The organism is Streptacidiphilus fuscans (assembly GCF_015690355.1).
In the GTDB taxonomy this organism is placed as follows: Bacteria; Actinomycetota; Actinomycetes; order Streptomycetales; family Streptomycetaceae; genus Streptacidiphilus; species Streptacidiphilus fuscans.
Genome location: NZ_JADPRT010000009.1, coordinates 33,099 through 90,769, shown reverse-complemented (window position 1 = coordinate 90,769; position 57,671 = coordinate 33,099). Strand labels below are relative to the sequence as shown.

Sequence of the window (57,671 nt, the reverse complement as noted above, 5' to 3'; positions counted from 1 at the left end):
GCGGTCGCTGCCGCCGACGCCGCGCAGGTCCACGGCGACCGCCCGGTACCCGGCGTCGGCCAGTGCGGTCAGCTGGTGCCGCCAGGCCCACCAGAACTGCGGCCAGCCGTGCACCAGCAGCACCAGCGGTCCTTCGCCCGCCTCGGCGATGTGGAACCGCGCGCCGTTGGCGGCGACGTCACGGTGCGTCCACGGACCCTCGATACGCGGGTCGAAGGTGTCGGTGCTGGAGACGGCTGGGTCGAAGGCCATGAGTAGAGCGTGTCACACGTTCCGGTCCGGACGAGTCAACCGCTCGGACGAGTCAGACTTGGGAAAGTCAGACCTCAAGGGAAGGCAGACGCGCGGAGAGGGCCCGGCGGCTGCGCGAGACGTGCGAGGGACGTCAGCGCGTGATCGCCTTGTGGCCGTCCACCGAGGGCACCGGAGCGGCGGCGTGCGGCTTGGCGTTCTTCAGCACGTCGACGGTGGCCTTGGCGCCCGCGATGGTGCGCTCCGGCGGGGAGAGCTTCCGGAACGCGCGGTAGGTGAAGAAGGCCAGGATCAGCGCGATCAGGACGAACGCGCCGCCCGTGATCAGGAAGCACCAGACCAGCCCGAGACCACTCGAGTGGATCCCGTAGGCCGCCGCGAAGCTGAACATCGGGATCGAGGCCAGCAGGATCACCGCTGCGACCACGCCGGCCGAGCCGCCGGCCGCGCCGCGGATGACGTCCTTCTTGATCTCCTGCTTGGCGAGCGCGATCTCGTCGTGGACCAACGCCGACAGATCGGCGCTCGCGGAAGCGAACAGCTGTCCCACCGTGCGCTCGGTCCCGGTCTCGGGAGCGGCCATGTCGCTTCTCCTCATCCTGATCCTGTGACGTGTCGCCATCGGATGCTGGCTGTTGCTCTATCAGATCATGCCGCTACCCGACGGTACGTCACCACCGGACACTACGCCGTCTCGGCGTCCTCTTCGTCACAGAGGCGCTGATACTTGCGGTTGCGTCCCCGCAACAGCACGGCTGCCGCGACGGCGCAGATCAGCGAACCGACCAGGACCGCCGCCTTGGACAGGGCCACCAGGTCGGGGTGGTCCGCGAACGCGAGCTCGGAGATCAGCAGCGAGACGGTGAAGCCGATCCCGGAGAGCACCGACATCGAGAAGATGTCCGCCCAGGCCAACTCGGGATTGAGCTCCGCCCGGGTGAACCTGGCGGCCAGCCAGGTCCCGCCGAAGACGCCGAGACTCTTGCCCACCACCAGGCCCACCACCACGCCCAGCGGCGCGGCCGTGGTGAAGACCTGGGCCAGGGCGTGCGGGCTGACCGAGACACCCGCCGCGAAGAGCGCGAAGACGGGCACGCAGAACCCGGCCGAGAACGGGCGGACCAGGTGCTCGACGTGCTCGCCGGGGGAGTGCTCCTCGCCCGGGTCCTTGGTGACCCGCAGCATCAGACCCATGGCGACGCCGGCGACGGTGGCGTGCACGCCGCTCTCGTGCATCAGCGCCCAGATCACGAGCGCCAGCGGGACGTAGAGGTACCAGCCGTGCACCCGGGCCCGGTGCAGGAAGTAGAAGACGACCAGACCCAGCAGCGAGAGGCCGAGCGCCCAGAGCTTGATGCCCGAGCTGTAGAAGATCGCGATGATCAGGATCGCGATCAGGTCGTCCACCACCGCCAGGGTCAGCAGGAACGCCCGCAGGGCCGACGGGAGGTGCGACCCGACGACGGCCAGCACGCCCAGGGCGAAGGCGATGTCGGTGGCGGTCGGAATGGCCCAGCCACCCGGGTGCCCGCCGGAGCCCGAGTTGGCGAGGGCGTAGAGGATCGCGGGCAGCGCCACCCCGCAGCCGGCCGCGACGACCGGCAGCACGGCGGCCCGAGGATCCCGGAGCTCGCCGACAACCAGCTCGCGCTTCAGCTCGATGCCGGCGACGAAGAAGAAGACGGCGAGCAGCCCGTCCTGGGCCCAGGCCTCCAGCGGCAGGTCCAGATGGAGCGGCTTGCTCGGTCCGACGGTGTACTCAGCCACCGTCTCGTAGGAGTGAGGCCAGGCGTTGGCCCAGATGAGCGCTGCCACGGCGGCGACCAGCAGGAGGACGCCACCCACCGTCTCGGCCCGAAGAGCATCCGCGAGGAACGCGCGCTCGGGCAGGGGCAGCCGGGCCAGGAACTGCGGGCGCGGCGACTGCGGCGGGGCGCTCGTCACTCGGGGCACCTCACTTCTGTCGTATTCATCCGCTTTGTCGCATGCTGATTTTTCACATGCTACGGAAATGCGACAGAAGTGCGGCCCGCCACTCGCCGACCGGTCACTGCCGACCCGTCAATTGCGGCCCCGGCGGTCAGCAACGGACCGCAGCGGGCGCCACGACCGCGACTCCTCGTCACGGTCGCAGCGCCCGAGAGCGCCTGACGGGTCCGGGGCTCAGTCCTCGCTGGGCGCGGAGGGGAGCTTGCTCTGGATCAGGTCCATGACGGTGGAGTCCGCCAGGGTCGTGACGTCACCCACGGCGCGGTTCTCGGCCACGTCGCGGAGCAGGCGGCGCATGATCTTGCCGGAGCGGGTCTTCGGCAGCTCGCTGACCGTCAGAATGCGCTTCGGCTTGGCGATCGGACCGAGCACGTGGCCCACGTGGTCGCGCAGCTCGGCGGTGAGCTCGTCGGAGTCCTGCGCGGTGCCGCGCAGGATGACGAAGGCGACGATGGCCTGACCGGTGGTGGAGTCGGTGGCGCCGACGACCGCGGCCTCGGCGACCTTCGGGTGCGAGACCAGTGCCGACTCGACCTCGGTGGTCGAGATGTTGTGGCCCGAGACCAGCATGACGTCGTCGACCCGGCCCAGCAGCCAGATGTCGCCGTCGTCGTCCTTCTTGGCGCCGTCGCCGGCGAAGTAGCGGCCTTCGAACCGGGACCAGTAGGTGTCCAGGTAGCGCTGGTCGTCACCCCAGATGGTGCGGAGCATCGACGGCCACGGCTCCGTCAGCACCAGGTAGCCGCCCGAACCGTTCGGCACCTCGTTGGCCTCGTCGTCCACCACGGTGGCGGAGATGCCGGGCAGCGGCACCTGGGCCGAGCCGGGCTTGGTCTCGGTCACGCCCGGCAGCGGGCTGATCATCATGGCGCCGGTCTCGGTCTGCCACCACGTGTCCACGATCGGGGTGCGGCCTCCACCGATGTGCTCGCGGTACCAGACCCACGCCTCGGGGTTGATCGGCTCGCCGACGCTGCCCAGCACCCGCAGCGAAGACAGGTCGAACTTGGCGGGGATGTCGTCCCCCCACTTCATGAAGGTGCGGATCGCGGTGGGGGCGGTGTACAGGATGGTGACCCCGTACTTCTGGACGATCTCCCAGAAGCGGCCCTGGTGCGGGGTGTCCGGGGTGCCCTCGTACATGACCTGGGTGGCGCCGTTGGAGAGCGGGCCGTAGACGATGTACGAGTGGCCGGTGACCCAGCCGATGTCGGCGGTGCACCAGAAGACGTCGGTCTCCGGCTTGAGGTCGAAGACGGCGTTGTGGGTGTAGCTGGCCTGGGTCAGATAGCCACCGGTGGTGTGCAGGATGCCCTTGGGCTTACCCGTGGTGCCGGAGGTGTACAGGATGAAGAGCGGGTGCTCCGCCGCGTGCGCCTCGGGCGCGTGCTCGGCGGACTGACGCTCCGTGATCTCGTGCCACCAGACGTCCCGGCCCTCGGTCCACGCGGTCTCCTGGCCGGTGCGGCGCACCACCAGCACGTGCTCGACCTGCGGGCACTGCGTCAGCGCCTCGTCGATAGCGGGCTTGAGCGCGGACGGCTTGCCGCGGCGGTAGCCGCCGTCGGCCGTGATCACCAGCTTGGCGTCCGCGTCCTGGACTCGGGAGGCCACGGCGTCGGCGGAGAAGCCTCCGAAGACGACCGAGTGCGGCGCGCCGATCCGGGCGCAGGCCAGCATCGCGACGACGGCCTCGGGGACCATCGGCAGGTAGATCGCCACCCGGTCGCCCTTGGCGACGCCGAGCTCCAGCAGCGCGTTGGCCGCCTTGGAGACCTCGTCCTTGAGCTCCGCGTAGGTGATGGCGCGGGAGTCGCCGGGCTCGCCCTCGAAGTGGATCGCGACCCGGTCGCCCAGGCCGGCCTCGACGTGGCGGTCCACGCAGTTGTAGGCGACGTTGAGCTCGCCGTCGGCGAACCACTTGGCGAAGGGCGGGTTGGACCAGTCCAGGGTCTCGGTGGGCTCCTTGGCCCAGCTCAGCCGCCGGGCCTGCTCGGCCCAGAAGCCCAACCGGTCGGCCTTGGCCGCGGCATAGGCGTCGGCGGTGACGTTGGCGGCTGCCGCCAGCGCTGCGGGAGGGGCGAACCGCCGCTCCTCCTTGAGCAGGTTCGCCAGGCTCTCATTGCTGCTCAACGCAACACTCCTCATCGGGTTTCATCCTGATTTCGTGAGACAGCTCACCAGGTCGATGGGGGTGCTGACAAGGCCCCAGCTAAAATTGGTTTAGACCTTTCCGGGGTGATCCCGGAGCAGCCGCAGATCCGTGGTCGCTGCGGCCCGGATTCACGGCCGGACGAGAGGCGCGCGGCCACCCGTCGTCCCGTCAGGCGGCGCTGCCCAGGCGTGGCGTGACCGGCCGGAATCCGCGGTTGCCCGGCGACCAGACGTAGGTCTGCGCCGTGCTCAGCTCGAAGTAGAGACCGGTCAGGCGGAGCTCACCCGAATCAGTTTTGCGGGTGACGCTCGGATGGGCGCGCAGGTTGTCCAGCTGCTGGACGACATTGGTGAGACAGAGCCGCTCCAGCGGGTCGGTCGACGGGGGCCGGCCATGGAAGCGGGCGGGTTGGTGGCGCACCCGGTGCAGTGAGTCCTGACCATGGCGCAGCCAGCGGGTCAGGGGAGTGACGGCGCGACCGTCCCTGCGGTGCGCGCCGTGGAGCAGCGACTGCATCGCTCCGCAGCCCGAGTGGCCACAGATGACGATCTCGCGGACCGACAGCACGTCAATCGCGTACTCCACTGCGGCGAAGACGCTGTCGTCGGTGGTCGGTGGGACCAGGTTGCCGATGTTGCGGACGGTGAACAGCTCTCCGGGGCCGCTGTTGGTGATCACGTTCGGCACCATGCGGGAGTCCGCGCAGGTGATGAAGAGCTGTGACGGCGTCTGCCCCTCCCGGGCGAGCCGGGCCAGCTCGGGCCGCAGCAGTGGAGCCGTGTGCTGCTGGAAGTCGCGGACTCCCGTCAGGGAGTCCGTCGGCGCCGGCATCGGTGGGGACTGCACCGATGCGGGCGGAGGGGACAGCGGGCAAGGTGTGGGGAACTCGGTGCTCTGCGTGCTCTGCATGGTCGCGTCTCCTGTGGGCGAGGACGGCGCGGCTGGGTGTGCCACGAGTAGGCCAAGAATCGGTAAATGAAGAGTAATGAAACCTTTACCTTCTTGGTAGTTCCGGCACCCCAAGTTCACCCGTGTGAGCAGGTGCGAGCCCCTGTGGTGCTCGCGGCGCAGGGTTGGCTCAGACCCCGAGCGGCTCCGGCAGCGGGAGCAGCTCCTCGCTGAAGACGAAGTCCGGGTCCACCTGCGCGGCCAGGTCTGCACCGGTCTTGGCGTTGCCCCAACTCTCGGCGTTGCGAAGGTGGAAGGAGACGGACTGAGCCGTCCAGCGAGCCCAGTCGCGGTCGGCGTGAGCGGCGTCCGCCGTCTCCTGGAGCGTGCGCAGCACGGCGGCGTTGACGGGCTCCAACTCGGAGAAGGCGGGTGCGCGACCCTGCTCCGTCCGACGGACCCAGCTGGAGCGGTGGAAGGCCGCGACCAGCGCGTCGCCCAACTCCTCCCGGAGGAAGGCCAGATCGTCCTCGTGCTCGACCTTGTTGCCGATCACGTGCAGCCGGACGCCGTAGTCGGCTGCGTAATCCCTGTACTGACGGTAGACCGAGACGCCCTTCAGGGTGGGCTCGCAGACCAGGAAGGTCTGGTCGAAGCGGGTGAACAGGCCCGAGGCGAAGGAGTCGGCGCCGGCGGTCATGTCGGTCACCCAGTACTCGCCGGGGCCGTCGACGAGGTGGTTCAGGCAGAGCTCCACCGCGCCGACCTTCGAGTGGTAGCAGGAGATCCCGAGGTCCTCCTCCTCAAAGGCGCCGGTGGCCATCAGGCGGAGAGAGGCGCCGTCCACCGAGACGGGGCGGGCGCAGAGCTGGTAGATCGGGTTCTCCTCGACGATGCGCAGGAGCCGCGACCCCCGGCCGGGCGGCGTGGTCTTGATCATTGACGCCGCGTCGGCAATGCGCGGGTTCTGTCCGCGCAGGTACTCCTTGATGGCCGGGATCTGGGCCCCGAGCGAGGGCAGTGCCGCGCACTCCTCCTGGCTGAGTCCGAGGGCCGCGCCCAGGTGTTGGTTGACGTCGGCATCCACCGCGATCACCGGGCTCCCGGCGGTGGCCAGGTGGCGGATGAACAGCGAGGACAGCGTGGTCTTGCCACTGCCACCCTTGCCGACGAAAGCGATCTTCATGGGAGCTCCGGTCGGGGGCGCGTGCGAGGTGCGGTGAGCACAGGTGGAGCGGTTGACGACCGGCCCGGATCATCCGGCTTATTGGGAACCGTTATCGTCACCGATAGCGGCCATCGTAGCGAGGTGCTCAAGCCTCTAGATCCGGTTTCACAGATCCTTGACTCTTTCGGGTGATGCACCCCACGTCCCCAAGCGGGCTCAGTGGTCCCGCTCGTTCCGTAATGTCAGTTCGGTGAGCACGAGCACCCCTTCACCTTCCGGGTCCGCGGACCCGCTGGCGCCCCTGGGCGAGCTGCCGGGCGTCGCCGAGGCCGTCGCCGAGGCGCGTCGCGCCGTCGACCGTCTCTACGGCCACCGAGTGATGCGTCGCCGGGCCGACGAGGTCACCGCCGAGGCCGCGTTGCGCGGCGCCCGTGCGTCAGCCGCGCTGGAGGGCGCGGACTGGCCGCTGGAGGAGGTGCGTCGGCGCACCGACTACAGCCAGGACCCCGACGCGCGCCTCGTCGGCGGCGCGCTTCGACTGAGCGTCGAGGCGGGACAGTTGCTCGGCACCTGGCGGCACTCGCCGCTGCAGGTACTGGCCCGCCTGCACCTGTTGGCGGTCGGCGATGCGACCGGCCCCGCGGTGGGTCGACCACGGCAGAACGGAGAGCCCTCCGAGGAGCTGTTCCGACACCAGGTGGTCGCGACCGAGAAGCCCGAGACGCGGCCCGACACACCGCCACTGTCTGACTTCTCGCTGCCTCCGGCGCCCCCAGTCGCCGAGGTCTCGGCACGATTGGACACCTTGGCGGACCTCCTGGCCAGCCGCGGTGGCACGAAACACCCGAACGAGCGAACGGCTCCGGCTCTTGTCGTGGCCGCCGTGGTCCACGGCGAACTGATGACCCTGCGGCCCTTCGTCAACGCCAACGGGCTGGTGGCGCGGGCCGCGCAGCGGATCGTGCTGATCGCGGAGGGCCTTGACCCGAAGGCCATCTGCCCGATGGAGGTCGGCCTAGCCGAACTCGGCACCGACGCCTACCGCGCCGCGCTGGCCGGCTACGGCTCGGGCACCGCCGAGGGCATGACCACCTGGATCATCCACTGCGCCCAGGCGTTGCGGCTCGGCGTGCGTGAGAGCACGGCGGTGTGCGAGGCCATGCAGCGCGGGATGGCGTAACTGGGGTTCCTCGACGGGCCCTCGACGGGCCCGCACAGGGTTGCGGCGGCATCCTCGGATGCCGCCGCTGGCACAGGGTCCAAGTGACCATGCGTACGCCTTGTCATTGCCCATCCGGCGGGGATCTGTGCCCGTTCGCCGGGTGTGGCGGCCCAGATCGTGGGTCGGCTGTACGTGGGTGCCCGGAGGCTGTGCGCGGTCCGTGTGGCCTGACGCTCGATGGGTCCTTTCAACGTCGCCGTCTGAGGTTCGCCATCTGGTCTCGCGGGCCGTACCTCCTTTGTAGCGCGGATCACACCGAAGCGGAACCCGGGGACGCAGTTCTTTACCTTCGGCTCGGCCGCAGGCAGGAACGGACCTCGGTCAGGACCCGTCCGGGCGTCCCGAGCGCCGTGCGGCGTACCAGACCAGACCAGCTGCCGTGACCGCTGCCCCGAAGGCCGCCGCGGCGAGGACCGGCCTGCTGGTCACCGCGAGGGAGGCGCTGCGCTCGCGCAGCTGGACCGGCCGGTCGAACACGAGGACGGGCCAGCCCCGGGCGGTCGCCTCCCGCCGTAGCGCCCGGTCCGGGTTGACCGCGAAGGGGTTGCCGACCGCCTCCAGCAGGGGAAGGTCGGTGGCGGAGTCGCTGTAGGCGTAACTGCGCTCCAGGTCGTAGCCCTCGGTCTCGGCGAGCGCGCGGATGGCCACGGCCTTGTTCGCGGCGTAGGCGTAGAAGTCGATCTCTCCCGTGTAACAGCCGTCCTCCTCGGCCATCCGGGTGGCGATCACATGGTCCGCACCGAGCATCTCGCCGATGGGCTCGACCAGTTCGGAGCCGGAGCTGCTGACGATCACCACGTCCCGACCGGCCGCGTGGTGCTCCTCGATCAGCGAGGCGGCCTCGTCGTAGATCAACGGGTCGATCAGGTCGTGCAGGGTCTCGGCGACGATCTCCCGTACCTGGGCCACGTTCCAGCCACGGGCCAGCGAGGAGAGGTACTGGCGCATCTTCTCCATCTGGTCGTGGTCGGCACCGCCGGCCAGGAAGACGAACTGGGCGTAGGCGCTCTTGAGCACCGCCCTGCGGTTGATCAGTCCGCCGCGGTACAGCGGCCCGCTGAAGGCGAGCGCGCTGGACTTGGCGATCACGGTCTTGTCCAGGTCGAAGAAGGCGGCTTGACGGGCCGGACGGCGCGGCTGCGAGTGGTTTTCCACGATGTCGAGGATATGTGGCAACCATTCGGGTCAAGGCATGGCGCGTGGGTTTGCTTGAGAAGGGCTTCGGGTACACCATGGAAGTCACGGATCGTTCGCGACCGTGCTAACCCAGCTCGACTCCTCCCCCCCCGAGTCGGGCTGTGGAGGACGACCCCCGCTCTCCCCCCCGGCGGGGGTCGTCGCACGTCCCGGCCCATTTCGTCGGCCGGCGTTCTGAGGGGATTTCCCGCCGCAGAACTGCGGTCACCTGCACTGATGCGGTGCCGCGACAGTTCGGCGGGGTCAGGCCCCCGTTGGGTTGCCGACAACCGCGCCGACGCCCGAATCGGGCTTACCCGTTCCGGATGCGGCGGAACGCGATCCACCCTCGCATTTGCAAGATATTTCAGCGACTTCACTACGGCGCTTCGCGGGGTGGTGGCGTTGTGGCCGCGTAAGGCGTCAGGCGCTCCCTCGTCAACTTGCTGACATATAACTCAGCCTCCGGAGTGGCCGAGTTTTCCACACCCCCTTCGTTGTCCACAGATTGCCAACCGGACCACGCGCCTCTTGCGAATTCCCAGCACGCTGAATCCGCGCCGCAACCGGCGTTCCCAGCACGTCGCACGAGGGAGTCGTCATGGACGCACTGCCGCCCGTAGGGCCGTCCGCCGAGCCACCCGTAGATCCGCCTTCCGGGCTGTCGTCCGGAGCCTCCCCGGGGCCCTCGGACCCGTCGGAGCCCACAGTGGCAGGGGAGTCCGCCGAGCCCGCCGCCTCGCGCGTCGTCGAGCCCTACGACGCCGTCGGTGCAGCGTCACGAGGGCCGCTGATCGTCACCGAGGACGACGAGTTGATCGAGGCTCTGCTCAAGCTGTGCGCCGCCGCGGGAGCCGAGCCGTACCTGGTCTGTGGTGCCCCGCCGCCCCGCCAGGTCTGGGAGTCGGCATCCCTCGTCCTCGTCGGTGTGGACGTCGCCGAGCGCATGTCCGGCGTGCCCCGCCGCCCGGGTGTGGTGCTCGTCGGATCCGATCTGGACGACGGCGGAGTCTGGCAGCGGGCCGTGTCGCTCGGCGCCGAACAGGTCGTCTTCCTCCCGGACTGCGAGCCCTGGTTGCTCGACCGGGTGGCCGACGCGGCCGAGGGGGCCGGAGCCCCGGCCCTGACGGTGGCGGTTCTCGGCGGGCGCGGTGGCGCGGGCGCGTCGACGCTGGCCTGCGCCCTCGCGGTCACCGCCGCTCGTGAGGGCCGCCGCACCGTTCTCGTCGATGTCGACCCGCTGGGAGGCGGGCTGGACGTGCTGCTCGGCGGCGAGGAGGCCGTCGGATTGCGGTGGCCGGACCTGGCCGCCTCACGAGGGAGGGTCAATGCAATGGAGTTGGAGCAGTCCCTGCCGCGGGTACACCGGCTGGCGGCGCTCAGTTGGGACCGTGGTGACAGGCTCACGATCCCGGTCGAAGCGGTGCGCACAGTTCTCGGCGCGGCGCGCCGGCGCGGGGGTGTGGTCGTCCTTGACCTGCCGCGGCGGATCGACGCCGCGGCGGCCGAGGCGTTGGAGCAGGCTGATCTGGGGCTGCTGGTGGTCCCCGGTGAGCTGCGGGCGATGGCGGCGTCCGGCCGCGTCGCCGCTTCCGTGGGCATGCGCCTGTCCGATCTGCGCGCGGTCGTCCGTGGCCCGTCCCCGAGCGGAATGACGGGTGAGGAGGTGGCCCGTGGGCTGCGGCTCCCGTTGGCAGGTGAGCTCGGCCCCGAGCCGGGCCTGACCGCCGACCTGGAGTGCGGACGGCCCCCGGGGGCTCGGCCCAAGGGTCCGCTCGGCCGGTTCTGCACGGCGTTTCTGACGGAGGCTCTGGCAGGCGCAGGGCTGGGCACCGGCCCTGCGGAGTCCGCTCGCGGCACGCACAGAGCCGCGAAGGCAGGTGACCGTTCGGCCGGCGGCAGGGGCTTCACCCGTGGCGACGGCGGACGGCCGGGCGGCATCGACGACGGGGGAGTGGCGGCATGACCAAGCACACGACCGGGGCCCGCACCACGGCGACGGCCAGCAGGACCGTCACCTCCACCGGATTGCTGGACGCCGTGCGTCTCCGTCTCGCGGAGGCCGGTGTCGCCCCGACCACGGCGGGAGTCGCAGCCGCGCTGCGAGCCCAGGGGCGTCCCTACGGCGACACCGAAGTCCTGGAGATCGTGCGGGAGCTGCGCGCCGAGATGGTCGGAGCAGGGCCGCTGGAGGCGCTGCTGACCGACCCACAGGTCACCGACGTCCTGGTCAACGGCCCGCGTGAGGTCTGGGTCGACCGTGGTTACGGTCTCCAACGCGCCCGTGAGGTGCGCTTCCCGGACGAGGCAGCCATCCGGCGGCTTGCTCAGCGCCTCGCCCATACGGCGGGCCGTCGCCTCGACGACGCGCGCCCGTGGACGGACGCCAGGTTGCCGCAGGGGGTTCGGCTGCACGCTGTGCTTCCGCCCGTCGCGGTCGGCTGCACCCTGATCTCACTCCGCGTCAGCCGGGCCCGACCGTTCACCCTGGAGGAGCTCGCGGCAGCGGGATCGCTCACGGCCTGGGGAGCCGGGCTGCTCCGTGCGCTGGTGCACAACCGCCTGGCTTTCATGATCTCGGGTGGGACGGGCACCGGAAAGACGACGTTGCTGGCGGCGCTGTTGGGCCTGGTCCCCTCGCAGGAGCGGCTGGTGGTGGTCGAGGACTCCGCCGAACTCCTTCCTGACCACCCGCACGTGGTGCGGCTCGAGGGACGCCCGCCGAACCAGGAGGGCGCCGGTGGCGTCGGACTGCGTGACCTGGTCCGCCAGGCGCTGCGGATGCGTCCCGACCGTCTGGTGGTCGGCGAGGTGCGCGGTGCCGAGGTGCTGGACCTGCTCGCCGCGCTCAACACGGGCCACGAAGGCGGGTGCGGCACGGTCCATGCCAATGCCGCCGAGGACGTGCCCGCCCGGCTCGAAGCGCTCGCGGCCACGGCGGGCCTGGGCCGGGACGCCGTCCACAGCCAGCTGGGCTCGGCGCTGGACGCCGTGATCCACCTCGTACGAGGTCCCGGCGGGCAGCGACGCGTGGCCGAGGTCTGCGTGCTGAGCCGAAGCCCGGAGGGGTGGGTCACCTCCATCCCCGCCGTCAGCTTCCCGCACGCCGGTCCCGCGCAGCCGGGCCCTGGCTGGGATCAGCTCTCGGAGCGCTGTGGTGGGCTGCGTGCACCCTGGACCGACGGCGGCAAGGGCGGCGCGCGTTGAACGGCCAGCCCTGGTCGAGTGGGCCGGCGCTCCACGCGGCGGGAGCGGTCCTGGTGATGTGTCTGCTGGGCGGCTGCGCCTGGTGGCTGGCCCGACGCGACGAGGCCAGGCAACGTCAGTGCCGTCTCTACCCGGATGCGGCGGTGGTTCCCGCGGGCCGCCTTCGCCGAGCCTTTCGGTGGGCACGGCGCAGGCTTCCGGTCGAGATGCTGCTGGTGCCCTTGGGCGGCGCCGTGGCCTGGGCCACGGCATCACCTGTCCCGATGCTCATCGGTGCCGCGGCGGTCTGGCCGGTGCTCCGGTGGCGGCGCAGGAGGCGTGAACAACTCCTCTTCGAGCGGCGCAGAGCAGCCGTGGTGGAACTCTGCGCCGCGCTCGCCGGGGAGTTGCGCACCGGGGCGACACCCCACCAGGCCGTGGAGATGGCGGTCGAGGGACTGCCGCACGGCGACGCGTTGGACCTCACCGGGTTGCTGGCAGCTGTTCGCTTCGGCGGTTCGGTCGATGCCGCATTGGTTCTTCTGTCCGGGCTGCCCGGTGCGGAGGGCGCCGCAGGGGCGGCCGCCTGCTGGCAGGTGACTTCGGCCAGCGGCGCCGGGCTGGCTGACGGGCTGGATCGGGTGGCCGAGGGCCTGCGTGCGGAACGCGCGCTCCGCGAGAGCGTCCGTGCCGAACTCGCCGGTCCACGGTCGACTGCGGTCCTGTTGGCCCTGCTGCCGCTCTTCGGAGTCGTGTTGGGCGCGGCCCTTGGTGCGGACCCCGTGCGTGTGCTCCTGCACACCGGCCCTGGCCTCTTCTGCCTGACGCTCGGCGCGGCCCTCGAAGCTGCCGGACTCCTCTGGACAGCCAGAATCGCGCACGGCGCGGAGTTCGCTGCGTGAGCGGGGCGGTGACACTCGCGGCGATGGCCAGCGGGACGACCGCCACGGTGGTCGCTGTCGGGCTGCAGCGGCGGCAACGACGGCGAGTCCGCCGTGTCGGGCTCGCTCCCGGGACGACAGGGCTCGGGAAGGGGACGCTGGGCGGCAGCTTCAGAGACCCCACGCTCCCAAAGACGGTGATGGAACATCACCGGGAGCGGGCGGTGCCCGTGCTGGCTTCCGGCATGGTCGGACTGGGCGCGGCGCTGCTGGTCGGCGGGATGGACGGGTGGATGCTCGGAGTCGTCCTCGCGTCGGCCGGTCTGCGCTGGTTGCCCACGCCACCGAACCCCGCGCAACAGCGGCAGCGCCAGGAGGCGATCGCGCTGCGTGGACAAGTTCCCCTTGCCGCAGACCTACTGGCGGGCTGTCTGTCGTCCTGGTGCCCGCCCGACGCGGCCACCGCGGCCGTGGCGAGGGCCATACCCCAGCCCATGGCCGGCCGACTGGCCGCAGCGGCCACGGAGCTGTCCATGGGTGCCGACCCGGAGGCCTGCTGGGAGCGACTGGGCAAGGTCGAGCCCGTACTGGCGCCGCTGGGCCGCTGCCTCGCCCGTGCCGCCGCCAGCGGCGCGCCGCCCGCTGCCGGGCTGGCCCGACTGGCTGACGCGGAGCGAGCTGCTGCCGCACGCGAAGCCCAGGCTCGTGTCCGCAGAGCGGGGGTGTTGGCGACGGCTCCGCTCGGGCTCTGCTTTCTTCCCGCCTTCGTCCTGGTGGGCGTCGTGCCTGTGGTCACGGGCCTCGCCGGGAGCTTCCTGACCCGCATCTGACCCGCATCTGACCCGCGTCGATCGCCCGAGCCACCCGGCGCATCACACGCGCCACGCGCCGACTACCAGCACTTACCGCACACCCGCATCACACCCGGAGGGGACCATGACCACCTCACCCGAAGTCCGTGCCACGGGCCGGCCGTTCGCCCAGTCGACCACGCCACTGATGGGCCCGATGGCTCGGCTGTTCGCGCGGCGCTGCCAGGCCGTGCTGTGGTTCGCGCTGTGTGTGGCCCAGGTCTGGGTGCTCCACACGCTGCACCTGATCCGCTGTCGGCTGCGCCGCCGGGCTCCGGACGCGGGCATGACGACGGCCGAATACGCGGTCGGAACGGTGGCCGCGTGCGGCTTCGCTGCCTTGCTTTACAAGATCGTCACCAGTGGAGCGGTCTCCTCCGCGCTGCAGGGCCTGATCCGGCGAGCGCTCGGTGCCGTCTGAAGTGCGGGCGCGCGGGCGATCGCGGGTTGCCGAAGCCGGATACGCCACTGCCGAGGCAGCGGTGGCCCTCCCCGGCCTGGTACTGATCGCGGCACTGCTGCTCTGGGCGGTCCTGGTGGGCTCTGCCAAGGTCCGGTGCGTCGACGCGGCCCGCGAGGCGGCTCGCGCGGCTGCCCGAGGCGATCCCCAGGCCGTCGCGCTCGGACGGGCGGCAGCACCGCCAGGAGCTTCGGTGGCTGTCAGCGAGGCGGGCGACATGGTGCGCGCCGAGGTGTCCGCTGTCAGCAGTGGCCCGGGCGGGCTGCTGTCGTTCCGGGTCTCGGCCACGGCCGTGGCCGAGCGTGAGCCCGGCGAACCGGGCACGCGGCGAGGCAGCCGGTGATGCGCCCACACCGGACGGCGGGTCGGGCCGGGCCCGGCGCGAGTTCTCAAACAGGCCCTACGACAGGGGCGAAGCTGCGGGATCGTGGGTCGGCGACCGTCTGGCTTCTCGGGCTGACGCTGCTCATCACCCTGGCTGCCACCGCCGCGCTCGGCATCGCGGGTGCGGTGGCCGCGCGCCATCGGGCTGAGGCAGCGGCCGATCTGGCCGCTCTCGCTGCCGCAGGACGGCTCCTGCTCGATCCGGGAGAGGCCTGCGCGCATGCCGCCTCCGTCGCCTCGGCCCAGGGAGCCAGGCTTCGCTCCTGCGCGATCCGGGCGGACGCGGGCGAGGACAGCGTGGAGGTCGAGGTCTCGGTGCCCGCACCGGTGGATCTGGTGCCGGGGTTGCCTCCGGCGGTCGGCCGGGCCAGGGCAGGTCCGGTCATGGCGCCGATGTGATCCGGACCCGAGGGACGGCCCGCGCGAACCGGTCGGAACGGACCGGCGCGTGGGGGGCCTCAGCTGAGCGGCCCGGCCTCCTTCGTCCCCTGCTGCCCAGGCGCCTCCACCGCCGCATCCGTCGCCGTGTCCCCCGGCTCCGGCCTCGGAGCACCGGCCAGCAGCAGCGTCAGGAGACGGATCGCACCGGCCTTGTCCAGCGGGTCGTTCCCGTTGCCGCACTTGGGGCTCTGGATGCAGGAGGGGCAGCCGCGTTCGCACTCGCAGGCGGTGATGGCCTGGAGCGTGGCCTCCAGCCACTCCTGGGCGCGTTGGAAGCCGCGCTCGGCGAAGCCCGCTCCGCCCGGGTGGCCGTCGTAGACGAAGACGGTCGGCAGGCCCGTGTCCGGATGGAGCGGGACCGAGACGCCGCCGATGTCCCAGCGGTCGCAGGTGGCGAAGAGAGGGAGCAGGCCGATGGACGCATGTTCGGCCGCATGGGCGGCCCCGGGGAGCTCCTCGGGGAGGATGCCCGCGTCCTCCAGCTGATCCTCTGTCACCGACCACCAGACAGCTCGGGTCCGCAGGGTGCGCGGCGGCAGGTCCAGCTTGGTCTCGCCGAGGATCTCGCCTGTCAGGAGGCGGCGTTTCAGGAACGAGACGACCTGGTTGGTGACCTCCACCGACCCGAAGCTCAGTTCGCCATCGCCCCAGGCGACCTGACGGTCCGTGTCCAGAATGGTGATGGACGTCGTGTCCCTGGCCACGGTGCTGTACGGCGGGTCGGCCTCGGCGACGAGGGCCACTGCGTCCTCGAGGTCGAGTTCGCGGACCAGGTAGGTGCGGCCCTGGTGCAGGTGGACCGCGCCGGTGTGGACAGCGGTGTGGGCGGAGCCGGCGTCGACGGTGCCGAGCAGGCGGCCGGTGTCGGCCTCGACGACACGGACTGGTGTGCCGCCCTCGCCACGGATGTCGACCAGGTCGGCGGCCCGCTCACGTCGGGTCCAGAACCACGAGCCGCCCGCACGACGACGCAGCATGCCCCGGCGTTCCAGCTGTGCCACGAGTATCGGCGCGGAGGGACCGAAGAGTTCCAGGTCGGCGGGGTCGGCGAGCGGGAGCTCCGCCGCCGCCGCGCACAGGTGCGGGGCGAGGACGTGCGGGTTGTCCGGATCCAGGACGGTCGACTCGACCGGGCGGCGGAACAGGGAGTCCGGGTGGTGCACCAGGTAGGTGTCCAGCGGGTCGTCGCGGGCGATCAGCACGGCCAGCGCGCCCTGGCCCTCGCGGCCGGCGCGGCCCGCCTGTTGCCACAAGGACGCTCGCGTTCCGGGATACCCGGCGAGCAGGACGGCGTCCAGGCCGGCGACGTCGATGCCCAGCTCGAGCGCGCTGGTGGAGGCCAGCCCGAGCAGAGCGCCCGAGTGCAGGGCGCGCTCCAGCGCCCGGCGTTCCTCCGGCAGGTAGCCGCCGCGGTAGGCGGCCACCCGTCGGGCGGCGCCGTGGCCGACGGCCTCGGCGAGCCGCTCCTGGGCGATGACGGAGACCAGCTCCGCTCCGCGTCGGGAGCGGACGAAGACCACGGTGCGGGTCTCGTCGAGCACGAGGTCGGTGAGCAGGTCGGCGGCCTCGGCGGTGGCCGAGCGGCGGACCGGCGCGCCGTGCTCGCCGGACAGCTCGGTCAGCGGCGGCTCCCACAGCGCGAAGACGGTCTCGCCGCGCGGCGATCCGTCCTCGGTCACCTCGGCCATCGGCAGGCCGGTGAGCCGCTCGGCGCTGTGTCCGGGCTCGGCGACGGTGGCCGAGGCCAGCAGGAAGACCGGGTCGGCGCCGTAGCGGGCGCAGAGCCGCCGCAGCCGCCGCAGCACCTGGGCGACGTGCGAGCCGAAGACGCCCCGGTAGCCGTGGCACTCGTCGATGACCACGTAGCGCAGCGCACGCAGGAACGAGGCCCAGCGGGCATGCCCGGGAAGGATGCCGCGGTGCAGCATGTCGGGGTTGGTGAGCACGTACGAGGCGTACTGCCGCACCCACTCGCGTTCCTCGAACGGAGTATCGCCGTCATAGACAGCCGCACGGACCCGGGAGAGCGGAGCGCCACCTGTCGTACCGGAGCCACCGCTCTCGCCGGTACCCGGGCCACCACCCGCGGAGCGCAGCTCGCCGAGCCGACGCAGCTGGTCGGCGGCGAGGGCCTTGGTCGGTGCGAGGTAGAGGCCGGTCGCGCCGCGGCCGTTCTTGGCCTCGGTGCCGTCCAGCAGGGAGCTGAGCACGGGGGCGAGATAGGCCAGCGACTTGCCCGAGGCGGTTCCTGTGGCAATAACCACATTTTGTCCGTTTATCGCCAGATTGGCTGCTTCGGCTTGGTGTGTCCATGGTCGCTCGATGCCCGTCGCCGCGATCGCGTCGAGCACCTCCGGCCGGAGGCCTGCGGGCCAGTCCGCATACTGGGCTGCCCGGGCGGGAATGTGCTCCGTATGGGTGAGCCGATCTTGCCGCCCTCGGGTGCCCACGAGGCGGTCGAGAGCGGCCTCGGGCGGTTCGGGGCGCGGCGTCATCGGCCTCAAGTCTGTCATCACGGTGATGGAGATTCGCACCAAGGCGTCGTGTTGGCCTCGCGATAAGTGGTTGAATGCCATCGCGGCCGTGCAACGGGGTTTGGGACCTTCCGACCCCGCGATCGGCATGGAAGCAAGGCAAGGTGCTGGAGGTTCCGTGGACCTGTCCCTGTCGACCCGTTCCGTCGGCGACCGCACGGTCGTCGAGGTTGGGGGCGAGATCGATGTGTACACCGCCCCGAAGCTGCGCGAGCAGCTCGTCGAGCTCGTCAATGAGGGTCACTACCACCTGATCGTGGACATGGAAGGCGTGGACTTCCTGGACTCGACCGGGCTGGGCGTGCTTGTCGGCGGGCTGAAGCGGGTGCGTGCCCACGAGGGTTCGCTCCGTCTGGTCTGCAACCAGGAGCGCATCCTCAAGATTTTCCGGATCACCGGACTGACGAAGGTGTTCCCCATCCACGGCTCCGTGGACGAGGCCGTCAACGCCACCGACTGAGCGGTGGTGCGCCCGGGAGCTCCCGCGAAAGCGGCTGCTCCCGGGGCCGGTCCGACATCCTGAACCTTTCGAGGGGGACACATATGGCCACCGTCGAGCTGCGCTTCAGCGCGCTCCCGGCCCATGTGCGCACGGCGCGGCTGGTCGCCGCGGCGGTCGCACGGCAGGCAGGGGTCGACGAGTCCATTCTCGACGAGGTCCGCCTCGCCGTGGGTGAGGCGTGCTCGCGGGCCGTGGGCCTGCATCAGCGCAGCGGCGTATCGAGCCCGGTCCGAGTCAAGCTGGTCCAGCAGGAGAAGCGCTTCCTGATCGAGGTCGGCGACGGCGTCCCGACGCCCGCTACCGCGCACGCCGACAGCAATGCCGAGGAGGCGCTGTCGTTCGCCGAGGCGACCACGAGCGCCAAGTCCGGCGCGGGTGCCGGCGGCAGCGGCGACCAGGCGACCGACGACACCATGGGCCTCGCCGTCATCAGCGGCCTGGTCGACGACCTGGTGATCGGCCACGACACGGACGGCGGACTGATCCGCATGAGCTGGCCGGTCGCCGATCCGGCGGACGACGACCTCCCGTAGTCGGGAAGCCGGCACACCCGCTCCTGCGGGCGCGCCGCCGGACGGTCGCATTCCGCCAATCTGCGTGTTGATTCACGCCAAGTCGATCCATGCGATGCCCACATCGCCGAGCCATGCGCACGAGCCATGCGCACGAGCCGTGCGCCCAAGCCGTACGCACGTGCTGTAGGCACGACCGAGCACCGAACCAGCAGGGCGGCCCGAGGACTTCGGGCCGCCCTGCTGCGTTTCGCACCTCTCGTCGTCGATTCATCCGTCACTTCTCTTACGGCTTGTACCAATTGCCGCACATACCCTGTTTTGATCATGCGCCCGATTCCTACAATCGCCGCCTGCCACCTTGCCCGCGCTGCCGAGCGGTCCGCGCCTCTCCTCGTCCCAAGACCTGGGGATCCCGCCCGGCGCACGAGCCAGACGTCAAGGAGGACGAATGGCCGGGCTCTACCTCTCCGGCGCTCCATCAGGGGTGACCGCGGTGCTCACCGGTTCCGACCGGGTCGTGGTCGTCATTGTCGCCGTCATCGCCGCGGCCGCGCTGGGTGTCGCGTGGCTGCTGGTCCGTCAGGTACTGGCAGCGGACCAGGGCACCGACACCATGAAGCAGATCGCCGCCGCCGTGCAGGAAGGCGCCAACGCCTATCTGGCACGCCAGTTCCGTACCCTCGGCGGGTTCGCCGTGGTCGTCCCGCTGCTTCTCCTGCTCCTGCCCGCGGACACCTGGGCGCAGCGGATCGGGCGCTCCGTCTTCTTCCTGGTCGGCGCGGCCTTCTCTGCGGTGACCGGCTATGTGGGCATGCAGCTCGCGGTGCGCAGCAACGTGCGCGTCGCCGCGGCGGCCCGCGAGGCGACTCCCGCCGAGGGAACCGACGCACACTCAGGCGCTCAACCCGGCACGGAATCCGGCGCTCAACCCGGCGCTCAATCGGGCACGGAATCGGGGGCGGAACCCGGCGACGTGCCGGACGTCCGTGCGGTCTCCCACCGGGCGATGCGGATCGCCTTCCGCACCGGCGGTGTTGTCGGCATGTTCACCGTCGGGCTCGGGCTGCTCGGGGCCTCGATCGTGGTGCTGATCTACCGGGAGAACGCTCCCAAGGTGTTGGAAGGGTTCGGCTTCGGCGCCGCGCTGCTCGCGATGTTCATGCGTGTGGGCGGCGGGATCTTCACCAAGGCCGCCGATGTCGGGGCCGACCTCGTCGGCAAGGTCGAGCAGGGCATCCCCGAGGACGACCCGCGCAACGCCGCCACCATCGCCGACAACGTCGGCGACAACGTGGGCGACTGCGCCGGGATGGCAGCCGACCTGTTCGAGTCCTACGCCGTCACCCTGGTCGCCGCGCTGATCCTGGGTGTGAGTGCCTTCGGTGACGTCGGACTCGCCTTCCCGCTGCTGGTGCCGGCCATCGGCGTCGTCACCGCCGTCCTCGGGATCTTCGCGGTCTCGCCGCGCAGTGGCGACCGTTCCGGCATGACGGCGATCAACCGCGGGTTCTTCATCTCCGCGGTGGTCTCACTCGCGCTGGTCGTGGCCGCGGCCTTCGCCTTCCTGCCGGGCAGTTTCGCCCAGCTCAAGGGCGTCTCGGGTGCCATCACCGGGCACGGCGGCAACCCGCGGGTCTTCGCCCTCGTGGCCGTGGCCATCGGGATCGTGCTGGCCGCCGCGATCCAGCAGTTGACCGGCTACTTCACCGAGACGAACCGGCGGCCGGTGCGCGACATCGGGCTGACCTCGCTGACCGGTCCGGCGACGGTCATCCTCTCCGGGATCTCGCTCGGACTGGAGTCCGCCGTCTACTCGGCCGTTCTCATCGGCGCGGCCGTCTACGGCGTCTTCCTGCTGGGCGGCGGTTCGCTGACGCTGGCGCTCTTCGCCGTGGCGCTCGCCGGAACCGGGCTGCTGACCACGGTCGGCGTGATCGTGGCGATGGACACCTTCGGGCCGGTCTCGGACAACGCGCAGGGCATCGCCGAGATGTCCGGGGACGTCACCGGTGCGGGCGCGCAGGTGCTGACCGAGCTGGACGCGGTCGGCAACACCACCAAGGCGATCACCAAGGGCATCGCCATCGCCACCGCCGTGCTGGCGGCGACGGCGCTGTTCGGTTCCTTCACCGACGCCATCGGCACGGCGGTGCAGCAGGTCGGGTCGGCGGCGTCCGGGCTGAGCCTGAGCCTCGACATCTCCCAACCCAACAACCTGGTGGGCCTCTTGCTGGGAGCGGCGGTCGTGTTCCTCTTCTCCGGGTTGGCCGTCAGCGCGGTCTCGCGCTCGGCAGGTTCGGTGGTCTTCGAGGTGCGCGACCAGTTCCGGTCCAAGCCCGGGATCATGGACGGGAGCGAGAAGCCCGACTACGGACGGGTCGTCGACATCTGCACCCGGGACGCGCTGCGCGAGTTGGCGACTCCCGGTCTGCTGGCCGTGCTGGCGCCGATCGCGGTCGGGTTCCTGCTCGGAGTCGGACCGCTCGGCTCGTACCTGGCCGGGGCGATCGGCACGGGCACGCTGATGGCGGTCTTCCTGGCCAACTCGGGCGGTGCCTGGGACAACGCCAAGAAGCTGGTCGAGGACGGCAACCACGGCGGCAAGGGCAGCGAGGCGCACGCGGCCACGGTCATCGGCGACACCGTCGGCGACCCGTTCAAGGACACCGCAGGACCGGCCATCAACCCGCTGCTCAAGGTGATGAACCTGGTCTCGCTGCTGATCGCGCCGGCCGTGGTCAAGCTCGACTTCGGCGTCCACGCCAACACCGGGCTGCGGGTGGGCATCGCGCTGCTCTGCCTGGCCGTGGTGGTCGTCGCCGTCTGGCTGTCCAAGCGGCGCGGCATCGCCGTCGGGTCCGACAGCGGTGCGGAGCAGTCGGCCGCCGAGTCGATTCCCGCGCCGGGCCAGTCGCCCGACGCGGCGTCAGCGGTGCACTGAGCCTAGGACGTACCGGGCCCGGGCCCGGGCCCGGACTGAGTGGCTCAGTGCTCCTGTGCAGCGTCTGCGGCGTGTGCGTTGGCCGCGATCGCGGGGACGACCTGGGGCCAGAGGGCACGAGGGAGGTCGTGGCCCATGCCGGGCAGCGTCAGCAACGACGCGCCCGGTACGGCCGCGGCCGTCGCGTGCCCGCCGCTCACGTCGACCAGAGGGTCCGCCTCGCCGTGCACGACCAGGGTCGGCACGGTCACCTTGCGGAGTGCGGCCGTGCGGTCGGGCGAGGCGACGACGGCCGCTATCTGGCGGCTGACGCCGTCCCTGCGGCTGCTGCGGTCCTGGGTGGCCGTCGTCACGGCGCGCAGTTCCTCGTCCGAACGCGGATAGTCCGGTGAGCCGATGACCCGCGCCGCCGCCATCGAGGCCTCGATCGCCGCCTCCCGGCCCGCCACTGCGGGACGGAGCAGCACGGCCAGCGCCTCCGGTGTGGGCTGACCCGAGGTGCCGTCGCCGGGCAGCGACATGATCGAGCAGAGGCTCAGTACCCGGGCGGGGTGGTCGATGACCAACTGTTGGGCGATCATCCCGCCCATCGATGCCCCGACGACGTGCGCGCGCTCCACGCCGAGCGCGTCCAGCAGCCCCACCGCGTCGCCGGCCAGGTCCGCGATCCGGTAGCGGGTGGAGGAGTGGTCTCCGCCCAGCACCGCCTCCAGGTCCGGCTGGGGACCATCGTCCAGGAACGTGGAGAGACCGGCATCGCGGTTGTCGTAGCGGACGACGCGGAACCCGTGGTCGGCCAGTTCCCGGCAGAACCGCTCGTCCCAGCTGGTCAGCTGTGCGCCCAGGCCCATGACCAGCAGCATCGTCGGCCGGGACGGGTCGCCGAGGGTCTCGTACTCCAGCGTGATGCCGGTGCCGAGTCGCGCGCGGGGCATGGGCACTCCAAACGGTCGCGGACCTGCTCGCTCGTCGGCACGGTATCCGGCGAACGGTGCGGCGGAAAGGGGCGAGCGTGTAGGTTCCCAAGCTGGGTTCGAAGACTGGAAGGCGACCCGGTGAGCGAGAACGAACGGTTGGACATGCGGACGAGCGGACCGGAAAGCGGTCGGACGAGCGCTCCGAGCTGCGGTCGAACGGGCGGTCGGACAGTCGGTTGGACGGTCGGTCGATCGGGCGGTCGTGCCCGTCGTGCGGCGGGGGCAGCCTCGGTCGCGCTGGTGGTCGCGCTGGGCGCGGCGGCGTGCACCAGCAGCGACAACAGCGCGCAGCTCGACTCCTGGGCCAAGAGCGTCTGCGGCGGCATCTCCGCGCCGATCCAGGAGGTCCAGGCCGCTCAGGCGGACACCGGGAAGATCATCCCGGGCGAATCCCCGAGCGCTCTCCAGACGCGTCTGGCCGACGATCTCGGCAAGCTGGCCGCGGGCAATCAGCAGATAGCCCAGGCGGTGCAGGCCGCCGGCGCGCCGCAGACCAGCGACGGTACGCAGACCCAGGCCAGCGCCGTCAGTGAGCTGAACGAGACGGCCGGTGGATACACCAAGGTCCAGGCGACGGTGAAGGAGCTGTCGGTCGACGACCAGGCCAAGTTCGCGGCGGCCCTCAAGGGGGTCTCCGACCAGGTGCAGCAGCTTTCGACGCAGTCGACGACGGCGCTGCAGAAGCTCCAGTCGGGCCAGTTGGGCGCCGCGCTCGGCAAGCAGCCCGCCTGTGCCGCGCCTTCGGGCACGCCCACGGCCGAGAGCACGGGCGCGAGCACCGGTGCGACGACCTCGGGTTCCCCGCAGCCGAAGGCCTCCGGCTCGGCGAGCGACAAGGCCTCGCCCAGCGGTTCGTCCTCGGCCGGAGGTTCGTCGTCCGGTTCGTCGTCCTCGGGTGGTGGGTCGTCGAGCGGCGGATCGTCGAGCGGCAGCGGGTCGCCCGACGCGTCGAGCAGCGCGGGCTGAGGCTCTTCTCGGTGGGAACTCGGGGAGAATGGGCGCGTGACGACCAGTTCATCCGCATCCTCCGTCCCGAACGGCGCTTCCGACAGGGCTGCGCACGGCGCTGCTGACGGCGCTCCGCACGGCTTGCTGCCGACCCTCGACCCCGAGCGGATCGCCCGGCTGCGTGAGGCTTTCCTCGCGGCCGACTACACCGCCGACGGCTGCCTCGAACTCCTTGGCGCGGCCGCCTACGCGGCGTTGGCCCGCAGCGAGAGCGTGCCCGCGCTGCGGGCGACCGTGGGGCAGGGGCCGCTGCAGACGCTGGTCCGGCTCTTCCTGCTGCAGCGCGGCGTGCCCTACCCGGCGGCCGCCGTGGCGCTGCCGGTCGACGAGGCGCTTGCCGACGGCTGGCTGGTCCGGACCCCCGAGAGCGACGTCCGGGCGACGGTCGACATCCGCCCGTACGCCAACGACATCGCGGAGACGTCCGACGCCTCCGGGCCTGCCCTCGGAGCCGCCGTCGGGGACGCGGCGGACGCGTGGATCGTGTCCGACCTCGGCTGCGCGGTCGGCGGGGCAGGCGGGATCGGCTCGGGCGCGGCCACGGACCAGGGCGTGCCGCGCAGCGAGCTCGTGCTCGGCGTCGGAGGGGCCTCGACGACGCTGGCCAACATCACCGTCCGGCGACCGGTCCGGCGTGCGCTGGACCTCGGCACCGGGTCGGGGATCCAGGCGCTGCACGCGGCCCGGCACGCGGGTCACGTGGTGGCGACGGACGTCAACCCGAGGGCGCTTCACTTCACCCGTCTGACGGCCGAGTTGTCGGGGTTCGGTGACCGGGTCGAGGTCCGCGAGGGCAGCCTCTTCGAACCGCTGGGCGAGGACGAGCGGTTCGACCTGATCGTCTCCAACCCGCCGTTCGTCATCTCTCCCGGTGGCCGGTTCACCTACCGCGACGGCGGCATGGCCGGGGACGACCTCTGCCGTAGCCTTGTCACACAGGCGGGGGAGCACCTCGAATCGGGCGGCTACTGCCAGCTGCTGGCGAACTGGCAGCACGTGCGCGGCGAGGACTGGCGGGAGAGGGTCGCCGGCTGGCTGGCCGGGACCGGTTGCGACGCCTGGATCGTACAGCGCGACGTCCAGGACCCGACCACCTACGCCGAGCTCTGGCTGCGCGACGGCGGTGACCACCGCGGACCGCGGGAGGAGTACGAACGCCGTTACGCCGACTGGCTCGACACCTTCGAGGCGGCCAAGGTCGACGGCGTCGGCTTCGGCTGGATCACGCTGCGGCGCGCGCCCGAGGGCGCGATGCCCGTGGTCGTCGCCGAGGAGTGGCCGCACGCCGTCGAGCAACCGCTGGGCCCGGCAATCGACGCGTGGTTCACCCGGCAGGACTTCCTGCGTGCGCACGACGACGCGGGCTTGCTGGCCGCGCGCTTCCGGCTGGCGGACGAGGTCGTCCAGGAGCAGGTGGGTGCGCCCGGCGCGGAGGATCCCGAGCATGTGATCCTGCGTCAGAACCGGGGCATGCGACGGGCGACCAAGGTCGACACGATCGGGGCGGGTTTCGCGGGCGTCTGCGACGGCACGCTGACGGCCGGTGAGATCCTGGACGCGATCGCGCAGTTGCTCCATGAGGACCCGGTCCTGCTGCGGGACCGGGTGCCCGGACAGATCCGCGTGCTGGTCGAACAGGGTTTCCTGCTTCCGGCCTGAGGTTCGACGTTGCCCGTGGTGCCCGTGTTACCCGTGTTGCCTGTGCCGCCCACGCCGCCCGGGCGGCGCTGACCGGCTCCCGTTCATCACAGCTTTCCCGGGACGTCCCCTGCCGTAGGCCGCCTGTTGCCCGTCCGCTGGAAATCTGGCGCTCGCCGCGCCGATCGCATGATCACGAGATCACCTGATCGGGTGGCTTGTCGGCCAACTGCGAGACGGAACCGGGGAGTGGGGGCGAACATGGGGACTCCACTGGGCCTCTTCACCGGGGCGTGGTTCCTCCTCTTCGGCGGGGCCGTGCTCTGGTGGTGCGCGGCAGAGGTGCGGGCTCGGCGCACCCTGCGCCGCGTCGGGGTCAGCGGTATGGCGCGTGTGGTGGTGGACCCGGACGGCGACGCGGACCACGCCGACACCGCGCCGCTGCTCAGCTTCGCCGTGGACGGGCACGGCGAGGTCGTCACGCGTCCGCGCGGCTGGACGTCGATCCGCAGGACGCCCGCCCTGGCGGTGGATGCGCTGGTGCCGGTGGCCTACCACCCGGACCGGCCGACGCTGGTGGCTGTCGAGGGCGGCCCGGCGCGGGGACGGAACGACGTCTTCTGGGTCGGTCTCGGGCTCGCCTTCGCCGTCTGCGGTGTGATGCTGCTCGCAGCTTCGGCCTGAGCGGAGCGCTCCGCTCCGGGTGGGGCACCGGCGGCCTGACAGCGGCCGAGGCCACGGACGGCCCGAGGTCGGGCGTGCTCATCCGGGCCGACGCCGCCGCTCAGGTCCGGGCCCGAGGTCTGCCCGGCGACCGACGCGGCCGCTTCGTCCGAGGTCAGCGGCGCACGGTGCGGCAGGCCTTTAGCAGACATGCGCATGCTCTTGCGTCCGGATGGGCAGAGACACGCCGAAAGGATCGGGTTCTGCGCCGCAGGCCAGGCGGGCAGTCCTATGATCCGGCTTGTCCGGCCTGTCCCCGCCGGTGCCGGTCCAACCGTACGACCCAGGCCCGAACGGCGGGAACCCGAGGATTCGGGTTACCGTTCGAGAGGCAGCGGGCGACCCCCGCCCATGACATGCCGGGATCCGTCCGTTTGACAAGGGGCACCGGGGTGCGGTCACACTCCGCATTCAGGACCGTGTTGCCGCGAGCAGCGCGACGACCACCCCCTACTCGACCGGAAGAGAAGAGCGAAGGTGTCCCCGACCAGCGAGACCGCACGCGAAGGACGGCGACTCGTGATCGTCGAGTCGCCGGCCAAGGCGAAGACGATCAAGGGTTATCTGGGCCCTGGGTACGTGGTCGAGGCGAGCGTCGGGCATATCCGTGACCTGCCGGGCACCGCCGCCGAGGTCCCGGAGGGCTACACCGGTGAGGTGCGCAGGCTCGGCATCGACGTGGAGCACGATTTCGAGCCGATCTATGTCGTCAATCCGGACAAGAAGGCCCAGGTCTCCAAGCTCAAGTCGCTGCTGAAGGACGCCGACGAACTCTTCCTCGCCACCGATGAGGACCGCGAGGGCGAGGCCATCGCCTGGCACCTCCAGGAGGTGCTGCGTCCCAAGGTGCCGGTGCATCGGATGGTCTTCCACGAGATCACCAAGGACGCCATCCAGGAGGCCGTGCGCCACCCGCGTGAGTTGAACAAGCGCCTGGTCGACGCCCAGGAGACGCGCCGGATCCTCGACCGCCTCTACGGCTACGAGGTCTCCCCGGTGCTGTGGAAGAAGGTCATGCCGAAGCTTTCGGCGGGCCGCGTCCAGTCCGTGGCGACCCGGCTCGTGGTCGAGCGGGAGCGCGAGCGGATGGCGTTCCGCTCCGCGTCGTACTGGGACCTGACCGCCGTCTTCGCCACCGCCGACGCCGGGCGGGCCGCGGGTGACCCCGGCACCTTCGGCGCCCGGCTCACCGCGGTCGACGGCCGCCGCGTGGCCACCGGCCGCGACTTCGACTCGCTCGGGCAGCTCAAGGGTGGTGCCGGGGCGGCCGCCCAGGTGCTGCACCTGGACGAGGAGAACGTCCGGGCGCTGGCCGCCGCGCTCGCCGACACCCAGTTCCGGGTCCGCAGCGTCGAGTCCAAGCCGTACCGTCGCTCGCCGTACGCGCCGTTCCGCACCACCACGATGCAGCAGGAGGCGAGCCGCAAGCTCGGCTTCGGCGCCAAGCGTGCGATGGACGTGGCGCAGCGGCTGTACGAGAACGGCTTCATCACCTATATGCGTACCGACTCGACCACGCTCTCGGAGACCGCGGTCACCGCGGCCCGGGCCCAGGTCGAGCAGCTCTACGGCCGCGAGTACCTGCCGGACGCGCCCCGCGTCTACGCCGGGAAGGTGAAGAACGCGCAGGAGGCGCACGAGGCGATCCGTCCCTCCGGCGACCGCTTCCGCACCCCGGCCGAGACCCGCCTGAGCGGTGACGAGTTCAAGCTCTACGAGCTGATCTGGATGCGCACCGTCGCCTCCCAGATGAAGGACGCCGTCGGCCAGTCCGTCAGCGTCAAGGTCGCCGGCACCTCCGCCGACGGCCGGGACGTCGAGTTCTCCGCCTCCGGCAAGATCATCACCTTCCACGGCTTCCTCAAGGCCTACGTCGAGGGCCGGGACGACCCGGACGCCGAGCTCGACGACCGCGAGCGCCGGCTGCCGCCGGTCGCCGAGGGCGACGGGGTCCGCGCCGAGGAGATCAACCCGGACGGCCACGCGACCAAGCCTCCGGCGCGCTACACCGAGGCCTCGCTGGTCAAGGAGCTGGAAGACCGCGAGATCGGCCGCCCGTCGACCTACGCCGCGATCATCGACACGATCATCGCGCGCAAGTACGTCTTCAAGAAGGGCACCGCGCTGGTGCCGTCCTTCCTGGCGCTGGCCGTGGTCCGGCTGCTGGAGGAGCACTTCGGACGGCTGGTCGACTACGACTTCACCGCCAGGATGGAGGACGACCTCGACGCGATCGCGCGCGGCGAGGCCCAGTCCGTCCCGTGGCTGCGCCGCTTCTACTTCGGCGAGGGCGAGCTTGCGGCCTCGGCCGCCGCTGACGCGGGCAACGGCGACGGCGACCACCTCGGCGGGCTCAAGGAGCTGGTGACCGACCTCGGCGCGATCGACGCCCGTGAGATCAGCTCGTTCCCGCTCGCGGACTCCGGTGTGGTCCTCCGCGTCGGCCGCTACGGCCCCTACGTGGAGCGCGGCGAGCAGCGTGCCGACGTGCCGGACGAGCTGGCCCCCGACGAGCTGACCGTCGAGCTGGCCGAGGAACTGCTGGCCAAGCCCAGCGGCGAGCGCGAGCTGGGCAAGGACCCGGAGTCCGGCAACATGATCGTCGCCAAGGCGGGACGCTACGGGCCGTACTTCACCGAGGTGCTCCCCGAGGGCACGCCCAAGACCGGCAAGAACGCGGTCAAGCCGCGCACCGGCTCGCTGCTGAAGTCCTGGGACCTGGACACGGTGACGCTGGAGGACGCGCTCAAGGTCTTCGGCCTGCCGCGCGTCGTCGGGGCCGACGCCGAGGGCGTCGAGATCACCGTGCAGAACGGCCGGTACGGGCCGTACCTGAAGAAGGGCACGGACTCGCGCTCCCTGGAGACCGAGGACCAGATGTTCACGGTCACCCTGGAGGAGGCCCTGGCCATCTACGCCCAGCCGAAGGCGCGCGGTCGCGCGGCCGCCAAGCCGCCGCTCAAGGAGCTGGGCGTCGACCCGGTCAGCGAGCGTCCGGTCGTGGTCAAGGACGGGCGCTTCGGCCCGTACGTCACGGACGGCGAGACCAACGCGACGCTGCGGCGGGACGACTCCGTCGAGGAGATCACCCCGGAGCGCGGCTTCGAGCTGCTCGCCGAGAAGCGGGCCAAGGGGCCGGTCAAGAAGACCGCGAAGAAGGCCCCGGCCAAGAAGACCGCTGCGAAGAAGACGGCAGCCAAGAAGACGGCGGCGAAGAAGGCTCCGGCCAAGAAGACCGCCGCGAAGAAGACCACGGCCGAGTAACCGGCTGAGCAGTTGGCTGAACGCCCCGTCGAACCTGCCTTCGGTCGGTTCGTCGGGGCGTTCGGTTGTCGCCCCGTCTACCGGTTGGTCACAACCCTGTCATGACCGACGCGAACCGGGCATCTGCTGTCCTAACCTCCGGTTAGGCTGGCCGTATGAGCCCCGAGTCGCAGGAGCCCACGAACAAGGCCCCGGAAAGTCCCGGCATCCCCTCCACCGGCGTCACCGTGACGTCGCGCGCCCGCGCGCTGTTGCGGGTGCGCGCGTACAACCGCGCCTGGCGCGCGCACGCCGTGGGTGCGCTGGGTGACCGCCTGGCACTGCTGACCCTGCTGGCGCTGACGGTCGTCGCCGTGGTCGGCGCCCAGGCGCTGGGCGGCGGCTACACCGGGGTGATGTTCGCGGTCGCCGCCGTCTTCGGCGCGCGGATCGTGGCCACGCTGCTGTTCGGCGCCGTCCTGCTGGCGCCCCTCGCGCAGTTGACGCAGCGTCTGGACCGGCGGTGGCTGCTCGTCGTCGCGGAGGCGCTGCGCGGGGTCCTGCTCGCCTGCTCGGTGTTCTGGGTGCTCTGGACCGGGTCCAAGGCGTGGGTCTGGCTGCTCGTCACCGTCTTCGTGACCGCCGCGCTTGAGCGGCTGATCGTGGTCACCCGCGAGTCCTTCGTCGAGCAGCTGCTGCCCGCGCCCACCCCCGGCCACCCGCCGGTGGACCAGCGGCCGGTGCTGCTCCACATCGAGCTGTGGACCGGGTACGCCACGGTTCCGCTCGCCTCCGTGCTGCTGATCGTGCTGACCCTGGTGAACCAGGGGCTCGGTCAGGCCGTCGACTGGCTCGGCACGCACGGCCTGGCGCTGGGCGCGTTCGGCGCGGCCGCGCTCTTCCTCACCGCGGGAACGCTTCAGTACCTGCAGGAGCTGCCCGAGGCGGCGACCGGCCGTCGTCGCTTCGAGCCGCACTCGCCGCTGACGAACCTGCGCGCCCCGGCGGACGTCACGCCCGGGCTGGTCGCCCGCGGCCGTACCGGCTCGTCCCTCGTCTTCAGCCTGGCGGCCACGTCCACGGCGGCGGCCGTCGCAGCCGCCGCGTCCACCGCCGTCCAGCACGCGGTCGACCTGCAGGCCGGGACGATCGGCTACGCCCTGCTGGTGCTCGCCCTGACCGCCGGGCTGCTGCTCGGACTGCGCGTCAGCCGTGGCGTCCTGCCGACGCTCAGCCGTCGTCGGCTGCTGCCGCTGGCCATGGGCACGACCGGGCTGGCGCTGCTGCTCGGCGGGCTGGTCCGCGACTACGTGCTGGCGCTGGTGCTGTTCACGCTGGCCGGTGTGGCGAGCGGCGTCGCCTTCCGCACGGCCCGGGTGCTGCTCGCGCTGGAAACCGAGGATGCCCGTCGCCCGCGCGTCGACGAGCACCTGCACGCGATGCTGCGGGTCGCCGTCGCGCTCGGACTGGTCGTCACGCCGCTGCTCGGTGCGGTGTACGGGCCGGAGCAGTTCGGCGGCACCACGCTGACCTTCGACCACGGCGGCGCGGGGCTCGCGACCGCCACCGCCGGGCTGCTGCTCCTGCTGCTCGCCGTCGTCGTGCTGCTGCGCGCGGACGACCGCAAGGGTGTCGCGCCGCTGCCGCGCGACATCTGGGACGCCCTGCGCGGCGGCGTCGAGCCGCCCGCGCACCGGGCGGGCACGGGCTTCTTCATCGCCCTGGAGGGCGGCGACGGCGCGGGCAAGTCCACCCAGGCCCAGGCGCTGGCGGAGTGGATCCGCAGCAAGGGCCATGAGGTGGTGCTGACCCGTGAGCCGGGCGGCAGCGCTGTCGGCCAGCGGCTCCGGGCCATGCTGCTGGATGTCGCCAACACGGGGATATCGCACCGGGCCGAGGCACTGATCTTCGCCGCCGACCGGGCCGAGCACGTCGACTCGGTGATCCTTCCGGCGCTGGAGCGCGGCGCCGTGGTGATCACCGACCGGTACGCCGACTCGTCCATCGCCTACCAGGGCGCGGGCCGCGACCTCGACGGCGCGGATGTCGCCCGGCTGAACCGCTGGGCCACCGGCGGCCTGGTCCCGGATCTGACCGTGCTGCTGGACGTCGCGCCGTCCGCCGCGCGGGAACGGTTCACCGAGGCGCCGGACCGGATGGAGTCCGAGCCGGAGGTCTTCCACCAGCGGGTGCGCGCCGCGTTCCTGGAGCTGGCCGCCGCAGATGCGGCTCGCTACCTGGTCGTCGACGCGGGCCAGCCGCCGCAGGCCGTCACCACCGCGATCCGTCACCGGCTCGACCGCGAGCTGCCCCTCTCCGAGAAGGAGAAGGCCGCGCTCGTGGAGCAGGAGCGGCTCGCGCGTGAGGCCGAGGCCCGTCGTCTCGCCGAGGAGGCGCGCCGCAAGGCCGAGGAGGAGCGCGCCGAGCGCGAGCGTCAGGCCCAGCTGGAGAAGCTCCGGCTGGAGGCCGAGGAGGCGGAGAAGGCCCGCCAGGCCGAGGAGGACCGCAGGGCCGCCGAGGTCGCCCGGCTCGCCGCGGAGGCAGCCCGCGCCGCCGCCGCTGCGGAGGCTGCCCGCCGTGCCGCTGAGGAGGAGGAACGTCGCCGCGCCGAGGAACAGGCCCGCCGCGAGGCCGCCGCCGAGGCGGAGCGACTGGCGGAGCTGGAGCGCCAGCGCGAGGCGAAGAAGGCGGAGGAGCGCCGCCGCGTGGAGGAGGCGCTGCTGCGCTCCGAGGCGTCCCGCCGTGCCGCCGAGGAAGCGGCGAAGGCCGCCGAGGTGGCGGAGGCGGCGAAGGCAGCGGAGGCCGAGCAGGCTGACCGCGCCGACCGTGCTGAGGGCGGGGCCGGCGACGAGGCTGAGGCGGAGTCTGCGGCGTCGGGTCACATAGCCGCGGGGTTCGCTGCCTCGCAGGCGTCTGCTGCGTCCGACGAGGCGGACGAGGAGCGGACGGCGGTCCTGCCCGCCGTCGCCGCCGACGGTCCGGCGGATCTCGACGCCACCGCCGTGATGCCGGCCGTTGTGCTCGCCGACGAGGCTCCGGCGTCCGAGGACGCTCCCGAGACCGCCGCCGAGCCCGAGCGGACGTCCGTGCTGAGCCGCGCCCGCAGCAAGGCGCGTTCGGCACGCGGAAAGGCGCAGGAAGAGAAGGAAGAGTCGAAGCCGCTGGCCAAGGACGCGCCGTCGACCACGCCCGCTGCCGCCGACGAAACGATGGTGCTTCCGGCCTTCCCGGCGGGGGCCCCGACCGTGGGGATGCCGTCGAAGGACGGCAGTGACACCAAGAGCACGACGAACGCGACGAAGGCGACCGGCTCTGGCTCCAAGGCTCCCAAGAACCCCAAGGGCTCCAAGGCGGCCGAGGGATCGGCGGCCACGTCTGCGGCGGACGAGACGACGGTGATACCGGTCGTCGAGGCCGCGCCCACGGTGCAGACTCCGCTGCCGCGTGCCTGGCGCGAGGCCACGCCGCGCAGCTCGGAGAGCGTGCAGGACAAGGTCCCGGACTGGCTCTTCCGGCCCGAGCCCGGTGAGGCCGGGCCCGAGGACGCGACGCGGGAGATCCCGGCGCTGTCCACGCCGTCGGCCGCTCGTCCGAAGGGTGACACGGCGTCGGAGGACGGCGAGGCCACGACGGGCTCTGGCCGCTACGACTGGGCCGAGGAGACCCCGCTCGACGACCTGCCGTCGCTCACCGATCAGCTGCTCGGCACCCGCGAGGAGTGGGCCCAGTGGCACGACGAGCACCCGGGAGACGAGCAGGGCCCCGGCAACGGCAGGCGCCACTGAGACCTGCCCGCAGCGGTCGGTCGCCACGATTGTCAGTGGGGGCGATTAGGCTGCGGGGCAGGGCGAGGTTGAGAGATGTAGTGACGACGACGTGCAGGGCGGCGTGACGTGAGCGTGTGGGACGACCTGGTCGGCCAGGACCAGGTGGTGGATCAGCTGGTCGCCGCCGCCCGTGCCGCCCGTGCCGTGGTGGCGGGGGAGACCCCGGCTGCGGGCGCGACGGGCATGACGCACGCCTGGCTGTTCACCGGTCCGCCGGGCTCCGGGCGGTCGACGGCCGCTCGGGCCTTTGCGGCGGCGCTGCAGTGCACCGCGCCGGACGCCGAACTGGGCGGGGTGCCGGGCTGCGGGTTCTGCGACGGGTGTCACACCGCGCTGATCGGCAGTCACGCCGACGTCGAGACGGTGCGCACGGACGTGCTCAGCATCGGTGTGAAGGAGACGCGCGAGCTGGTCCGCAACGCCTCCATGTCGCCGGCGGGCGGACGCTGGCAGGTCATCATCCTGGAGGACTCGGACCGCCTGACCGAGGGCGCGGCCAACGTCCTGCTCAAGGCGATCGAGGAGCCGGCACCGCGCACGGTGTGGCTGCTGTGCGCGCCGAGCGTCGAGGACGCGCTGCCGACGATCCGCTCGCGCTGCCGACTGCTCGTCCTGCGGTCGCCGTCGGTGGGCGCGGTGGCGGACGTGCTGATGCGGCGGGACGGGATCGACGTCCAGGTGGCGCAGTTCGCGGCGCGGGCGGCGCACGGCCATATCGGGCGCGCCCGTCGGCTGGCACAGGACGAGGCCGCGCGGGCTCGTCGGACGGAGGTGCTGCGGCTCCCGCTGGTGGTCGGAGATCTCGGAGCCTGCCTCGCCGGAGCACAGGCCCTGGTGGACGCGGCAGCGGCGGAGGCCAAGCAGGCCGCCGAGGAGGTCGACGTCAAGGAGACCGAGGAGCTCCGCGCCGCCCTGGGCGCGGCGGCGGGCGTCGGCGGACGGATGCCGCGCGGCACGGCGGGCGCGATGAAGGAGCTGGAGGACCGTCAGAAGCGACGGGCCACCCGTATCCAGCGCGACAGCCTCGACCGCGCCCTGGTGGACATCGCGGGCTTCTACCGTGACGTCCTCGCGGTCCAGTTCGGTGCGGGCGCGGACCTGGCCAACGAGGACCTGCGGACGGGCGTGGAGCGCCTGGCCCAGCAGTCCACGCCGGAGTCGACGCTGCGGCGCATCGATGCCGTCCTGTCCTGCCGCGACGCGATCGAACGCAATGTCGCCCCGCTGCTGGCGGTCGAGGCGATGACGGTCGCCCTGCGCGCGGGCTGAACCGGCGAGGACCGGCAGGACCCGGCAGGGCCGTGCCGGACCCGGCAGGGAAGGGCCCGGCACGTCGAACGGGTGGTCACTCCCTCGTTCGGGTGGCAGTTCAGCCGTAAGTGATCATCGCCCCCATACGGGGGAATTCGGCCAGGATGACCTTGTGGTGGAGTGCAGCGCTGGTCGCTGCCGGGGCGACGGTCGGCGTCTGGCTCGCGGGGAGTGCGCTCGGTGTCTGGCGGGAGGAGCGCGCAGGCCGGGTGTACGAGTTGACGCCGCGTTACCGGGGCGCCGCGGTGCGGGCGGTGCTCGCGGCGGTCGCACTCTGCGCGGCGTTGGCGGGCGGGGTCGCGCAGGCGCTGGTCGGGCTGCCCGACTCCACCGCGCCCGTCGCAGCCGTCGGCTCCGCCTCCGCCGCGCGGGCCGACTCGCATCCGGCCTCGGACCGAGCGCCCAGGACGCCGCAGGCTTCGGGCGCTTCCGTCGCCTCGGGAGTGGCGGGCTCGGCGGGGGCGGCGGGAGCTCCAGGGGCGTCGAAAGCTCCCGGGGCGGCCGGTGCGGTGACGACGGCGCTGACCCAGGTCGGGCAGCCGTCGGGCGGGCGGCTGCTCCAGGGCACGCTCGGCGGGGTGCCGGGACAGGTCCGGATCTGGCTGCCCGCCCAGTACCAGGCTCACGGGTCCGGAGGGCCCGTGCTGCAGGCGGTCGTGGTGCGGGCACCGGAGGGCGAGCTCGGCGAGGTGTGGCAGGGCCTTGCCGGAGCGGTCGCGGGCGGCCACGCCAACGCGTTCGTGGCGGTCGCCCCCGCCGACCCCTGCGCGCTCGCGTCGGACGACTCCGCGCTGCGCCGGGCCGTCGCCGCCCAGTACCGGATCGCCGCCAAGCCCCGCTCCTGGGCGGAACTGGGCGTCGACGCGGGCTCCTCCTGCGCGGTCACGGCCGAGCTGGCCCACCCCGACGTCTACGCGGGCGCGGCCGTCCTCGGCGGCGGATCGTTCGCCCGACCGTCGGGCGCCCTGCCCTCGGGCATCCGACTGCTGCTGGCGCAGGCCCACCGGGACACCGCCGGCCAGGGGGACGCGTCCCGCTTTCGCACCGCGCTCCAGGGCGCGCCGGACCTGTCCGTCCGCCTCTCCGACACGGTCCGGGACCTGACTCCTGAGCTGGAGCGATTCCGGCTGGCGCGATTGGCGGCAAACTATCTGACAGAGATGTTCACCACACGCCACTGACCGCACCGGTCCCACCGGCCGTCCCACCCGCCGTACCGACCAGCCGTCCACTTCTCCACCAGCCACCAGCCACCAGCCACCGGCCACCCGCCACCCGCCACTCGCCAGTTTGGGAAGAGCATGAAGAGAACGCGCGCCCCCAGGGCCGTCGCAGCCATGACCGTCATCGGACTCGCGACGCTGGGCGTGGCCGGCTGCAGCTCCTCCGGCTCGGCGTCGCCGTCCTCGACCGGGGCCAACGGTGGAGGGACGGCGGTCAGCGCGCCCTCCGGCGACACCGCGTCGAACAGCGTCACGCCGCTGGAGCCGCTGCCCACCGCGGTCCCGGCGGACCTGAATCGCTACTACGGCCAGAAGCTGAGCTGGACGTCGTGCGACGCCGGGTTCCAGTGCACCACCTTCAAGGTCCCGCTCGACTACTCCGACCCGTCGGCCGGCGACATCACGCTCTCGGCGGTGCGCCAGCAGGCGACCGGGCAGGGCGTCCCACGGCAGGGCTCGCTGCTGGTCAACCCCGGCGGTCCGGGCGGTTCGGCCGTGGACTACGCCGAGTACGCGGCGGAGACCTTCCCGCCGGTGGTGCGGGCGGCGTACGACATCGTCGGGCTGGACCCGCGCGGGGTCGCCCGCAGCTCTCCCGTCACCTGTCTGAGCAACAGTCAGATGGACGCCTACACGGCGGTCGACACCACGCCGACGACGCAGGCGGGCGTCGACAAGCTGGTGGGGGCGGACAAGGCCTTCGCGCAGGGGTGCGAGCAGCGCTCCGGCAAGCTGCTCGGGCATGTGAGCACCGTCGACTCCGCCCGTGACATGGACGTCTTCCGGGCCCTGCTCGGCGACGCCAAGCTGCACTACCTCGGCAAGTCGTACGGCACCTTCCTGGGCGCCACCTACGCCGGGCTCTTCCCGTCCAAGGTCGGGACGATGGTGCTGGACGGGGCGATGAACCCCTCGCTCAACGCGTTCCAGCTCAACAGCCAGCAGGCCGGTGGCTTCGAGGTGGCCTTCAACGCCTTCGCGGCGGACTGCGTCAAGCGGCCGGGCTGCGCGCTCGGCAACGGCTCGGTGCAGCAGGCGGGCCAGAAGCTGACCGCCTTCTTCAACGCCGCCGAGGCCAAGCCGCTGCCGACCGGTCAGAGCCGCCAGCTGAACTCGGCGCTTGCGATGACCGGCGTGATTTCGGCCATGTACGACCAGACGCAGTGGCCCGACCTGCGGCTGGCGCTCGCCGACGCCATCGGCAACAACGACGGCAAGGAGCTGCTCGCGCTCTCCGACCAGTACTACGAGCGCGGTCCGGACGGCAGCTACAGCAACCTGATGTACGCCAACTCCGCGGTCAACTGCCTCGACCTGCCGGCCGCCGCGACCAGTCCGGCGCAGGTCCAGCAGCAGCTGGCGACCTACACCAAGGACTCGCCGCTGTTCGGCGCCAGCTTGGCTTGGGGTGGCCTCAGCTGCGCCTACTGGCCGGTCTCGGCGACGGGTTCGCCGCACAGCATCGCGGCCAAGGGCGCCGCACCCATCCTGGTCGTCGGCACCACCCGGGACCCGGCCACCCCCTACGCCTGGGCCCAGGGCCTGGCCGCCCAGCTGAGCACGGGCTCGCTGCTCACCTACGACGGCGACGGCCACACCGCCTACGCGCGCGGCAGCAGCTGCATCGACGAGGCGGTGAACAACTACCTCCTGCGCGGCACGGTCCCGGCCAAGGGCACCGTCTGCCACTGAGCCGCCTGCCACTGAACCGCCTGCCGGTGAGTTGTCAGGACCAACCCCCGTCGACGATCCTTTCCCGAGGTGCCGTGCGTACGGCACCTCGGGACGTTCCCTGGCCACGGAGGCCGGAGAACAGCAAGAAGGGGACGGGTCACCGGCCGTGTTCGGAGTCATTCACTATTCGACCTACGTGGCGGGCGCGCTGCTGATCGTCCTGCTGCCGGGACCGAACTCGCTGTACGTCCTGTCCGTTGCCGCGCGCAGCGGCATAGCCACCGGCTACCGCGCGGCCGCCGGCGTCTTCCTCGGCGACACCACGCTGATCACCCTCACCTCGCTCGGCGCGGCCTCGCTGCTGCGGACCAACGGACTGGTCTTCGACGCGGTCAAGCTGGTCGGCGCGGTCTACCTGCTCGTCATCGGTTGGGGCATGCTGCGCGCCGCCCGCGACCTGTGGCGGGACCGCAATGCCCCGGCCGCCGACGCGGCGCCTGCCTCGGAGGAGGACCAGGTCGCAGAACAGCGCTCCCCCTTCCGGCGCGCGCTGGTGATCAGCCTGCTCAACCCGAAGGCGATCCTCTTCCTGCTCTCCTTCTTCGTGCAGTTCGTCGACCCGTCCTACGGGCGCCCGGCGCTCTCCTTCGCCATCCTCGGCGGCACGATCCAGGTCTTCAGCGTCCTCTACCTCACCACCCTGATCCTTGCGGGCCACCGGCTCGCCGCGATCTTCCGCTCCCGCCGCCGCCTTTCCGCCGGTCTCACGACGGGCGTGGCCGCGCTCTTCATCGGCTTCGCAGCGAAGCTGGCGACCGCCTCGGCGGGCTGACCGGGTGGTTGATCATGCTGTGATCAAAACCTGTGCAGGAGCACCCCTCGGAGCTGTGTAGACTAATCCCCGTTCGCCGCCTTAGCTCAGTTGGCCAGAGCAACGCACTCGTAATGCGTAGGTCTCGGGTTCGAATCCCGAAGGCGGCTCCTTTGAGGCCCAGGTCGCAGTCACTGCGACCTGGGCCTTTGGGTTTCACTGGGCTCAGTGGCGGAGTCGAACGCGGACCCTCTGCCGGGCCCCGGTCTCAGTGGCGGTCTCATGTCGGACCGTGCGGGGCCGCGCGGGCCGTTACGCGGCATCGTGGCGCTGACCAGGGGATATAGCTGCGGTCCAGGGGCGTTCCAGTCCCTCGCCCAACCCTGAGCCCGAAGGTTGATCCGAAGGCGCCGAAGCCACCCCACCTCCCCCACCCGGCAACACGCTTCGGCATGGAGGACTCGCATCCCGAGGGCGATCGGGTGGTCACGGGCGGAGCGAGTCGCACCCCTGCAGCAACCCACGAAAGGACAAGCTGATGACCGGTCGGACCGGTCCCGGCGGCCCCGGCACGACGACCGGCTGCCTGGCGATGTTCCCCGGACAGGGCTCGCAACGGCCCGGAATGGCCGGGCACCTGATCGACGCCTACCCCTCGGCCCGGGAGCTCTTCGCCCGGGCCGACGAGATCACCGGTCAGCCGCTGTCGCGGATCTGCGTGACCGGAAGCGCGGCGGAACTCGCCCGCACCGAGATCACCCAGCCCGCGATCGTCACGACCAGCCTCGCCGTGTGGGAGCTGCTGCGGGCCGCCGGTTACCGGCCCGCGGCGACCGCGGGGCACAGCCTCGGTGAGTATCCGGCTCTGGTGGCAGCCGGGGTGCTGTCGCTGGAGTCGGCGCTCGAACTGGTGCAGCTGCGCGGTCGGCTGATGGGCGAGGTGGCCCGCGAGGTGCCCGGCGCGATGGCGGCCGTGCTGGGGCTGCCCGCCGAGCAGGTCCGAGCGGCCTGCGTCGGCGCGGAGGGCGTCGGCCTGGTCCAGGTCGCGAACTACAACGAGCCGCTGCAGACCGTCATTTCGGGGCACTCCGACGCCGTCGACGCGGCCGGAAAGGCCGCGCTGGACGCCGGCGCCGAGAAGGTCGTGCGGCTGGACGTCAGCGCTCCCTTCCATTGCTCGCTGATGGCGGCGGTGGAGGAGGAGTTCACCGCGGCACTCGCCGTCCGTCCGTTCGCCGACCCTGACCCACACCTGCCCGTGATCAGCTCGGTCACCGGCGCCTACGTCCGCTCCGGCGAGGAGGCACGGGAACTGCTGCGGCGTCAGCTCACCGAACCCGTCCGCTGGGTCGAGGTGCTGCACACCGCCGCACGACACCCGGTGGACGCGTACACCGAGATCGGCCCCGGCCGGGTGCTCAGCGGACTCGCCGGTCGGACGCTCGAGGACGTCCGTGCCCACTCCACCGGTGATGCGCGTCGCCTGACGAAGCTTCTCGGCGAGCTGGAACAGGACGACTCACTGGATCCAGTGGCTTCCTGACGCCCCATCAATCATTGCCCGCACCAGCCTGGTCCGTCCATCACCGGCAATTCCACGAAGGGTAGAGGACACATGTCGTACGAGGGGAAAGACTTCGCCGCCATCGTCCAGGAGGCGGTCGCCGACGCGCTGGGCATCGACGTCGACGAGGCCGTACCCGAGGCCACCCTGCTGGGCGACCTGGGCGCGGAGTCGATCGACCTGCTCGACATCCTGTTCCGCGTCGAGAAGCAGTCGGACGTGAAGATCAAGGTCTCGGACATCGCCGAACTGCTCCAGGGCGGGATCCCGGACGAGGAGTTCGCCGACGAGGACGACGTCATCAACGCGGTCGGGCTGGCCCAGCTCAAGAAGTCGCTGCCGCAGATCGACGTGGAGGAACTGGCCGGCAAGCTCACCGCGGATGAGGTGCTGACCCTCTTCACCGTGCAGAACCTGATCGATCTGGTGACCGAGCGTGCGGCGCTCGCCACGTCCGCTGCGTGAACCGGACGCGGGGCGGTCTCCGGACCGCCCCGCCCTGCCGCCACTGCGGCTTCGGACCGGCATCGACCTGGCCGAGGTGGCCCGGGTCGAGAAGTTGATGGCCACGCAACCCGAGTTGCAGGAGCGGGTCTTCACGCCCCGCGAGCTGGCCTACTGCCGTCGGCGCAAGCGGGTCGGCGAGCACCTGGCGGGCCGCTGGGCCGCCAAGGAGGCCGTGCTCAAGTGTCTCGGGACCGGTATGGCCCGGGGCATGGAGTGGACGGACATCGAGGTCGTCAACGACCGCGGCGGACGCCCCAGCGTGCGGCTGTACGGCGAGGTGGAGGCCGTCGCCCGGTCCCTCGGGATGCACCAGATCGAGATCTCCCTGAGCCACAGCGGAGGTCTCGCTGTGGCGCACGCCGTCATGGTGTGCCTGCCCGACCCTCCTGACACGACGGAACCAGAGCGCACCACGGACACGGAAGCCACGGACACGGAAGCCACGTAGACGGCAGCCACAGACACGGAAGCCGCGCACACGGCAGCGACGCACACGGCAGAAGGAGACGAGCGACATGAGGCTTGAGGAAGGGCGAAGATGACGAACCGCAGGGTGGTCGTCACCGGCGTGGGCGCCGTCACTCCGTTGGGCAACGACGCGCCGAGCACCTGGCAGGGGCTGACCGAAGGTCGCAGCGGCGTCGGTCAGTTGACCACGATCGACACCACCGGCTTCCAGGTGACCATCGCCGGTGAGGTCAAGGACTTCCGTCTCGACGACGCGGTGCCCGGCTCGGTCGGCCTGCGCCATCTGCTGCGTCCCGGCACCTTCGGTGTTGGCGCGGCCTGGGAGGCGCTGCGCGACGCCGGGGTCGACAAGGAGACCTACGACGGCGCGGACATGGGCGTGGCCATGGGCGCGTGCGTGGACCGCCCGGACCTGCAGTGGCTGGTGGACGTCGGGGCGCTGCGCGACCGGACCGGCAAGGAGGACGCGTTCACCACGTACGCGCCCTCGGACGCGCTGGCCTACAGCCAGAACATCGCCTCCGCGGCGATGGCCCGGATGCTGGACGCGACCGGCCCGATGCTGGGCGTGTCCACCGCCTGCTCGGCCTCCGGGCACGCCGTCGGAGAGGCCTTCCGCTCCATCCAGGAGGGCGACGCAAAGCTGATGCTCGCGGGTGGCTACGACTCGCTGACGACCTGGCTCGACGTGCTGTGCTTCGGCCTGCTGGGGGCCCTGACCAAGGAGTACAACGAGGATCCGCAGCGGGCCAGTCGGCCCTTCGACGCCGAGCGGTCCGGGTTCGTCCTCGGGGAGGGCAGCGTCGTCCTGGTGCTGGAGGACCTCGAAGCGGCCCGCGCCCGCGGGGCGCGGATCCTCGCGGAGATCCTCGGCTACGGCACCAGCCTGAACGCCTGGCGGATGACCGACTCGCCGCCGGACGGCAGCGGGGCCGTCGAATCCATCCAGGCCGCGATCGCGGACGCCGGTCTCGAACCGGCCGACATCGACTACGTCGTGGCGCACGGCACCAGCACCTCGGGCAACGACCTGTCGGAGACCACAGCGATCAAGAAGGTGTTCGGCGACGACGCCGAGCGACTGCTGATCAGCTCGCCGAAGTCGATGGCCGGTCATCTCACCGCGGCTTCCGCCGCGTTGAGCCTGTTCACCGCGATCGGAGCGATCAACCACGGGCTGGTGCCGCCGACCATCAACCAGGAGACGCCCGACCGACGGCTCGGCCTCGACTTCGTCCCGAACACGGCGCGCAAGCGGGACGTGCGGCACGCCCTCGTCAACGCGTTCGCCTTCGGTGGCACCAACGTTGCGCTGGTCGTGGGGCGTTATGAGGAGGAGCGATGACGACCTCACAGCTCAGGACGGCCTCGGAGCCCGACGGAGGAACGCCGATGCACGGCACCGGACGCCAGGTCGTCATCAGCGGCATCGGCCTGCTGACCGCGCTGGGCGAGGGGCCCGAGGCCAACTGGAAGGCGCTGGTGGCCGGGGAGTCCGGGATCGGGCCGATCCGGTCCTACGACCCGTCGCCGCTCCAGACCCGGTTGGGCGGCGAGATCGCCGACTTCGACGCCACCCGGTTCGCCACCAAGCGCCAGCTGCGCACCGTCAACCGCGGTGACCGCCTCGCGCTGGCCGCCGCCCGGCTCGCCCTCGACGACGCGGGGCTGCCGCACAAGCAGGCCGGTGGCGACGAGCTCGGCCACCGGGCCGGCCTCTACCTCGGCGGCAACAAGTCGCTCGGCCGCATGGAGCAGCTGATCGACGAGCTGAAGGTGATCCGCCGACCGGACGGCACGGCCGACATGGCACACCTCGGCAGGCACGGCGACGTCATCATGCCGCCGCTCTTCTTCGTCGAAGGGCTGCCGGCCGGTGCGGTGTTCAACATCTCGCAGACGTACGGCATCCGGGGCTCCAGCACCTTCTTCGCGGGCTACGCGGACGCGGGTGCCACCGCGATCGGCCGGGCCATGCGCGCGGTGCGCCGCGGGGACGCGGACGTGGCGCTCGTGGGCGGCTACGACGACGCGACCAGCTGGTGGTCGATGACCCTGCTCGACCGGCTCGGCATCCTGACCACCCGCAACGACCGTGGGACGGAGGCGTACCGGCCCTACGACCGGGACCGCAGCGGCGGGCTCCCCGGCGAGGGCGCCGCGCTGCTGGTGCTGGAGGAGAAGCAGGCCGCGCTGCGGCGCGGCGCCCGCATCTACGCCGAGCTGACCGGCTATGGCGCGGGCCACGACGCCCGTACGCCTCCCGCGGCGGACCCCGAGGGCCGCGGCCTGGCCCGTGCGGTGCGGCGCTCGCTGGACGACGCCCGGCTGGCCGCCGACGACCTCGGCTACATCGCCTCGGACGGCGCCGCGACCAGGCTCGGTGACACAGGTGAGGCCATCGCCCTGCGCACCGCGCTGGGTCCGGCCGTCGGGTCGGTGCCGGTCAGCACGCCCAAGCCGCAGACCGGCCACCTGGTCGGCGGCGGCGGTGCGTTGAACGCCGCCGTGGCCGCGCTGGCCCTGCACCACGGCGTCCTGCCCGCGACGCTCAACCTCGACAACCCCGACCCGGTGTGCGCGCTGGACCATGTCCGCGGCAGCGCCCGGGAGTCCCGGCCGTCCCACGCGATGGCGCTGGCCCGGGGCATCGAGGGGCAGGCCGTGGCGCTGACCCTGTCCCGGTGGGCGTGATCGGCCGTGCAGCCCTCCGGTGAAGGAAGCAGAGGCATGACGGACGTGCCTGTGACCGGCGATTCTGTCGATCAGGTGTCTGTGACGGGCGCTCATGTGGCCGCCGCTGCTGACCGGGCCGTCGGCGTCGTGGTCGTCTCCGTGGGGGCGATCACGCCGCAGGGCGGTTCGGCCGAGGCTCTGTGGGACGGGGTGCGTGCGGGGAAGGTCGCGATCTCGCCCGTGCGTCGCCTGCCCATGGACGGCTACCAGACCACCCTGGGCGGCGAGGTGACCGAACCCCGTGCGCCCGGCTACGACTACGCACCGGGCTCCGACTCCCGTGACCTGTCCGTCGAGTACGCGCTGGCCGCCGCCGAGGAGGCCATGGCCTCCTCCGGCCTGCGGGTCGGCGCGGACATCCCGGCCGAGCGCTGGGGTGTCGCGTACGGCACCTGTCACGCGGGCTGGCGCAGCGCGGAACTCGCCCTGCGTGAGGTGCAGTCGGGCCGCACGCCCGACTGGCACCGCTACACGTTCGTGCCGCCGCAAGCCGGCGCGGAGGCGCTGTCGGCCGCCTTCGGGCTGAAGGGCCCGGTGCTGAGCGTCAACACCGCCTGCGCCTCCAGCGCGCACGCGATCGCACACGCCCTGGAGGTGATCCGGGCGGGCGCGGCCGACGCGATGCTGGTCGGCGGCAGTGACGCGTTCACCGAGTCGGCGTTCGCCGGGTTCAGCAGTCTCTGGTCGCTCTCCCCGCTGCCCGCGGCCCCCTACTCCAAGGACCGGTCGGGTCTGACGCTTGGCGAGGGCGGCGGGATGCTCCTGCTGCTGTCGCGGGAGGCGGCCGAGCGCACCGGTGCCGCGATCGTCGCCGAGGTACTGGGCTACGGCCTGACCGCCGACGGCTACCACCCGACCGCACCGCACCCCGAGGGCGAGGGCGCGGCGCGGGCGATCCGTGCGGCCCTGGCCTCCTCGGGCCTGACGCCCGACGACATCCGCTACGTCAACGGGCACGGCACCGGTACGGAGAAGAACGACTCGGCGGAGAGCAACGCGGTCCGTGCCGCGTTCGGCGAGGCCGCCGAGAAGACCTCGCTGTCGAGCACCAAGTCCATGATCGGCCACCTGCTCGGCGCGGCCGGTGCGGTGGAGGGCATCGTCACCGTGCTGGCGCTGCGGGACCAGGTGGCGCCGCCCACCGCGAACTTCGGCGCGGTGGATGCGCAGTGCGGACTCGACCCGGTGCCGGGGACCGGCCGCCCGATGGTGCTGGACACCGCGCTGTCCAACAACTTCGGGTTCGCGGGCGCCAACGCCACCGTCGCCTTCGCCCGCCCCGGCGGCCCCGGCGCGCCGGCTCCGGCCGTCGGACCGGACGACGTCGTGGTGACCGGGTTCGGTGTGATCACCCCGGCCGGTGAGGGTGCCGAGGCGCTCTGGGAGGCCTACGCAGCGGGGCGCCGGCAGGGCGTCCTGGAGGACGGACTGCGCGTGGCCCGGGCCGAGTTCGACCGCTCGGCGGCAGGCACCGCCAGGGAGCGCCGACGCATGGACAGGGTCTCCCAGCTCGCGGTCGCCGCGAGCCGGGCCGCCCTGGCCGCCGCGGCGCTGGACGGTGACGCCGCTGCCGTCGCCGCGACCGGCGTGGTGCTCGGCACCGGGATCGGGCCGATGGAGAGCGGCGAACGGTTCACCGTCCCGGTGCTGGCCGAGGGCCCGCAGGAGGCGAACCCGGCCGTCTTCACGAACACCGTGTTCAACGGCGCGGCCGGTCATGTCGCCATGGGACTGGGGACCAAGGGGCCGACGTCGACGCTGACGTCCGGTCACGCGGCGGGCGCGGCAGCGCTGGGCGTGGCGTACGACATGCTGCGCGCCGGACGCGCCGAGCGGCTGCTGGTGCCCGCGGTGGAGGCGTTCTCCCCGGCCACGCTGGACGCGTACCGCAGCATCCCGCTGTTCGGTTCGGCGGCCGGTCGCCGGTACACGCTGGCCGAGGCCGGGATCGCGCTGGTGCTGGAGCGCCGGTCGAGTGCCGAGCGGCGCGGCGCCCCGGTCCTCGCCGTGGTCCTGGGCCACGCGACCGCGTCGGACGCCTGCGGCATCGGCCGCTGGGACCCGTCCGGCGGCGGCGTGGAGCGGGCGATGCGCGGAGCACTGCGCAGCGCCGGGATCGGGCCCGACCAGGTGTCGGCGGTCTGGGCGAACGCGGCGGGACTCGCTGCCGCCGACCGTGCCGAACAGGCCGCTGTGGACCGGGTGTTCGGCGTGGACCGGGCGCGGTTCGAGGCCCCGAAGCGGCTGCTGGGCGAGCCGGTCGGCGCGGGCGCCCACCTGTCGGCGGTCCTCGCCGTCGGCGCCTGGCGCGGGGGCGGCGACCACCGCCCGGCCCTGATCAACAGCTCGTCCCTCGGCGGCACCCACACCTCGCTGGTCCTGTCACCCGTCTCCCCCGCTTGGCTGCCCGGAACCGCCCACCTGCCCGGAACGGAGTCCGTCCGATGACCACCGCGTACGACGTGAAGATTCTCTCCACCGGCGGGTACGTGCCCGGCGATCCGATCGACAACGCCGCGCTGGAGAAGCTCGTCGGGCCGCTGCCGGACGACGTTCTCGCGGGCATCCAGGTCAACACCCGGTACTGGATGATCGATCCGGCCACGGGCGAGCACCGGATCAACAACAGCCGGATGGCCGAGCGTGCCTCCCGGCAGGCCCTGGAACGGGCCGGGGTCGAGCCCGACGAGCTCGACCTGATCGTGGTGTGCACAGCGACGCCGGAGTACACGCTGCCAGGCGTCGCCACCACCCTGCAGCACTACCTGGGCCTGGAGAGCGTCGCCGCGATCGAGATCCGCGGGGCCTGCGCGGGCTGGGTGCAGGCGCTGGACCTGGCACGGCGTCAGCTGGCGGACGGGACCGCGCGCACCGCGCTGGTGGTGGGCAGCGAGGCCGGCTCGCCGATCCTGGCGCCGCTCTTCCTGGACAAGGACCCGGCGCGGGTGCGGATGCGGGACCGGCTGACGCTGTACACGTTCGGCGACGGCGCGGGGGCCGTGGTGCTGCGGGCCGAGCCGGTGGGCCAGGAGACGGGAGCGGCGGACGAGTTCGCCTTCGTCAACGCCTGCGTGGGCGGCCTGCGCAAGCCCGGCATGGAGATCATCGGCGGTGGTACGGACGTGCCGCAGGCGGAGCAGCTGCGCCGCCGCCAGCTGATCCAGATGAAGGTGGACGTGGCCGGGACGACGGAGTTCAGCCCGAAGGTCTTCGTCCGCGCGATCCAGGAGATGGCCAGGAAGGACGGCCGGACGCTCGGGGAGTTCGACGCGATCGTGCTGCCCGAAGGCAACGCCGACTACTTCGCCGACGAGTACGGGAGCGCCGGACTGCCGGCCGAGGACATCGCGGCGCTGAGCGGCCGGATCGTGGAGAACCTGGCCGACGTCGGGGCCACCGGCTCGGCCGCGGTGCCGCTGTCGCTGGACGCGGGCTGGACCTCGGGGCGGATCCGGCCCGGCGACCGGATCGTGCTGCTCGGCATCGAGGCCAGCCGGTACGTGTACACCGGGCTCTCGCTGACCTGGCGGGCACCGCTGCCAGCCTGACACATCGTCAGTTTCACGTCGTAGCACGTCACCACACCACCCGCACCGACCTCCAGGAGGGACCCATGTCACCCAAGGTGCTCATCGCCGGCGGTGGACTCGGCGGCATCGCCACCGCGCTGGCTCTGCAACAGCAGGGCATCGACTCCGTCGTCTTCGAACGCGCGCCCCAACTGCGCGACGGCGGCGCCGGTCTGCACATCTTCACCAACGGCATGCTGGCGCTGGCCCACCTCGGGGTCGCGGACCAGGTCGCGGCCATCGCTCCCGCGCAGTCCGTGTGCCACTTCGCCACCTCGACCGGTCGCGTCATCGGCCAGTACCCGGTGGGCGAGTTCGTCGAGCGCTACGGGCAGCCCACCGTCGCCATCAGCCGCTCCGACCTGCACGGCATCCTGCGTGACGCGGTGACCGCGCGCATCGTCACCGGCGCCCAGGTCACCGGGTACACCGAGCACGCCGACGGGGTGACCGTCCGGTTCGCCGACGGCACCTCCGAGGACGGCGACCTGCTGGTCGGGGCCGACGGCGTGCGCTCCGCCGTCCGTTCCCAGCTGCTCGGCCCGCAGGCCCCCGACTACACCGGCTACATCGCCTGGCGCGGCCACGCGAAGATGTCCGCCGACGACTTCGAGCCCGGTACCTTCCGCGCCCTCTTCGGTCCCGGCGTCCGCTTCACGTACTACGACATCGCCCCCGGCGTCATGCACTGGATGAGTGTCGCCAACGGCCCCGCCGGCGGGCGCGACGAGGGCACGCCCGAGCAGACCCTGGACATGCTGCGCGCCCGGCACGCCGGTTGGACCGCCCCGGTCGAGCGGATCCTGGACGCGACCGCTCCGGAGAGCATCATTCGCGGCGACGTCGTGGACCGTAAACCCGACTCCGTCTGGGGACGCGGCCGGGTCACCCTGCTCGGCGACGCCGCGCACGCGATGAGCTTCAATATCGGGCAGGGCGCCTGCCTCGCGATCGAGGACGCCCTCGAACTGGCCGGACAGCTCGCCGCGTCCGGTGCCACGGTCACCCAGGCGCTGCGCGCCTACGAGGCAGAGCGGCAGCAACGCACCGCGCCCATGCAGGAGTTGGCGCACCGCATCGGCGTGATCGGCTCGCTGGAGAACCCGGCCGCCATCTGGCTGCGCGACCGGGTGATGAAGCTCGGCTGGAAGAAGACCTTCCAGCAGGCGGAGAACGAGCACGTCGCCTACGCCATGCGATGGGCCCCCGGCGCCGGCGCCGTCGCCGACGCGACGTGAGCGCGCTCATACCCAACTCACGGTGAGAGGAATGCTGTTGTGAACACTGCGAGTACGGCGAGTGCTGCGACCACGGCGAGCGCTGCGAGTACGGCGCCCACTGCGACCGCGAATCCGGCAGCGCCGGAGAGCACCGAGGAACGCAACAAGGCGACGATCCGGCGCGTCTTCGCCGAGTTCGTCAACCAGGGTGACTTCTCGCTGGTGGACGACGTGTACCGGCCGGACATCGTCGACCACGCGGGCCTGCCCGGCGCGCCCGAGGGCGCGGAGGGCGTGAAGTACACCATCGCCGGTCTGCGCGAGGCATTCCCCGACTTCCACGTCACCATCGAGGACATCAGCGCGCACGACGACATGGTCGTCATCCACAACACCTGGCGCGGCACCCACCAGGGCGAACTGCTCGGCATGGCTCCGACCGGCCGTGCGTTCCTCTCCGTCGGCATCGTGCTGTGGCGGTTCGACAAGGAGGGCCGGATCGCCGAGCGCTGGGAGCACGGCGTCGCGTCCAACATGTTCGCCGCGCTCGGCATGCGGATGCTGGCCCCGCGCAAGGGCGGCCGGCGCACGGCGGAGGGCGTCCGGACCGTGGTGCGCACCGTGCCGTTGAACGAGGGCAGGTCCGCGGACTGGCACCGGCTCACCGCCGAGTTGCAGGGGCCGCGCCGACGCGAGTACGAGGCGTCCCGGCGGAGGTTGGGCATCACGCACGAGGTGCTGCGCGTCGACCCGCGGCCCGACCGGGACCACGTGATCGTGCAGTTCGAGACCGCGGACCCGGAGCGGACCAGGAAGCGCTGGACGGAGTCGCAGCACCCCTTCGACCTGTGGCTGCGCGAGCAGGTCCTCGACATCCATGCGGAGGATCCCTGGGCCGCCCCGGCCGCACCCGCCGAGTCGGCGGGTCTCACCTGGACGGCGCCGCCACGACTCACCCCGAACGACCAGTGAGCGCGTCCAAGACGGACAGGACGGACAGGACGGACCGGAAGCAGGCGCTGCCGACCCACTCGGCCGGGGTGCGCCCGATCCTCCTCCGGGTCGGGACCGGTGGCGCGGGCCTGACGCTGTCCGGGCTGCTGGCCGAGCCGCCCGACGGGCCGCCGCGCGCGACCGTCGTCGCCGTGCACGGAGGCGGCATGCGCGCGGGCTACTTCGACGGGCAGGCCCAGGCGGACCTGTCCCTGCTCACGCTGGGTGCCCGGCTCGGCTTCACGGTGCTGGCCCTGGACCGGCCCGGGTACGGGCGGTCCGCGGAGCAGGTGCCTGACGGCATGACCCTGGACGAGCAGGCCGCCGTCCTGTCCGGGGCGTTCGACGCGTTCGCCGAACAGCACGCTGTCGGTGGGGGGTTCGTGCTGCTGGCGCATTCCTACGGCGGAAAGCTCGCCCTGGTGACCGCCGCGCGTACCCCCGGCCTGCTCGCTGTGGACGCCTCCGGTGTCGGCCACCGCTACAGCGTCGGGTCGGCCGACCGGAAGCGGCTGCGTCGGCACCTGGAATGGGAGCGCAACTGGGGCCCGTTGGGGCTCTATCCGAACGGCACCTTCCGCGCGGCCGAGGCGCTGGTCGCCGCGATCCCCGTCCGCGAGGCCGCCGAGGTGGACCTGTGGCCGTCGAGGTTCGAGGAGGTCGCGCCGCGGATCGAGGTCCCGTTGCGGTTGACCTTCGCCGAGCACGAGGCCTGGTGGCTGCACGACGAGCCGGACGTCGCCGAGCTGACCTCCCATTTGACCAAGGCACCGGTCGTCCGGGCGGAGCGTCAGCTCGGTGCGGGCCACAACATCAGTCTCGGTCGGGCCGCCCGCAGCTATCACCTGCGCGCGCTCGCGTTCTTCGAGGAGTGCCTGCACTCGGCCGCGTAGGTCATACACCTGGCAGTGCGCGAAACCCCTTGCAGCAGCCGGACCTGGAAGTACATCCCCGGTCTAGACGCGCTCCAGCCCGGCTCGCACGACGTGCCCGACAGTTCATCCGAGGCAGTCATCTCAGGCAGTCATCCCAGGCAGTACAACCCAAGGCCCCGAAGCGACACGGCAGGACGAGCGGCTCCGCTCGCGCCACAACCACTCGACTGAGACGGGAGAAGCCATGGAACGCACGCATCCTTCCGTGGACAACCTCTATCGGCTGCTCATGGGGCCCGTAGCGACCACTCCGGAGAAGCCCGCGGTCGTCCAGGCCGACGAGAACGGGGCGCTGGAGGAGACCTCCTACCGCCGCCTCGACCGTCAGGTCGAGGAGTACGCGGCGGTCCTGGACGGTCTTGGACTCGACGTCGGTGACCGTGTCGTGGTCGAGGCGGACACCTCGGCGGCGTCGGTGGCCCTGCTGCTCGCCTGCGCCAAGCTGGGCCTGCCGTTCGTGCCGGTGAGCCCGCAGTCGCCGGACGCCCGGCTGCGCTCGATCCTGCGGTCGGTCGAACCCGCCCTCCACGCACGGGCGGAGGGCCTCGACCACCGGGAGCCGACCGCCTCGGTCGGCAGTGCGCTCTTCGGTCCGAGCGGCCTGGTGGTCGAGCGCCCGCCGACGCGCAGGGTGCGCCGGCGGCGGAACGTGCTCGCCACCGACACCGCGTACATCATCTTCACCTCCGGGTCGACGGGTACTCCCAAGGGCGTGGTGATGAGCCACCGGTCGATCGTCACGTTCCTGCGCGCGATGCTGGCCGACGGACTGGTCGCTCCCGACGACCGGGTGGCCGGCACCTCACCGCTTCAGTTCGACTTCGCGCTGTTCGGGATCGGCGTCGCCCTCGCGGCCGGCGCCACGCTCGTCCCGGTGCCGCGCGCCAACCTCGACTCACCGCGGCGCATGGTCGGATTCCTCAAGGACGCCGAGGTCACCCAGGTCCACGGCGTTCCGTCCCTCTGGCGTCCGGTCCTGCGCGTCGATCCGGACCTCCTCAAAGAGCTCGGGCAGCTGCGTTCGGTGGTCTTCGCGGGCGAGGAGTTCCCGATCCCGGAGCTCCGGCGGCTGCAGGAGACGCTGCCGGGCGTCCGACTCGTCAACGGCTACGGCGCGACCGAGTCGATGGCCGCCTCGTTCACCGACGTCCCCGATCCCCTTCCGGCCGACCAGGAACGGCTGCCGATCGGGCACGCCCACTCCGGAGCCGAGATGACCCTGGTCGGCCGCCAGGGAGAGGTGCTCACCGAACCGGGCCTGACGGGGGAGATCTACCTGCACAGCCCGTCGCTGTTCACCGGCTACTGGAACGACCCCGAGGCCACGGCCGCGGTGCTGGTGCCCGACCCGGCCGAGCCGCGGCACGGTCAGGTGGTGCTCCGCACCGGCGACCTGGCCCGCCTCGGCGACCACGGCGAGCTCTACTTCCTGGGCCGGTCCGACTACCAGGTGCAGATCCGCGGGAACCGGGTGGAGTTGGGCGAGATCGAGGCCGCCCTGACGCGCCTTCCCGCCGTGACGGCAGCCGCGGCCACCCTGGTGCCGCGCGCCGGAGACCACGTCCTGATGGCGGCCGTCGTCCTCGACCGCCCCGAAGCGGAACTCGACGTGCGCGCGGCACTCGACTTCTGCGCACGGGAGTTGCCCGCCTACATGGTGCCCCGGTCGATCCACACCGTGCCGGAGCTCCCGCTGACCGAGAACGGGAAGGTCGACCGCGCGTCGCTCACCCGAACCCTGGCCGCTCCCCGGAGCGCACCGGAAGCACGACACGCCACCAACGCTTAGGAGAGACACGTGACTTACACCTTGTCCCTGGGCCAGCGGGTTCGGCTGACCGAGATCGAGTCGACCGCGGTTTGCGCCGACCCCGTGGCCATCGACGACGCCGTGCGCGGACGCGTGCGGGCCTCCCGCGAGACGCTGGAGAAGTTCGTCGCCGAGGAGCGGGTCATCTACGGCGTCAACACCAGCATGGGCGGGTTCGTCAACTGGCTGGTGCCGGTCTCCAAGGCGCGGCAGCTCCAGGAGAACCTGCTCAACGCGGTGGCGACCAACGTGGGCCCGCGCCTCGACGACACCACGGTCCGCGCGATCATGACCTCCCGCATCGTGTCGCTGTCCCGCGGCAACTCGGCCATCTCCCTGACCAACCTGGAGAAGCTGATCGCGGTGCGCAACTCCGGTGTCGTGCCGTGCGTGCCGGAGAAGGGCTCGCTGGGCACCAGCGGCGACCTCGGACCCCTGGCCGCGATCGCCCTGGTCTGCATCGGCCAGTGGAAGGCGAGACTCGACGGCGAGGTCCTCCCGGGCGCCGAGGCGCTGCGCCGGGTCGGCATCGAGCCGATGGAGCTCAGCTACAAGGAGGGCCTGGCGCTGATCAACGGCACCTCCGGCATGGTGGGCCTGGGCAGCATCAACGTCGCGCAGGCCAAGCGGTTGCTGCAGGCGTACCTGCTGGTCTCGGCGCTGTCGGTGGAGGCCCTCGCGGGCAAGACCAAGCCGTTCGACCCGCGCGTCCACAAGCTCAAGCCGCACAAGGGCCAGCAGGCGGTCGCCGAGTTCCTGTGGGACACGCTGGCCGACTCCACGCTCGCCGTCGACGAGCTCGACACTGAACACCTGCTCTCGGGCGAGATGGGCGACGAGACCAAGGCGGGGTCGCAGTCCATCGAGGACGCCTACTCGGTCCGGTGCACGCCGCAGATCCTCGGGCCGGTCGTCGACAGCCTCGCCTGGATCGAGCAGGTCGTCGAGGACGAGCTCAACTCGTCCAACGACAACCCGCTGGTCGACCCCGACGAGGCCGAGGTGTTCCACAACGGGCACTTCCACGGGCAGTACGTCTCGATGGCCATGGACCACCTGGCGATCGCGATGACCACGCTGATGAACCTGTCCAACCGCCGCATCGACCGGTTCCTCGACAAGAGCAACAGCGAGGGGCTGCCGGCCTTCCTGTGTCAGGAGGACCCGGGCCTGCGCCTCGGCCTGATGGGCGGTCAGTTCATGACCGCCTCGCTGACCGCGGAGACCCGGGCCAAGGCGATGCCGATGTCCATCCAGTCGCTGAGCTCGACCGCGGACTTCCAGGACATCGTCTCCTTCGGCTTCGTCGCCGCCAGGCGCGCCAGGGAGGTGCTGGAGAACGTGGCCCACGTGGTCGCCTTCGAGCTGCTCTGCGCCTGCCAGGCCGCCGACATCCGCGGCACGGACGGCCTTTCGCCCGCGACCCGGCGGCTCTACGAGCAGACCCGCGAGGTGGTTCCCTACCTCGACCACGACGAGACGATCACCGACTACGTGGAGGCGCTCGCGCAGCGCCTCCTCACCCAGCCGGGCCTGGGCTGAGGCCGCCATGCCTACCCGTAGAGCGTCGGTGTTCGACGCGATGGGCCACGCGATGGGTCGCCCGCCCCGGACCGAGAGCACCCCCGAGGGCACCCGGGTCACCCTGCGCATGCCCGTGGACCGGGCCACCGCCCAGATGGCCGGGCACTATCCGGACTTCCCGATCCTGCCGGGGGTGCTGCTGATCGACTCGGTGCGCCAGGCGGCCTGCTTCGCCAGCGGCGCCGAGCTCCGGCTGCGCAGCATCGACCGCGCCCGTTTCGCCAGCCCGCTGCTTCCTGGCGACGAGCTGGAGCTCTCGCTGCTGGTCACTCCCGAGGCGAGCGGGCGGGTCGGGGTCCGCGCCCGGGGCGCGCGCGCCGACGGCCGGATGGCGGCGGAACTGTCCGTCACGCTCGAACCGGTGGTGCCTCGTGCTTGACCACAGCCAGGTGCGCGACCGGCTCCGGCAGCGTCCCCCGATGCTCCTGCTCGACACGGTCCGCCAGTTCTCGCCGCCCGACGCGCTCGTCGCCACCAAGGCGGTCACCGGTGGGGAGGCCTGCTACCGGGACCTCGCGGACGGGACCGGCATCGACGGCTTCGCGTACCCGTCGGCGCTGCTGCTGGAGTCGTTCGGCCAGGCCGTCTCGCTGCTCTGGTCGCTCGCCGAACTCGGCCCGGCGGAGGAGATCCCGCTGATGGTCGGCATCCGCGACCTCACCTACGCCGAGCCGGCCGTTCCCGGGGACGTCCTGGAGCACCACGTGCGGCTCAACCACCACTCCGGCGCGGTCGGTGAGTTCACCGGCGAGACGCGCACGGCCGACCGGACCGTCCTCACCGTGGGCTCGGTCCTGGTCGTTTCCCGTCCGGCCGCGAGCCTGCTCGCGACCCCACCTGTATCGGCAGTATCGGCGCAATCGAAGGATGGCGGATGAACGACACCGACGACCTGTCACGGGTCCGCGCGATCGTGGCGGAGGTCCTGGCACTGAGTCCGGAGGAGATCGACCCCACCGAGGACTTCGTCGACCGCTTCCAGGCCGACTCCCTCAACCTGATCGAGATCGTCGCCCAGGTGGAGAAGCAGTTCAAGGTGGTGCTGCCGCAGAGCGAACTGCGGCAGGCGAACAGCGTCGCCGCCTTCTACGACCTGGTCGCCCGGCAAGCGGTCTGAGTGGCCGTCCGTTTCCCTACCGATTGAGAGGACCGCGTGAAGTACCGCACACTGGGACGGACCGGCATCCAGGTCAGCCCCTACTGCCTGGGGGCCATGATGTTCGGGGCGATCGGCAACCCCGACCACGACGACTCCATCCGGATCATCCACAAGGCTCTGGACGCGGGCATCAACTTCGTCGACACCGCCGACATGTACTCCAAGGGCGAGTCCGAGGAGATCGTGGGCAAGGCGCTCAAGGGCCGCCGCGACAGCGTGGTGCTCGCCACCAAGCTGTGGGCCCCGATGAGTGACGACCCCAACCACCGTGGCAGCTCGCGGCGTTGGATCATCGCCGAGGTCGAGAACTCGCTGCGCCGCCTGCAGACCGACTACCTCGACCTCTACCAGGTCCACCGGCCGGACCCGACGGCCGACGTGGAGGAGACCCTCTCGGCGCTGTCGGACCTGGTCCACAGCGGCAAGGTGCGGGTGATCGGTTCGTCGTCCTTCCCGGCCTCGGACATGGTCGAGGCGCAGTGGGTCGCCGAACGGCGCGGCCTGGTGCGCTTCCGCACCGAGCAGCCCGCCTACTCAATCCTCAACCGCGGCATCGAGCGCGAGGTGCTGCCGGTCTGCCAGCAGTACGGCATGGGCGCGCTGGTCTGGAGCCCCATGGCCGGCGGCCTGCTCACCGGCCGGTACCGCAAGGGCCGTCCGGCGGACACGCACCGGTCCAAGTACGGCTTCAAGCACCTCAGCGACGAGAGCCGGCTCGACGTCGTCGAGCAGCTCGTCCCGCTCGCCGACAAGGCCGGTCTGGAGATGGCGCACCTCGCGATGGCCTTCGCGATCGCTCACCCCGGGGTGACCTCCGCGATCATCGGGCCCCGGACCATGGACCACCTCGACAACCTGCTCGCGGGCGCCGAGACCACCCTCGACGACGACCTGCTCGACCAGATCGACGCGATCGTCCCGCCCGGCACCGACATCGGCGCGCTCGACCCGGCCTACACCCACCCGGCCCTGGAGCGCCCGAGCCTGCGCCGCCGCCCGGCCGACGAACGCCGCGCCGCCTGAACGCTGCGCCACCCGACGCCGCACCGCCTGAACACCGCGCCGCCTGAACGCCCCCACGTTGGAAGGTGAATCACTCATGGCAGGACAGCAGGACCTCAAGCTTCTGCAGCCGCACGACTACGAGGAGCTGTACCGGGACGGCAAGACCCAGCCGGGCGAGATCGGCGCGAGTCTCGACATGATCCCGTGGAACATCAAGGAGCCGCAGCCGGTCGTCCGCGAGCTGGAGCAGGCCGGCGAGATCACCGGCCGCGTGCTGGACGCGGGCTGCGGCCTCGGCGACAACGCGCTGTTCTTCGCCCAGCGCGGCTACCAGGTCACCGGGATCGACGTGTCCCCGAGTGTGATCGAGAAGAACCGGAACAAGGCCCGTGACCGCGGGCTGAAGGCCGAGTTCGTCGTGGCCGACGCAACCACCATGGAGGGGGTCGAGGGCCCGTTCGACACGGTGGTGGACAGCGCGCTGATGCACTGCCTGTACGAGGAGGCGCAGCGCGCGTACGTCTCCGCGGTCCACCGGATCTGCGCGCCGGGCGGGCGGCTGCACCTGCTGTGCTTCTCGGACCGGCTCCCCGCCGAGATCCCGGCCTACCGGAACTCCGAGGCGTACCTGCGCGAGACCTTCAGCGAGGGGTGGACCATCCACCGGCTGGAGCGCCGCGGCTACGCCACGACGTTCACCAAGGAGAAGGTCCGCAGCCTCCTGGAGAAGAGCGGCTCGACCATGGACCTCAGCACCCTCGACATCGACGACGAAGGCCGTCTGCTGCTGCCGAGCTGGCAGCTGACCGCCGAGCGGATCTGAGGGCGCCCGCCCCGCCTCCGCCGCGCATCCGCCCATGGGCGCGACCGTTCACGCACAAGATCGTGAAGGTCGCGCCCATTCTTTTGACTCCATTGGTTACGCAGTACACACTGATTACGACGTAACCAAACCAAAGGTGGAGTCATGAGCACCGGCACTACGCAGCAGCACCGCGGACAGACCGTCGCCCACGCGTTCGCGGAGATGATGAACGGTCACAACCCGGACGCGGTCGACGGTTTCGTGGCCGAGGACTACATCAACCACAACTTCCACGTCGAGGACGGCCGGGAGGCGAACCGGGCGTTCTGGCAGACATGGTTCGCGGCGTTCCCCGACACCGAGGTGACGCTGGACGACGTCCTGGTCGACGGCGATCGCGTCGCGGGCCGGTTCACCTACCGCGCCACGTTCCAGGGTCCGTTCCTGGGGCTGCCGCCCACCGGTCGACCGGTCGAGATGAACTCGATCGACATCTGGCGGGTCGTCGACGGGATGGCCGTCGAGCACTGGGACCAGATCGACGGCCAGGCGTTCTTCGCCCAACTCGCAGGCGAGAGCGGCGACCGGTGATACTCGACGAACAGGATCCCCCCGCCGGGCCGGACGCGTCCGGGCCGACGGCGACGGCGACGGCGACGGCGAGGGGGACGGGGACGGCGACTGCGATGCCGGCGCTGACGCCGGCCCAGCGACGGAGGGACCGGGAGCGGGTCGCGGCGCGGGAGATGATCCTGTCCGCGGCCCTGGTCCTGGCCCGCCGCGACGGGTGGGACGCGGTGACCATGCGCCGGCTCGCGGACGAGATCGAGTACTCCGCGAACTTCGCCTACCGCTACTTCACCGGCCGCGACGACATCCTCCACGCCCTGGTGCGCGACGCTTTCGCGCGGCTCCGGGACGCCATGGCCGCCGCGGGCCGAGGGGCCGGGCTCGACTCCGACGGTGGCTCGACCGCAGCCGGGGCGAGCGCAGGCACAGGGGCGGACGAAGCGGCCGCGGCGCTGCGGCGGGCGGGGCACGCCTACCTCGACTTCGCCCTCGCCGAGCCCGACCTCTACCAACTCATGTATGGCCTGGGCGGCGTGCGGGTGCCCGCCCTCGACGCCTGGGCCGAGGGTCAGGCCGTCGGCGACCTCATCGCCGACCTGCTCGCGGCCGCCGGAGACCCCGCTCCCGAGCGGCACGTCCTGCAACTGTGGGCGACCGCCCACGGGCTGGTCGCCCTGCTGGCCGTCGGGCGGGGGGGGGGGGGGGGGGGGGGGGGGGCCGCCCCCCGGGGGGGGGGGGGGGCCGGGCGCGGGCCCCCCCACCCCCC

Annotated in this window: 48 protein-coding genes and 1 tRNA gene (1 of these 49 only partly in view); 40 read left to right on the top strand and 9 right to left on the bottom strand. The window is 71.7% G+C overall.

Annotation, left to right across the window (positions count from 1 at the left end; all coding sequences use genetic code 11):
- The 6 genes from I2501_RS21660 to I2501_RS21635 all read right to left on the bottom strand — a co-directional run.
- Positions 1 to 252 carry the 5' end (the start) of an alpha/beta fold hydrolase gene (locus I2501_RS21660; protein WP_196195811.1) on the bottom strand. 681 nt of this gene lie to the left of the window's left edge, so only the first 252 of its 933 coding nucleotides appear in the window; it begins with the start codon at positions 250 to 252; its stop codon lies off the left edge, out of view.
- A gap of 133 nt (positions 253 to 385) precedes the next feature.
- Positions 386 to 835: a phage holin family protein gene (locus I2501_RS21655; protein ID WP_196195810.1), complete on the bottom strand. Its 450-nt coding sequence runs from the start codon at positions 833 to 835 to the stop codon at positions 386 to 388.
- Between the two features lie 101 nt (positions 836 to 936).
- Entirely contained in the window at positions 937 to 2,196 is a 1,260-nt protein-coding gene (nhaA, locus tag I2501_RS21650; protein WP_328806518.1) for a Na+/H+ antiporter NhaA, read from the bottom strand.
- Positions 2,197 to 2,415: 219 nt separating this feature from the next.
- A complete protein-coding gene (gene acs / locus I2501_RS21645; RefSeq protein WP_236046882.1) occupies positions 2,416 to 4,374 on the bottom strand; it encodes an acetate--CoA ligase in 1,959 nt (652 codons plus the stop codon).
- Positions 4,375 to 4,564: 190 nt separating this feature from the next.
- The gene (locus I2501_RS21640; RefSeq protein WP_196195807.1) at positions 4,565 to 5,305 is read right to left on the bottom strand and encodes a carbonic anhydrase; all 741 of its coding nucleotides are present in this window, start codon (positions 5,303 to 5,305) and stop codon (positions 4,565 to 4,567) included.
- A gap of 169 nt (positions 5,306 to 5,474) precedes the next feature.
- On the bottom strand, positions 5,475 to 6,470 hold the full coding sequence (locus I2501_RS21635) for an ATP-binding protein (RefSeq protein ID WP_196195806.1): 996 nt from the start codon (positions 6,468 to 6,470) through the stop codon (positions 5,475 to 5,477).
- A gap of 232 nt (positions 6,471 to 6,702) precedes the next feature.
- Between I2501_RS21635 and I2501_RS21630 the strand changes: the two genes are divergently transcribed.
- Positions 6,703 to 7,632: a Fic family protein gene (locus tag I2501_RS21630; RefSeq protein ID WP_196195805.1), complete on the top strand. Its 930-nt coding sequence runs from the start codon at positions 6,703 to 6,705 to the stop codon at positions 7,630 to 7,632.
- Between the two features lie 363 nt (positions 7,633 to 7,995).
- Here the strand turns inward: I2501_RS21630 and I2501_RS21625 are convergent, their stop codons facing one another.
- Positions 7,996 to 8,841 carry an HAD family hydrolase gene (locus tag I2501_RS21625; protein ID WP_196196027.1) on the bottom strand — a complete coding sequence of 282 codons (846 nt, stop codon included), beginning with the start codon at positions 8,839 to 8,841 and terminating at the stop codon, positions 7,996 to 7,998.
- A 799-nt stretch (positions 8,842 to 9,640) separates the two neighbouring features.
- Between I2501_RS21625 and ssd the strand changes: the two genes are divergently transcribed.
- From ssd to I2501_RS21590, 7 genes are all read left to right on the top strand, one after another.
- On the top strand, positions 9,641 to 10,816 hold the full coding sequence (ssd, locus tag I2501_RS21620) for a septum site-determining protein Ssd (RefSeq protein WP_236046944.1): 1,176 nt from the start codon (positions 9,641 to 9,643) through the stop codon (positions 10,814 to 10,816).
- Positions 10,813 to 12,057, top strand: a complete 1,245-nt coding sequence (locus I2501_RS21615) for a TadA family conjugal transfer-associated ATPase (protein ID WP_196195803.1) — start codon at positions 10,813 to 10,815, stop codon at positions 12,055 to 12,057. The genes ssd and I2501_RS21615 overlap by 4 nt, the downstream gene beginning before the upstream one ends.
- Positions 12,054 to 12,938 (top strand): type II secretion system F family protein, encoded by an 885-nt coding sequence (locus tag I2501_RS21610; protein ID WP_236046880.1) that lies wholly within the window; start codon positions 12,054 to 12,056, stop codon positions 12,936 to 12,938. The genes I2501_RS21615 and I2501_RS21610 overlap by 4 nt, the downstream gene beginning before the upstream one ends.
- Before the next feature lie 179 nt (positions 12,939 to 13,117).
- The gene (locus I2501_RS21605; RefSeq protein WP_236046878.1) at positions 13,118 to 13,747 is read left to right on the top strand and encodes a type II secretion system F family protein; all 630 of its coding nucleotides are present in this window, start codon (positions 13,118 to 13,120) and stop codon (positions 13,745 to 13,747) included.
- 106 nt (positions 13,748 to 13,853) lie between these two features.
- Positions 13,854 to 14,189: a DUF4244 domain-containing protein gene (locus tag I2501_RS40950; RefSeq protein WP_408022764.1), complete on the top strand. Its 336-nt coding sequence runs from the start codon at positions 13,854 to 13,856 to the stop codon at positions 14,187 to 14,189.
- Positions 14,179 to 14,571, top strand: coding sequence for a TadE family type IV pilus minor pilin (locus tag I2501_RS21595; protein WP_328806517.1), 393 nt, complete (start codon positions 14,179 to 14,181; stop codon positions 14,569 to 14,571). Before I2501_RS40950 ends, I2501_RS21595 begins: the two co-directional genes overlap by 11 nt.
- A complete protein-coding gene (locus tag I2501_RS21590) occupies positions 14,571 to 15,011 on the top strand; it encodes an Rv3654c family TadE-like protein (protein ID WP_196195802.1) in 441 nt (146 codons plus the stop codon). The genes I2501_RS21595 and I2501_RS21590 overlap by 1 nt, the downstream gene beginning before the upstream one ends.
- A 59-nt stretch (positions 15,012 to 15,070) precedes the next feature.
- Here I2501_RS21590 and I2501_RS21585 read toward each other — a convergent pair whose 3' ends face one another.
- Positions 15,071 to 17,629, bottom strand: a complete 2,559-nt coding sequence (locus I2501_RS21585) for a DEAD/DEAH box helicase (RefSeq protein ID WP_196195801.1) — start codon at positions 17,627 to 17,629, stop codon at positions 15,071 to 15,073.
- A gap of 76 nt (positions 17,630 to 17,705) precedes the next feature.
- On the opposite strand from I2501_RS21585, the gene I2501_RS21580 reads away from it, so the two are divergent.
- The 3 genes from I2501_RS21580 to I2501_RS21570 all read left to right on the top strand — a co-directional run bounded on the left by I2501_RS21580 (position 17,706) and on the right by I2501_RS21570 (position 21,545).
- The gene (locus I2501_RS21580) at positions 17,706 to 18,047 is read left to right on the top strand and encodes an STAS domain-containing protein (protein ID WP_196195800.1); all 342 of its coding nucleotides are present in this window, start codon (positions 17,706 to 17,708) and stop codon (positions 18,045 to 18,047) included.
- 83 nt (positions 18,048 to 18,130) lie between these two features.
- Entirely contained in the window at positions 18,131 to 18,622 is a 492-nt protein-coding gene (locus I2501_RS21575) for an ATP-binding protein (protein ID WP_196195799.1), read from the top strand.
- 430 nt (positions 18,623 to 19,052) lie between these two features.
- A complete protein-coding gene (locus I2501_RS21570; protein WP_196195798.1) occupies positions 19,053 to 21,545 on the top strand; it encodes a sodium-translocating pyrophosphatase in 2,493 nt (830 codons plus the stop codon).
- A 44-nt stretch (positions 21,546 to 21,589) separates the two neighbouring features.
- Here I2501_RS21570 and I2501_RS21565 read toward each other — a convergent pair whose 3' ends face one another.
- Positions 21,590 to 22,480, bottom strand: a complete 891-nt coding sequence (locus I2501_RS21565; protein ID WP_196195797.1) for an alpha/beta fold hydrolase — start codon at positions 22,478 to 22,480, stop codon at positions 21,590 to 21,592.
- Positions 22,481 to 22,762: 282 nt separating this feature from the next.
- On the opposite strand from I2501_RS21565, the gene I2501_RS21560 reads away from it, so the two are divergent.
- The 29 genes from I2501_RS21560 to I2501_RS21420 all read left to right on the top strand — a co-directional run.
- Positions 22,763 to 23,488 (top strand): hypothetical protein, encoded by a 726-nt coding sequence (locus I2501_RS21560; RefSeq protein WP_196195796.1) that lies wholly within the window; start codon positions 22,763 to 22,765, stop codon positions 23,486 to 23,488.
- 123 nt (positions 23,489 to 23,611) lie between these two features.
- Positions 23,612 to 25,189 (top strand): DUF7059 domain-containing protein, encoded by a 1,578-nt coding sequence (locus I2501_RS21555; RefSeq protein WP_196196022.1) that lies wholly within the window; start codon positions 23,612 to 23,614, stop codon positions 25,187 to 25,189.
- A 240-nt stretch (positions 25,190 to 25,429) separates the two neighbouring features.
- Positions 25,430 to 25,852: a DUF3592 domain-containing protein gene (locus I2501_RS21550; RefSeq protein ID WP_196195795.1), complete on the top strand. Its 423-nt coding sequence runs from the start codon at positions 25,430 to 25,432 to the stop codon at positions 25,850 to 25,852.
- A gap of 516 nt (positions 25,853 to 26,368) precedes the next feature.
- Positions 26,369 to 29,155 (top strand): type I DNA topoisomerase, encoded by a 2,787-nt coding sequence (gene topA / locus I2501_RS21545; RefSeq protein WP_196195794.1) that lies wholly within the window; start codon positions 26,369 to 26,371, stop codon positions 29,153 to 29,155.
- Positions 29,156 to 29,310: 155 nt separating this feature from the next.
- The gene (gene tmk / locus I2501_RS21540) at positions 29,311 to 32,919 is read left to right on the top strand and encodes a dTMP kinase (RefSeq protein ID WP_196195793.1); all 3,609 of its coding nucleotides are present in this window, start codon (positions 29,311 to 29,313) and stop codon (positions 32,917 to 32,919) included.
- A gap of 108 nt (positions 32,920 to 33,027) precedes the next feature.
- Entirely contained in the window at positions 33,028 to 34,230 is a 1,203-nt protein-coding gene (locus I2501_RS21535) for a DNA polymerase III subunit delta' (protein WP_196195792.1), read from the top strand.
- 146 nt (positions 34,231 to 34,376) lie between these two features.
- A complete protein-coding gene (locus I2501_RS21530) occupies positions 34,377 to 35,453 on the top strand; it encodes a hypothetical protein (protein ID WP_196195791.1) in 1,077 nt (358 codons plus the stop codon).
- A 156-nt stretch (positions 35,454 to 35,609) separates the two neighbouring features.
- The gene (locus I2501_RS21525) at positions 35,610 to 37,187 is read left to right on the top strand and encodes an alpha/beta hydrolase (protein ID WP_236046876.1); all 1,578 of its coding nucleotides are present in this window, start codon (positions 35,610 to 35,612) and stop codon (positions 37,185 to 37,187) included.
- A gap of 148 nt (positions 37,188 to 37,335) precedes the next feature.
- Positions 37,336 to 38,001, top strand: a complete 666-nt coding sequence (gene leuE / locus I2501_RS21520) for a leucine efflux protein LeuE (protein WP_196195789.1) — start codon at positions 37,336 to 37,338, stop codon at positions 37,999 to 38,001.
- 75 nt (positions 38,002 to 38,076) lie between these two features.
- Positions 38,077 to 38,150: transfer RNA gene (locus I2501_RS21515), tRNA-Thr, on the top strand.
- Positions 38,151 to 38,518: 368 nt separating this feature from the next.
- Positions 38,519 to 39,523, top strand: coding sequence for an ACP S-malonyltransferase (gene fabD / locus I2501_RS21510; protein WP_196195788.1), 1,005 nt, complete (start codon positions 38,519 to 38,521; stop codon positions 39,521 to 39,523).
- A gap of 72 nt (positions 39,524 to 39,595) precedes the next feature.
- Complete coding sequence (locus I2501_RS21505; RefSeq protein WP_196195787.1) at positions 39,596 to 40,009, top strand: acyl carrier protein; 414 nt, start codon at positions 39,596 to 39,598, stop codon at positions 40,007 to 40,009.
- Positions 39,981 to 40,499: a holo-ACP synthase gene (acpS, locus tag I2501_RS21500; protein ID WP_215909855.1), complete on the top strand. Its 519-nt coding sequence runs from the start codon at positions 39,981 to 39,983 to the stop codon at positions 40,497 to 40,499. Before I2501_RS21505 ends, acpS begins: the two co-directional genes overlap by 29 nt.
- A 90-nt stretch (positions 40,500 to 40,589) precedes the next feature.
- Positions 40,590 to 41,864 (top strand): beta-ketoacyl-[acyl-carrier-protein] synthase family protein, encoded by a 1,275-nt coding sequence (locus I2501_RS21495; RefSeq protein WP_196195786.1) that lies wholly within the window; start codon positions 40,590 to 40,592, stop codon positions 41,862 to 41,864.
- Positions 41,861 to 43,213, top strand: coding sequence for a beta-ketoacyl-[acyl-carrier-protein] synthase family protein (locus tag I2501_RS21490; protein ID WP_236046874.1), 1,353 nt, complete (start codon positions 41,861 to 41,863; stop codon positions 43,211 to 43,213). The genes I2501_RS21495 and I2501_RS21490 overlap by 4 nt, the downstream gene beginning before the upstream one ends.
- A gap of 36 nt (positions 43,214 to 43,249) precedes the next feature.
- Positions 43,250 to 45,703, top strand: coding sequence for a beta-ketoacyl-[acyl-carrier-protein] synthase family protein (locus tag I2501_RS21485; RefSeq protein WP_196195785.1), 2,454 nt, complete (start codon positions 43,250 to 43,252; stop codon positions 45,701 to 45,703).
- On the top strand, positions 45,700 to 46,803 hold the full coding sequence (locus tag I2501_RS21480) for a 3-oxoacyl-ACP synthase III family protein (protein ID WP_196195784.1): 1,104 nt from the start codon (positions 45,700 to 45,702) through the stop codon (positions 46,801 to 46,803). The genes I2501_RS21485 and I2501_RS21480 overlap by 4 nt, the downstream gene beginning before the upstream one ends.
- Before the next feature lie 65 nt (positions 46,804 to 46,868).
- Positions 46,869 to 48,062, top strand: a complete 1,194-nt coding sequence (locus I2501_RS21475) for an FAD-dependent oxidoreductase (protein WP_196195783.1) — start codon at positions 46,869 to 46,871, stop codon at positions 48,060 to 48,062.
- A gap of 39 nt (positions 48,063 to 48,101) precedes the next feature.
- Positions 48,102 to 49,016 (top strand): ester cyclase, encoded by a 915-nt coding sequence (locus I2501_RS21470; protein ID WP_196195782.1) that lies wholly within the window; start codon positions 48,102 to 48,104, stop codon positions 49,014 to 49,016.
- A complete protein-coding gene (locus I2501_RS21465; protein WP_196195781.1) occupies positions 49,013 to 49,930 on the top strand; it encodes an alpha/beta hydrolase family protein in 918 nt (305 codons plus the stop codon). Before I2501_RS21470 ends, I2501_RS21465 begins: the two co-directional genes overlap by 4 nt.
- A 226-nt stretch (positions 49,931 to 50,156) precedes the next feature.
- The gene (locus I2501_RS21460) at positions 50,157 to 51,761 is read left to right on the top strand and encodes an amino acid adenylation domain-containing protein (protein WP_196195780.1); all 1,605 of its coding nucleotides are present in this window, start codon (positions 50,157 to 50,159) and stop codon (positions 51,759 to 51,761) included.
- 9 nt (positions 51,762 to 51,770) lie between these two features.
- Positions 51,771 to 53,324: a phenylalanine aminomutase (D-beta-phenylalanine forming) gene (locus I2501_RS21455; protein WP_196195779.1), complete on the top strand. Its 1,554-nt coding sequence runs from the start codon at positions 51,771 to 51,773 to the stop codon at positions 53,322 to 53,324.
- Between the two features lie 7 nt (positions 53,325 to 53,331).
- Entirely contained in the window at positions 53,332 to 53,745 is a 414-nt protein-coding gene (locus tag I2501_RS21450) for a 3-hydroxyacyl-ACP dehydratase FabZ family protein (RefSeq protein ID WP_196195778.1), read from the top strand.
- Positions 53,738 to 54,244 (top strand): 3-hydroxyacyl-ACP dehydratase FabZ family protein, encoded by a 507-nt coding sequence (locus I2501_RS21445; protein WP_196195777.1) that lies wholly within the window; start codon positions 53,738 to 53,740, stop codon positions 54,242 to 54,244. The genes I2501_RS21450 and I2501_RS21445 overlap by 8 nt, the downstream gene beginning before the upstream one ends.
- Positions 54,241 to 54,483 (top strand): acyl carrier protein, encoded by a 243-nt coding sequence (locus tag I2501_RS21440; RefSeq protein ID WP_196195776.1) that lies wholly within the window; start codon positions 54,241 to 54,243, stop codon positions 54,481 to 54,483. Before I2501_RS21445 ends, I2501_RS21440 begins: the two co-directional genes overlap by 4 nt.
- 36 nt (positions 54,484 to 54,519) lie before the next feature.
- The gene (locus I2501_RS21435) at positions 54,520 to 55,548 is read left to right on the top strand and encodes an aldo/keto reductase (RefSeq protein WP_196195775.1); all 1,029 of its coding nucleotides are present in this window, start codon (positions 54,520 to 54,522) and stop codon (positions 55,546 to 55,548) included.
- A gap of 76 nt (positions 55,549 to 55,624) precedes the next feature.
- Positions 55,625 to 56,353, top strand: a complete 729-nt coding sequence (locus I2501_RS21430) for a class I SAM-dependent methyltransferase (protein ID WP_196195774.1) — start codon at positions 55,625 to 55,627, stop codon at positions 56,351 to 56,353.
- A gap of 144 nt (positions 56,354 to 56,497) precedes the next feature.
- On the top strand, positions 56,498 to 56,926 hold the full coding sequence (locus I2501_RS21425) for an ester cyclase (RefSeq protein ID WP_196195773.1): 429 nt from the start codon (positions 56,498 to 56,500) through the stop codon (positions 56,924 to 56,926).
- Positions 56,923 to 57,671, top strand: a 749-nt coding sequence (locus I2501_RS21420; RefSeq protein WP_196195772.1) for a TetR/AcrR family transcriptional regulator, incomplete at its 3' end; no start/stop codon positions are given. The genes I2501_RS21425 and I2501_RS21420, both read left to right, overlap by 4 nt.

Bases quoted from the DNA above. Each gene is read 5' to 3' on its own strand.
- I2501_RS21655 (WP_196195810.1), bottom strand. From the start codon at position 835: ATGGCCGCTCCCGAGACCGGGACCGAGCGCACGGTGGGACAGCTGTTC.
- I2501_RS21640 (WP_196195807.1), bottom strand. From the start codon at position 5,305: ATGCAGAGCACGCAGAGCACCGAGTTCCCCACACCTTGCCCGCTGTCC.
- I2501_RS21635 (WP_196195806.1), bottom strand. From the start codon at position 6,470: ATGAAGATCGCTTTCGTCGGCAAGGGTGGCAGTGGCAAGACCACGCTG.
- I2501_RS21615 (WP_196195803.1), top strand. From the start codon at position 10,813: ATGACCAAGCACACGACCGGGGCCCGCACCACGGCGACGGCCAGCAGG.
- I2501_RS21605 (WP_236046878.1), top strand. From the start codon at position 13,118: ATGGAACATCACCGGGAGCGGGCGGTGCCCGTGCTGGCTTCCGGCATG.
- I2501_RS40950 (WP_408022764.1), top strand. From the start codon at position 13,854: ATGACCACCTCACCCGAAGTCCGTGCCACGGGCCGGCCGTTCGCCCAG.
- I2501_RS21590 (WP_196195802.1), top strand. From the start codon at position 14,571: ATGCGCCCACACCGGACGGCGGGTCGGGCCGGGCCCGGCGCGAGTTCT.
- I2501_RS21585 (WP_196195801.1), bottom strand. From the start codon at position 17,629: ATGGCATTCAACCACTTATCGCGAGGCCAACACGACGCCTTGGTGCGA.
- I2501_RS21575 (WP_196195799.1), top strand. From the start codon at position 18,131: ATGGCCACCGTCGAGCTGCGCTTCAGCGCGCTCCCGGCCCATGTGCGC.
- I2501_RS21570 (WP_196195798.1), top strand. From the start codon at position 19,053: ATGGCCGGGCTCTACCTCTCCGGCGCTCCATCAGGGGTGACCGCGGTG.
- I2501_RS21565 (WP_196195797.1), bottom strand. From the start codon at position 22,480: ATGCCCCGCGCGCGACTCGGCACCGGCATCACGCTGGAGTACGAGACC.
- I2501_RS21550 (WP_196195795.1), top strand. From the start codon at position 25,430: ATGGGGACTCCACTGGGCCTCTTCACCGGGGCGTGGTTCCTCCTCTTC.
- tmk (WP_196195793.1), top strand. From the start codon at position 29,311: ATGAGCCCCGAGTCGCAGGAGCCCACGAACAAGGCCCCGGAAAGTCCC.
- I2501_RS21530 (WP_196195791.1), top strand. From the start codon at position 34,377: ATGACCTTGTGGTGGAGTGCAGCGCTGGTCGCTGCCGGGGCGACGGTC.
- I2501_RS21525 (WP_236046876.1), top strand. From the start codon at position 35,610: ATGACCGTCATCGGACTCGCGACGCTGGGCGTGGCCGGCTGCAGCTCC.
- fabD (WP_196195788.1), top strand. From the start codon at position 38,519: ATGACCGGTCGGACCGGTCCCGGCGGCCCCGGCACGACGACCGGCTGC.
- I2501_RS21505 (WP_196195787.1), top strand. From the start codon at position 39,596: ATGTCGTACGAGGGGAAAGACTTCGCCGCCATCGTCCAGGAGGCGGTC.
- I2501_RS21495 (WP_196195786.1), top strand. From the start codon at position 40,590: ATGACGAACCGCAGGGTGGTCGTCACCGGCGTGGGCGCCGTCACTCCG.
- I2501_RS21490 (WP_236046874.1), top strand. From the start codon at position 41,861: ATGACGACCTCACAGCTCAGGACGGCCTCGGAGCCCGACGGAGGAACG.
- I2501_RS21485 (WP_196195785.1), top strand. From the start codon at position 43,250: ATGACGGACGTGCCTGTGACCGGCGATTCTGTCGATCAGGTGTCTGTG.
- I2501_RS21480 (WP_196195784.1), top strand. From the start codon at position 45,700: ATGACCACCGCGTACGACGTGAAGATTCTCTCCACCGGCGGGTACGTG.
- I2501_RS21475 (WP_196195783.1), top strand. From the start codon at position 46,869: ATGTCACCCAAGGTGCTCATCGCCGGCGGTGGACTCGGCGGCATCGCC.
- I2501_RS21460 (WP_196195780.1), top strand. From the start codon at position 50,157: ATGGAACGCACGCATCCTTCCGTGGACAACCTCTATCGGCTGCTCATG.
- I2501_RS21450 (WP_196195778.1), top strand. From the start codon at position 53,332: ATGCCTACCCGTAGAGCGTCGGTGTTCGACGCGATGGGCCACGCGATG.
- I2501_RS21440 (WP_196195776.1), top strand. From the start codon at position 54,241: ATGAACGACACCGACGACCTGTCACGGGTCCGCGCGATCGTGGCGGAG.
- I2501_RS21430 (WP_196195774.1), top strand. From the start codon at position 55,625: ATGGCAGGACAGCAGGACCTCAAGCTTCTGCAGCCGCACGACTACGAG.
- I2501_RS21425 (WP_196195773.1), top strand. From the start codon at position 56,498: ATGAGCACCGGCACTACGCAGCAGCACCGCGGACAGACCGTCGCCCAC.